Genomic DNA, 56,920 nt, shown 5'->3' on the forward strand with positions numbered 1-56,920 from the left:
AACGTGTGCCCTGCCGTCCGATGCCGTCGTTCCTTCGCGTGCTCGTCCCGTCACGGGGACTTGTCCGAATCGTTCGCGAAGGAGAGTTCGTGACAGCGAAGTCCGCAGCCGCGGCAGCACGGCCCACCGTGTACGGCTTCCCCCGTCAGGGCCCGAACCGGGAACTGAAGAAGGCCATCGAGGGCTACTGGAAAGGACGCGTCACCGCGGACTCCCTCCGGGAGACCGCAGCAGGCCTGCGCCGCTCCAACTGGAAGCTCCTGGCCGACTCCGGCATCGACGAGGTCCCGACCGGGGACTTCTCCTACTACGACCACGTCCTCGACACGAGTGTCATGGTCGGCGCCGTCCCCGAGCGCCACCGCTCCGCCGTCGCGGCGGACGCCCTCGACGGCTACTTCGCCATGGCGCGCGGCACCCAGGAGGTCGCGCCGCTGGAGATGACCAAGTGGTTCGACACCAACTACCACTACCTCGTACCGGAGTTGGGGCCCGACACCGAGTTCGCCGCCGACAGCTCCAAGCAGGTCGCGGAGCTGAAGGAAGCCCTCGCCCTCGGTCACACCCCGCGGCCCGTCCTGGTCGGCCCTGTCACGTATCTGCTCCTGTCCAAGCCCGCGCCGAGTGTCGCTGACGACTTCGACCCGCTCACACTCCTCGACCGGCTGCTGCCCGTGTACGCGGAGATCCTGGCGGATCTGCGCGCAGCAGGAGCCGAATGGGTGCAGGTCGATGAGCCGGCCCTCGTCGAGGACCGCACGGCCGCCGAACTCAATGCCGCGTCCCGCGCCTACCGGGACCTCGGCGGCCTGGCCGACCGCCCGAAGCTGCTCGTCGCGTCGTACTTCGACCGCCTGGGCGAGGCCCTGCCCGTCCTGGCCAAGGCACCCGTGGACGGTCTCGCGATCGACTTCACCGAGGCCGCCGCCGCGAACCTCGACGACCTGGCGAAAGCCGGCGGGCTCAAGGGCAAGCGCCTGGTCGCGGGCGTCGTCAACGGCCGCAACATCTGGATCAACAACCTCGAGAAGTCCCTCTCCACGCTCGGCACTCTGCTGGGCCTCGCGGACCGGGTCGATGTGGCGGCCTCCTGTTCGCTGCTGCATGTGCCGATCGACACGGGCGCCGAGCGGGACATCGACCGGCAGATCCTCCGTTGGCTGGCCTTCGCCCGGCAGAAGGCGAAGGAGGTGGCGGTCCTCGCCAAGGGCCTGGCCGGCGGTACGGACGCCATCGCCGCGGAGCTGACCGCCAACCGGGCCGACCTGGCCTCCCGCGCCGGCTCGGCCATCACCCACGACCCGGCGGTGCGGGCCAGGGCCGGGGCGATCACCGACGCCGACGGGCGCCGCTCCCAGCCCTACACCGAGCGGGCGAAGGCACAGCGCGAGCACCTGGGTCTTCCGCTGCTGCCGACGACGACCATCGGCTCCTTCCCGCAGACGACCGAACTGCGCACCGCCCGCGCCGACTTGCGGAAGGGAAAGATCGACACCGCGGGCTACGAGGAGCGGATCAAGGACGAGATCCGGCAGGTGCTCTCCTTCCAGGAGAACGCCGGGATCGACGTCCTGGTGCACGGCGAGCCCGAACGCAACGACATGGTGCAGTACTTCGCCGAGCAGCTGACCGGCTACCTCGCCACGCAGCAGGGCTGGGTGCAGTCGTACGGCACCCGCTATGTGCGGCCCCCGATCCTGGCGGGTGACATCTCCCGTCCCGAGCCGATGACGGTGCCGTGGACGACGTACGCCCAGTCGCTCACGAACCGCCCGGTCAAGGGGATGCTGACGGGTCCGGTCACCATGCTGGCCTGGTCGTTCGTCCGTGACGACCAGCCCCTCGGCGACACCGCCAGGCAGGTGGCACTCGCGCTGCGCGACGAGGTCCAGGACCTGGAAGCGGCGGGGACTTCGGTCATCCAGGTCGACGAGCCCGCCCTGCGGGAGACGCTGCCGTTGCGTGCGGCGAACCGCCCGGCGTATCTGGAGTGGGCGACGGAGTCCTTCCGTCTCAGCACGAGCGGGGTGCGTCCGGCGACGCAGATCCACACGCACATGTGCTACGCGGAGTTCGGCGACATCATCCAGGCCATCGACGACATCGACGCCGATGTCATCAGCCTGGAGGCGGCCCGGTCGCACATGCAGGTGGCGCGCGAGCTGGCGGCGCACGGTTATCCGCGCGAAGCCGGCCCCGGCGTCTATGACATCCACTCGCCCCGCGTCCCCAGCACGGACGAGGCAGCAGCGCTGCTGCGCAAGGGACTTGAGGCGATTCCGGCCGAGCGGCTGTGGGTCAACCCCGACTGCGGGCTCAAGACCCGTGGCTGGCCGGAGACCCGGTCCTCGCTGGAAAGCCTCGTCGAAGCCGCAAGGACGGTGAGGGCGGAGCTTCCGGGCTCCTGACGCACCCGGGCCGGGAGGCGCGGCGGCGCCGTCCCTCCCGGCCCCGGTCTTCGACAGCCGGCTCGTGCACCCCCGGTCCAAGGCTCCGGGGGTGCACGGCAGGGCAGGGGGAACCCGATGGGAAAACCGGTGCCGCGGCAGGTGACGCTCGACGGTGAACCGATGGTGGCCCTGACCCACCGCGAGTACGAAGCCCCCACCTCACGCGCGCAGCTGCCTCGCCCGGCCTGGACAGGTCCGCTGCTTCACCGGTTCGTGCGGTCGGTGATGTGCTCGAACAGCCCTGCATGGATACGTGTGCTTACGCCCTTGGCCCACGGCTCATCCACCTCGTCGACATCGAGGGCAGCCGCATTGTTGAGAAGCATGCCGAAGGCAAGGAACGACTTCACCGTCACCGGGTCGAGACCAGCGGTACCGGCAACGGTGTCCCACATGTGGGCGACTCGTGTCCGCACCAGATCACGGACCTCGCCGTCACCGCAGGCGGCGAACCCTTGCAGCTGCAGCAAGAGGCTGGTGCGATCGGCCAGCGACTCGTAGTACTGAGCTCCCATCAGCTCCAGCGCGCTGAGACCTCCGGTGCCCTCGGCGGCTTGGGCCATGCCGTCGCTGAACCGGTCGAAGGCCGCGCCGACCAGCTCCAGGAACAGCGCCTTCTTGGTCCCGAACATCCGGAACACGTAGGCCTGCGTGATGCCCGCCTCCCGCGCGATCGCCTCGATCGATGCACCGTGAAGTCCGTGATCCGCGAACTCGCCGGCGGCGATCCCCAGCACCTGGGATCGCCGTTCGGGTCCACTCATACGCGCAGCCATGGCGGTTAAGTTACTCCTTACTAACTACTGACTTGTATTGTGGCGCAGTGGGCGATGACACCTGGGCCGGTCTGGCCGACCAGTTTGCGGACGGGGCTTACGCCTCGGTGAAGGGGCGCGTGCGCACCTACGTGATGCACCAACAGCTGATGGAGCACTTGCCGCCGCCCCCGGCACCTGTGCTCGACGTCGGCGGCGGCGCGGGCCATCAGTCGTTTCCGCTGGCCCGAGCCGGTTACGACGTGACGTTGCTCGACCCGTCGCCCGCGATGCTGGACAAGGCCCGGCAGCGGCTCGCGCGGATGCCAGGTGAGACCCGGCGACGGGTAACGCTCCTGGAGGCCGACGGCGAGCACGCCGACGCGGCAGTGGACGAACGACGCTTCGCCGCGGTGTTGTGCCACGGCGTGCTCGGGTACCAGGAGCGGCCCGAGCCGATCGTCACCCAGCTGTGCCGATGCGCCGCTGAGGGTGGCCTCGTCTCGATCATGACCGGCAACGCCAAGGCGATGGCGGTCCGCCCGGCCCTGGAACAGCGGTGGGACGACGCTCTGGCATCTTTCGACGCCCGGGCCGAGGTCGGAGTGCTGGGGGTGCCGACCCGAGCTGACACGGTCGAGGAACTCTCCCGACTCGTACGGAGCCGCGGCGTGGAGCCACTGCGCTGGTACGGCGTATGGCTGTTCGCCGACTGGCTCGACTTCAGCGGAGCCGGCATGGACCCGAGCGATTCGGAGAAGTTGGCGGCGGCCGCCGCAGTCGAACTCGAAGCCGGCCGACGAGATCCCTACCGGCAACTCAGTCGCGTCTTCCATCTCGTCGGACGCAAAGGACCGAGCTGACGGGACAACAGCAGTCGGACACTGGAGTCCGCCGGCGCATTGACCGCATCGGCTCCCCTCCTCTCATCGGCCGACCGCCCGCCACCCGGCCTGAAATCGCCGTCTGGCGGGAGCAGTTCGTCTGCCCGTACGATGCAGTTGCGTCCGTGTGTGAACGGACACCGACAACTCAATGCGTACGCGCTCGGGGAAAGCCGGTGGGATTCCGGCACTGACCTGCAACCGTGAGCGGCTGAGCATCTTCTGCCGCGAGTCGGATCACCTGGCGTGCTGCGTGCACAGCTTCTCACTGTCATGGTCTGCAGCGTGGAGCCCTCCTGAGCCGTTCCGGGGCCCCTGCCGCATTCGTCACCGACGCACGAATGCAGGTACGGGGCTTTTTTGCGGGACAGCCCGGGCAGGGGGCCTTGGTGCGGCCTGCCCGGAAGGACTCTCCCGCTCATGGCCCGCGTCAGACCCGTCAGACCCGGGGCCGCGAAGACCGCGGCCCTCGCCGCAACGGCTGCCGTCCTCCTCGGCACGTCGCCGGGGCTCACTCCGTCGGCGTCCGCCGCCGCCTCCCGGACTGACGATGTCCGGGCAGCCAAGGGGAGTTCGGGCTACTGCAAGAACAGCGACGGCGTCACAGTCGTCGTCGACTTCCAGGACCTCGGTGGAGGCACCGTCGTCCGCTGCGCCCACGGGAGTCAGTCCACCGGCCTGGCGGCCCTCAAGAACGCCGGCTTCAAGATCACCGGAACCAACCGTTGGGGCGAGGCCTTCGTCTGCCGCATCGAGGGCAAGCCGGGAGCGGACAGCGAACCCTGCATCGACACCCCTCCCACCTCTGCCTACTGGTCCTACTGGCACGCGTCCGACGGAGGCAGCTGGAAGTACAGCGACTCGGGGGTGACGAACCGGACTCCGCCGAAGGGAAGTTTCGAGGGGTGGTCCTTCTCCACGGACGAGTCGCAGTCGACCAGCCCCCCGCCGGGTCTCGCTCCGCGGCGGCCCGGCGGGGGCGGGGACTCGGGCGGCGGAGGTGACTCCGGGGGTGGATCCTCGAGTTCGGGCGGGAACGGTTCGGGCACGTCGGGCGGCTCGTCCGCCGGCGCCGGGAAGGACGGTTCCGGCGAGGCCCAGGACAAGAAGGACGAGAAGAAGCCCGAGGACGGCTCCAAGGACAAGAAGAAGGACGAGAAGTCCCCCGAGCCGTCCAAGTCGAAGGACACCGCCGCCGGTTCGGACGCTTCCGCGGCCGGGCCCGACGGCGAAGAGGACACGGCCGACGACGGCCTGAACACCGCGGACCCCGCCCGGGACGGCGGCGTGCCGACCGGGACCGTGGCCTCCGTCGGCGCCGTCGTACTGGTCGCGGCGGCGGCCGGCGCCACGGCCTGGCGCAGACGCCGCACGGCCCGGGCGGAACGGGCCGGCTGAGCAGACATGTCGTCGTCCCGCGTCACCGCAGACCTCACCGCCCGCTTCCGGATACCGCGCGCACTGCACCCGGGAGCGTGGTGGCTGTGGTCCCTCGGCATGGCCACCGCCGCCAGCCGCACCACGAACCCGCTGCTGCTCCTGCTCACCGTCGCCGTCTGCGGATACGTGGTGACCAGGCGCCGAGGCGATGCGCCCTGGGCGCTGGCCTTCCGGATGTATCTCCTTCTGGGCGCCTTCGTCGTCGTCATGCGCGTGGTCTTCCGCATCGTCTTCGGCGGCGGCCAGGGAGAGACCGTCCTCTTCACCCTTCCGCAGATCCCGCTGCCCGAATGGACCGCCGGAATACGGCTGTTCGGGCCGGTGGCCGCCGAGCAGCTGCTGAGCGGCCTGTACGACGGGCTGCGGCTGGCCACCATGCTGGTCTGTGTCGGTGCGGCGAACGCCCTGGCCAACCCGAAGCGGATGCTCAAGGCACTGCCGGGCGCGCTGTACGAGATCGGGACCTCGGTCGTCGTCGCGCTCAGCGTCGCACCGCAGTTGGTGGAGAGCGTTCAGCGCATCCGGCGGGCCCGGCGGCTGCGCGGTGGCGCCCAGCGCGGCATGCGGGCGCTGCGCGGCATCCTCATCCCCGTCCTGGAGGACGCCCTGACGCGTTCGCTCGCGCTGGCGGCGGCGATGGCCTCCCACGGTTACGGCCGCACGGGACGTACGGCACCCGCGGCGCGTCTGGTCACCGGATTCCTCGTCCTCACCGGCCTGTTGGGGGTGTGCGTCGGCCTGTACGGCGTCATGGACTCCTCGGTGCCCGCGTATCTGGGGGCGCCCGCGCTGCTGGCCGGACTGGCAGTGGCAACGGCGGGGCTGCTGCTGGGCGGCAGGCGGGTGCGGCGCAGCCGCTACCGGCCCGACCGCTGGCGCACGGCGGAGCTGCTGACGGTGGCGGCAGGTATCACCGCGGGCGCGCTGATGTATGCGACGACGAAGGTCGATCCCGCGGATCTGTATCCCTCGCTGTCGCCCATGACTTGGCCGACCTTGGGGGTGCTGCCCGCGCTCGCCGTGCTGGCGGGCCTGCTGCCCGCCTGGCTCACTCCGCCTCCCGCCCTCACGCCCCCGCAGGCTGCCGACCTCGAACAGGCCGAGCCGACCCCCACTCGTCCCGCGGCCGAGGACAGCGCACGACGCGAGACCAGCAAGGAGAGCATCTCTTGATCACGTTCGACGAGGTGACGTTCACCTACAGCGGCGCGGACGAGCCCGTCCTGCGGGAGGTGGACCTCCGCATCCCGGAAGGTGAACTCTGCCTGGTCACCGGCCGCACCGGGGTGGGGAAGTCCACGCTGCTCGGCGCCGTCAACGGCCTGGTTCCGCGCTTCACCGGGGGGCATCTCCACGGCCGCGTCGAGGTCGCCGGGCAGGACACCCGCGACTTCCCGCCGCAGGAGTTCGCCCACCTCGTCGGCGTCGTCGGGCAGGATCCGCTAGCCGGCTTCGTCACCGACACCGTGGAGGAGGAACTGGCTTACGGAATGGAGCAGTTGAGCCTCCGCCCCGAGGTGATGCGCAAACGGGTCGAGGAGACCCTGGACCTGCTGGGCATCGCCGAGCTGCGGCACCGTGCCCTGCGGACGCTGTCGGGCGGTCAGCAGCAGCGTGTCGCCATCGGCTCCGTCCTCACCACCCATCCGAAGGTGCTGGTGCTGGACGAACCCACTTCGGCGCTGGATCCGACCGCAGCCGAGGAGGTGCTCGCCGCCGTCGTCAGGCTCGTCCACGATCTCGGCACCACCGTGGTGGTGGCCGAGCACCGCGTGGAGCGCGTCCTGCAGTACGCGGACCGGCTGGTGCGTCTCACCGCTGACGGAGGCGTACGGGACGGCGATCCGGCCGAGTTGATGGTGGACAGCGACGTGGCGCCGCCGGTGGTTCACCTGGGGCGGCTGGCGGGCTGGCGTCCGCTGCCGCTGTCCGTGCGCGATGCGCGCCGCCAGGCCGCCGGGCTGCGGGAACGCCTCTCCTCACGGCTGCCGGAGAGCCCGGCGGTACAGCGGGGGGCGGGCTCCGGGGCGGGTCTGACGGCTCACCGGATCGTCGTGTCGTACGGGTCGCTGATCGCGGTACGGGACGTCGATCTGGAACTGCGCAAGGGCGAGGTCGTGGCACTGATGGGCCGCAACGGTTCGGGCAAGTCGTCGCTGCTGTGGACGCTCCAGGGGTCCGGGCCCCGGCGCTCCGGCACCGTCGACGTGGGCGGCAGCGACCCCGGCAAGCTCTCCGCCCGCGCGGCCCGTGCCCTGGTCGGGCTGGTGCCGCAGACGGCGAGCGACCTGCTCTACCTGGAGACCGTCGACGCCGAGTGCGCGCAAGGGGATGCCGAAGCCGGCGCCGAACCCGGGGCGTGCCGGCGGCTGCTGGACGGACTGGCCCCAGGCATCCCCGGCGGCCGCCATCCCCGCGACCTCTCGGAAGGCCAGAAGCTCGCGCTGGTGCTGGCGGTCCAACTCGTCTCCGCCCCCGACGTGGTGCTGCTCGACGAACCGACGCGGGGCCTCGACTACCACGCCAAGCGCCGCTTCACCGAGTCCGTGCGGGCGCTCGCCGCGGAGGGCCGATCCGTCGTGGTCGCCACCCACGACGTCGAGTTCACCGCGGGCGCGGCCGACCGGGTCGTGGTGATGGCCGAGGGAGAGGTCGTGGCCGACGGTCCGACGGCGGACGTCGTCGTCTCCTCCCCGGCGTTCGCGCCCCAGGTGAGCAAGATCCTCCACCCTCAGACGTGGCTGACCGTCGATCAGGTGGCCGCTGCCCTGGCACCCCAGGAGGCCTCCGCATGAGCGCCTCCGGGACGGCCACGCCGGCTGGTCGGCGCCGAAGACGCGCGAGCGCCCCGCCCGGCCACCGCACCTCCGCCGTACGGATCAGCGCCCGCACGGCGATCGTGCTCACCCTCGCGAGCCTGGCCGGCCTGACCATGTTCTTCTGGCCGCTGTTCGCACCGCCCCAGCCGGACACCAGCGCCCACTCCACCGACGCGCCGCTGCTGTTCATCCTCGCGATGCCCGTGGTCCTGGCCGTTGTCCTGGCCGAGCTGTCGTCGGGCGGCATCGACACCAAGGCCCTGGCGATGCTGGGCGTCCTCGCGGCCGTCAACGCCGGACTCCGGCCGCTGGGCGCCGGCACCGCAGGCATCGAGACCGTCTTCTTCCTGCTGGTCCTGGCGGGACGGGTCTTCGGCCCGGGGTTCGGCTTCGCGCTCGGCGCGACCTCGCTGTTCGCCTCCGCGCTGCTGACCGCCGGGGTCGGGCCGTGGCTGCCGTTCCAGATGGTCTGCTCCGCCTGGATCGGACTGGGCGCCGGACTGCTTCCCCGGAGGGTCACGGGGCGGTGGGAGATCGCGATGCTCGCCGCCTACGGAGTCGTCGCCGCCTACGCGTTCGGCTTCATCATGAACATGTGGTTCTGGCCCTTCACGGCCGGCCCGGACACCCAGCTGTCCTTCGACCCCGACGCCTCCGTGCCGGAGAACCTGCACACCTTCCTCATCTTCACCCTGGCCAGTTCCACCTTCGGCTGGGACACCGGCCGCGCCGTCACCAATCTCATCGCCATCGTCCTCACCGGACGAGCTGTCCTGGCCACGCTGCGCCGTGCCAACAGACGCGCCGCCTTCGAAGCGCCCGTCACCTTCACCCGCAAGTCCTCCGAACGCGTTCCCGCCACCGAGAAGTCCGCCCGGCAACGCGGTCCTTCCGTAAAGGAGTTCACGTCATGAATCGCGCCTCACTGGGGAGAGCCGCGGCGCTGTCCGCCCTGGCGTTCACCGCCGTCTCGGCCACCCCGGCCTACGCCGATCCGCCCGGCGACACCTCTCCGCCGCAGGCCGCCGCCGCCTGGGCCGCCTCCAAGCTGTCCAAGGGAGCCAACGCCTCCGGCGACCATGGTCTGACCGCAGACATCGTCATCGGGCTCGCCGCCAGCGGCACCGGAGGCGACACCGCGAACAAGGCCACCGACTGGCTCGCCGAGCACGCCGAGGAGTACATCACCCGCGGCGTGAAGGGGGACGTCAGCGCGGGAGCGGCGGCCAAGCTCGCCCTCGTCGCCGGGGTCGAGCACCGGGACGCGACCGCCTTCGGCGACATCGACCTCGTCGCCACGCTGAAGGACCGCATGCAGGACAGCGGCCGCTTCACCGACGACACCGCCTCCGGCGACATGTCCAACCAGTTCACCCAGTCCCTCGCCGTGCTGGCTCTCGACCGCGCCGACTCGCTTCCGGAGAAGGCCGCGGACTTCCTCGCCAAGTCCCGCTGCGAGGACGGCGGTTACCCTCTGACGTTCAAGAGCGACCCGGCCAAGTGCACCTCCGACGTGGACAGCACGGGCCTGGCCGTCCAGGCACTGCTCGCCGCGGAGCGCAAGGACGACGCCGCGCCCGCACTGGACTGGCTGGAGAAGCGCCAGAACAAGAACGGCGGATTCGCCTACGGCGAGCCGGAGTCGGCGGCCAACTCCAACACCACCGCGCTCGCGGTGCAGGCGCTGAAGGCCGGAGAACGCCGGCAGGCGGCGGCACACGGAGTCGCGTGGCTGAAGACGATGCAGCTCGGCTGCGACGCGAAGGCCGCGGACCGCGGAGCCGTCGGCTACATGAAGCCCGTCGCGGACGGCTCCGCACTGCGCGCCACCGCCCAGGTCATCCCGGCGCTCGCCGGCAAGTCCCTGATCGAGGTCGACGGCGCGGACGCCGAGCCGGGCCTGAGCGACATCGTCTGCGCACCCGGCGACGGCAACTCCGGTGGCAGCGACGGAGGTTCGTCGACCGGAGGCGCCAGCGGCGGAGGTTCCGGCGAGGGCACCGACGGAGGTTCCGGCGACGGCGGCTCCACCGCCGGGGACAGCGGCGGCAGCGGCGACTCCGACTCGGGCGGCTCGGCGAACCCGGGCGCGGACGGCGGCGGTTCGAGCGCTGCCTCGGCCGGAGCATCCGCCGGCGGCCCGGGCGGAAGCCTGGCATCCAGCGGTGCCACCGTGCTGCCCGCCGCCGGCGTCTCGACGGCACTCCTCATCGGCGGCACGGCCCTCGTCCTCGAGCGCCGCCGCCGGCGTACCTCCTGAACCGACCCGTTCCGGCCCATCCCCGCGCCCTCACGGCGCGCCCCACAGCAAGGAGTTCCTGATGCGACGAAGATTCCTCGGGCTTCCGGTGACCGCCTCGGTCCTGGGTCTCGCCCTCACCATGTGGGCCCCGACGGCAGCCCAGGCCCGTACTCCGGAAGCCGCCGCTCCGATATCGGTGCACCTCACCGTCACCGGCCCGGACGGCTCCGTCTACGACGGAGACCTCCGGACGACCGGGCACACCGTCACCGCCGCGACCGGCGGCAGCCACAAGTGCGACGGCACCAACAACGGCGCCAACTCCTCACCGGGCGCCACACCCACCGCCGCCCTGGACGACGCCGCGAAGGCCGAGGACTTCTCGTGGGACGGCACCTGGTACGCCTCCTTCGAGGACTACTTCGTGACCACCGTCGACGGTGACGCCCAGACCGCCGACGCCTACTGGAGCATCTCCGTCAACGGCCAGGCCACCTCCGTCGGCGGCTGCCAGCACAAGCTCTCCGCGGGCGACGACGTCGCCTTCACCTGGACGGAGATGTAGCCCGGGTTTCACTGCGCCCCGTGCGGCGGGCGGTGCGGTCTCGGGACGCGTAGCGCCCGGCACCGTCCGCCGCAACGGACGTCATGGCTGATCCCACACCTCTCAGCCGTCACCGTCACCACGACCCTTGACTTCAACTACGCTTCAAGTACGACGCTGCACGCATGAGCACCGAGACCGCGGACATCAGCGCCATCGAAGAGATCGTGGCCACCGTCGAGCGCACGCAGCGCGCCAAGGACGCCGAGGGGTTCCTCGCCCTCTTCCACCCCGACGCCGTCTGGACGACCGCCCACGGCAAAGTCCTCATCGGCTTCGACAAGATCGCCGAGTTCACCCGCGCCGTGCTGCCCGGCGCGACCTGGGACGGCGAGGTCACCTACGAGGCAGTGCACACCAAGTTCCTGCGGCCCGACGTGGCTGCCGTCAAGGTCCGGCAGATCTACCACTCGGCAGAGGGCGACTCGGAAGGCGCACCCCTGTACGTCCTGACGAAGCAGAGCGACGGCACCTGGCTGCTGCACGTGGGCCAGAACACCGAGGTACGGGCCGCTCGGGACTGACCCGACGACCCCCGCACGGGCCATGCGCGGCCGCGGTGCTCGGACCGGCACGTCACTCTCGTCAGCCTCATGGAGTGATCCATGCCACACAGGCCGCCGGGAACCAGCCGTTCCTCGCGCCCGACAAGCTGCAGGAACACATAGGGCTCGTGCCGGACACGCCGGGGCTCCGGTACTGCGGCGCGCGCGAGGTTTGTACCGAACAGTGGAGAACCCATGACCGACCCCGTCCCTGACGGAACCCGGGAGGCGTCCGGCTCCGCCTTCCGTCGGTGGCTGCCCGCACCGTCCGTGGCCGGGTTCGTCCTGCTGCTGGCGACGCTGTTCGCCGTCTCCTATGCAGCCGGAACCTTCGCAGGGCCGGTGGCACCGGGGATGCGGCCCATCCACGGCGACAGCGGCAGTTCGAAGCCAGGCGGGAAAGGAGAGGGGCACGACACACACGGCCTGAATCCTCCCTCCCCTCGGGAGGCAGGACGGTGACGGACAGCAGGGCCGGCGCGGCTTCACCACAGGAGCCCTCCCGGGCCCTTCAGGACACCGCCTCGCACGCGTCCCTTCCCGCAAGCAGTGTGCTGATGGTCGGCGGGATGACGTGTGCGGCGTGCGTGGGCCGGGTCGAGAAGAAGCTCAACCGGCTCGAAGGAGTCTCCGCGACGGTCAACCTCGCCACCGGCCGCGCGCGGATCGACCATCCGGTTTCCCTCCCCCTCGAAAAACTGGTCGCGACGGTCGAGAGGGCAGGGTTCACCGCGAGTCTCCCGGAACCGGCTTCACCATCGAACGCCCACGTCGCGCCCCCAGCCGGCGGCCCGGACTCTCCCACTCCTCGTGAGGGGACGAGGGATCCGGCCTGGGACCGGCTGATGGTCACGCTGCTGCTGTCCGCGCCCGTGCTGGTGCTGTCGATGGTTCCGGCCTGGCAGTTCCGCAACTGGCAGTGGCTGTGCCTCACCTTGGCGGCACCGGTGGCGGCGTGGAGCGCCTGGCCCTTCCATCAGCGGGCCCTGCGCGGGTTGCGGCACGGCGAGGCCACGATGGACACGCTCGTCTCCCTCGGGGTCGCCGCCTCCTTCTCCTGGTCGTGCTACGCCCTCTTCGGCGGCGGGGCGGGCGTGCCGGGCATGACGATGCCGTTCTCCCTGCTGCCCGAGTCCGGCGGGACGGCACACATCTATCTCGAAGCGGCAGTCGCGGTACCGCTGTTCGTCCTCACCGGCCGCATGCTGGAGAGCCGGGCGCGGCACCGTACCGGGTCCGCCCTGAGTTCGCTCGCGGAACTCGCCGCCAAGGACGCCCTCGTAAGCGTGAACGGCAACGAACGCCGCATCCCCATCGGTGACCTGCAGGTCGGCGACCACTTCCTGGTCAGACCCGGCGAACGCGTCGCCACCGACGGCACCGTCGTCGAAGGCAATTCGGCGCTGGACCTCTCCCTGATCACCGGCGAGAGCCGGCCTGTCGAGGCAGGGCCCGGAACCCGCGTCGTCGGCGGCGCCCTCAACTCCGGTGGACTGCTTCAGGTACGGGCGAGCGTCGTCGGAGCGGAGACGCAACTCGCCCGCATCACACGTCTGGTGGAGGAGGCGCAGACCGGTAAGACGAAGGTGCAGCGCCTGGCCGACTCCGTCGCAGCCGTCTTCGTCCCCGCAGTGCTCACCGTCTCCGTGACCGTTCTCGGCTTCTGGCTCGGCGCCGGCGCGGCAGCACAGTCCGCCGTCACCGCGGCGGTCGCCGTCCTCGTCGTGGCCTGCCCGTGCGCCCTGGGACTGGCCACGCCCACAGCCCTGCTGGCGGCCACGGGCCGGGGGGCGCAGCTGGGCATCCTCGTCAGCGGACCGCGGGCGCTGGAGTCTCTCCGCCGGGTGGACACCGTGGTACTGGACAAGACGGGCACGCTGACCACCGGACGCATGAGCGTCCTCGGCATCACCACGGCCGACGGCGGGGACGCGGTCACATCCGTGCGTCTGGCGGCCTCGGTCGAACGAGCCTCGACTCACCCACTGGCCGCAGCGATCACTGCCCACGCGGTGGGCCTGGAGGCGCAACCACTGGCCCGCGCCACCGACTTCACCGAGGTCCCGGGCCAGGCCGTTCAGGCGAACGTCGAGGGACGGCTCGTGGAAGTCGGCCGGCCCGTCGACGAAGAGAGCCTTCCCGGGACGCTCCGGGACGCCGTACGGACAGCCGGGAAGGAAGGCCGCAGCGCGGTGCTCGTCACGGTCGACGGCATCCCCGACAGCGTCATCAGCCTCGGAGACGCGCTGCGCAGCGACACCTACCGCGCCGTGGACCGTCTGCGCCGTCTCGGGCTCGATCCCGTCATGGCGACCGGGGACTCGGAGGCCACCGCACGTGCTGTCGCCGGTCAGCTGGGCATCACGGACGTCCACGCGGCGGTCCGACCGGAGGACAAGGCCGCGCTCGTGAAGCGGCTGAAGGAGGAGGGCAGGCAGGTCGCGGTGGTCGGGGACGGCGTCAACGACGCCGCGGCCCTCGCCGAGGCAGACCTCGGCATCGCCATGAGCAGCGGCGCCGACGCCGCCATCGGCGCCGCCGACATCACCCTCACCCGCGAGGACATCCAAACGCTGCCCGACGCGGTGCACTTGGCGCGGCAGACCCTCGGCACCATTCGCATCAACCTGCTGTGGGCCTTCGGCTACAACCTCGTCACCGTGCCGTTGGCCGCGGTCGGCTTGCTCAACCCGATGTTCGCCGCGGCCGCCATGTCCGCGAGTTCACTCCTCGTCGTCTGCAACAGCCTCCGGCTCCGGACCTGGAGCCCCGCAACCGGAGGCCGGGCCCACCAGCCGTCCCGGCTCAATACCGGCTTCCAGGAGACGGAGTGAACATGCCTGCCAGTACCGGAACCGCCCGGGCCCTCGTGGACTCGCTACGGGCCGCCATCATTCCCATCGTGACGTGCGTCGCGGTTCTGGGCGCGCTGACCGCGTGGACGGCCGCTGGGCACGCCGGTAAGCCGCGCGGGCTGGAGATCTCGGAGGGCCGCATCTTCACACCGCTTCGGGAAGGCGCCACATCCGCCTTCTTCACCATCCGCAACACCGGTGATGTGAGCGAACAACTGACACGCGTCACCGTCGCGCAGGGAAACCGCACCATGCTGAGCCGGAACGTCACCACGAGCGGCGGCGCCCGGACGATGGTGATGGTGCCGTACATCTTCGTGCTCCCGCACAGCACGCTGCGGATGTCGCCCTACGCGCTGAACGTCATGGTCACACCAGCGCCGAAGGTCTCCCCAGGCGAACGCCTCCGCTTCACCCTCCACTTCGAAGACCTGCGGCCCATCACTGTGCAGGCCGTCGCCGTCCGCCCCGGAGAACTGCGCTGACCCTCGGGTAGGGCGGCGAGGACAGAGACGGCGGCCCCTGATCGCGCACCAGCACGTTCAAGGACCGCCGCTTCCTGTCACGCCGCCGAACCTGCCAGGGCGACCGGGCGGTCACCCGGTTCCGCGCTCTCTCCGGCCCGGGCGGTGACGGTGCCCTCTCCAGCGGGGCGGTCCTGCTCTGCCTCCGCCAGCAGGGAGATCAGGCTCTCGCGCGCCCGGGCGACCCGGGAACGCACCGTCCCCAACGGACAGCCGATCACCGCTGCCGCCTGGGCATAGGAGAGCCCCAGGAGCTGCGTGAGGACGAACGCCTCGCGCCGCTGGCCGTCGATCACGGCCAGCAGTTCGCTCAGCGCTATCCCCTCCTCGAACCCGGGCAGACCGCGCGGCTGCGCCTTCTCCAGCGCCGCCTCCCAGTCGTCCGTACCCGCGAGCCGAGGACGGCAGGAGGTTGCGCGGATACGGTCGGCAACAGCTCGCCGCGCGATGGTGAGCAGCCATGTACGGGCCGAGGACCTGCCCTCGAACGCCGGCAGGCTCCGCAGTGCCCGCAGATAGGTCTCCTGCACCAGGTCGTCCGTCGCTTGGGCGTCGCCGCTGAGGTGCGTCACGAACCGGCGCACATCGAGCTGCGTTGCCCGGACGAACTGCTGCGCGGCCTCCTCGTCTCCGGCGCGGGCGGCCAGCGCCCAAGCCGTCGCTTCTGTGTCGTCAGTCATCGCGCGGCTCGCCTCTCCTCCACTGATGTGAATCGGAGAGGATGGGCGCATGCTCTGCTCCCGCGCCCGCACCGCGCTGTCCGCCCGGCTCGACGGGGAGGCCCTGCCTCCCGGCGTCACCGAGCAGGCGCTGCAGGAGCACCTCGCGGGATGCGCCGACTGCCGTGCATGGGAGGCCGGAGCGCTGCGTCTGCAACGGGCCGTCGACGACGAGGTCGCGGGGAGCGCCGAGTCCGGGAGGCAGGATCCCCGAGCGGCCCCGTCCGGAGGAGGCTCCTGCAACCCCGGGCCAACCACGGGCAGTTCGGACCGACCGGCTTGCTGAACAGTGCTGTTTCTGTGTTGTGCCTGGCGGGGCGCCGCGTTTCTTGGGCGCCCGCGTATGCGCAGGGGTCATCATCTGAAGTCCTTCAGGCGATCCGGCTGCCGCTTGACGGGCGAGCCGGTGAACGATCCCGGTGGTCGCGCCGAAATGCGGCGCCGACCGGGGCTTACGGCCGTGCTGTCGTCAGACAGCCGGACCGGCCGGCGGACCTCTCAGCCAGATGACATGGCTCAGGAACAGTCGCAGCGGTGCGCCCCGCTGTCCCCACGGCTCCGCCCGCAGTACGGGGATCGGGGCCGGCAGGGAGGGGGCGAGGTCGAAGGCGAGCGGTGCGAAGAGGCGGGCGGACGCCGCGCGCAGCAGCTGGAAGACGGCCCGCTCACCGCCCCACATCCACCACGCGCTGAGCAGTGCCACGAAGACGTGGACGGCGAGCATCCCCGCGGAGTCGCTGTGCCCACCGTGAAGGGCGGTAGGCGCGTCCGCGCCGGCTCCGGCCGCTCCGGTCGATGCATGCCCTGCCATGCCGTGATGCACGTCCATGTGCGTGTGGTGGGTGTGACCGGACATCGATCCACCCATCCCGTGGGACGCGGCATGACCAGCCGGGTGCGCAGCTCCGTGGGCGTGCCCGGACGGAGCGGCCGCCGGCGGCATCATGGCCTGGCCCAGCGAGAAAGCCGTGTGCAGGAAGACCTGCGTGCACACGGTCAGAGCACCTACCAGCAAGGCTCCGCGCTCCTTGCCGCTCAGGAACCACGCGAAGCCGGCGGTACCGGTCCAGCCGACGGCGATCATCCAGCCGGGCACTGCCTGTCCCGATGTCATCGCGTGTCCCAGTGCTGCGAGCATCACGCAGACGGCCGCGAACACCCCGGCTCGCAGCGCTCTGAGGACCCGTCCCGCATGCATGGTGCGCCCATCGTCGCACCTGGTCAGCGGGCCGAACACGGGAGGCCGAAAACCGCTCACTTCCGGACAGAATCTGCGAGCGCCTTCACGAGGACGGGACGCCGCCGGCAGGACCCGCGTCCCGTCCCCCTGCCCCTATGCGACGAGGACGAACATGACGGCCATCACCAGCGCCATCACCCCGTGGCACAGAAGATCCCCAGGTACGTGCTCCACCGCACGGGCCCGTGCGGGCTCGGCGGAAACCGGCACCGGTTTGCGTGCGCCGTCGAGCCCTCGGACCAGCCACCACAGGGACAGGGCCAGGAAGACGGTCGCCAGGATCCCGGAGACGGTCTGCTGAGTGGCGCCGTGCAGCGACATGGACGCCAAGTCGGCCGGGGCCGCGCTGTGGTGGCCGCCCGCGGCGCCGTGGTCCATGTCGGCGGAGGCCTGTTCGGCGCCATCCATCGACTGGCCCATGGCGTGGAGCATCCACGCCATCCCGGCCATGACAGCGGTGTGAGGCAGGGTGGCGAGAATCCGCTGCGACCGGGACCGGCCGCCGCTCTCCTGCCCACCCGCGGCTGCCGCCGCGGGAAACCACAGCGCGGCCGCCACGAAGAAGATCACCTGCGGCACCGCAGGCATCTCCATGCCCTGCGGCCAGCACATGGCCGCCATGGCCGCCGCCATGGCGGCATGCAGCAGATGCGAAACCCTTTCCGCTGCCCCCGACGTGCGGACAGCACGCCACAGCGCATGGAAGGTGAGCGCCACCAGTGCGGCGGTGAGTATCCAGCGCAGACCCGGTGCGGAGATCACACGCCCACCTCCTGCGACTCCCGGCGTCCACGCACCCTGCCCATCAGCAGATCCACGACCAGGAACAGCACCAGCGGAATACCGAACCACGGTAGCCAGTACGCGACGAGCGCCGTCGCGACAGCGGCCGGGGCCAGAACCCGTCCCGGGATGCGGCGCCACGCTCCTCGGGCCGGAGCACGTCCGAGTCGTGTCAGCCGTCCCGTGGTGGCAGCCCCGCGAGTGGGCCGGCGCAGCCACCACATCCGGTAGCCCCAGAAGATCATCGCGATGAGCGCGAGGGCCAGCAGAGCCAGCACGATCTGGTTCACCAGGCCGAACAGCAGACCCATGTGCGCGTCCACACCCCAGCGGGACAGCTTCGCCAGCAGGGGGTAGTCGTCGAAGCGGAGCGTCGCGGTGATCTCTCCCGAGTCCGGCGCCACCGCGACCGAGTCCTGACGTTCGGGCCAGGAGCGGGTGTTCTCCTTCACGACGTATCCACTGCCACTGTCGGCGGGGGGCGTGATGTCCAAGACGCCTCCGAGACCTGCTTCCCGTGCCTCGCGGACGGCGCCGTCGAAGCCGATGTCGCGGCCGCCCGACTGGCCGGAGCCGTCATCGTGCGGAACGGTGGCCGCGACCGTCGGCGTGGGGCTGTTCAACTGCTCCCGCAGCTGCGTGATGTTGGCCCCCGCGTACGCGGACCAGGTCAGGCCGGTCGCCGACAGGCCCAGCAGACCGGCCGCCGCCCACACTCCGACCGCGCCGTGCCAGGACCTCACCCGGCGGCGTCCGGCAGGTGCGGACTGCTCCGGCAGCACCGTGCGGCGCAGCCTCCGGCGCGTGCGGCGAAGCCCCACCCAGAGCACCAGTCCGCCGCCGGCCTCCACCCACAGCCAGCTCGCCGCGATCTCGCTGTAGTTGCGGCCGAAGTCCCCCAGGTGAAGGTTGCGGTGCAGGTCGTCGAACCACGCTCGCACCGGCAACCACTGTCCGAAGGTCTCCAGCGTGCCGAGCACCGAATGGTCATAGGGGTCGATGAAGGCGGTCCGGGTGTACCCCTCCTTGAGTCCGGACTCCTCGAAGACGACCCTCGTACTGTCCTCACGGCCCGGCCCCGTGGTCACCGAGACCAGCGAACCGTCCGGCACGGCCTTCTTCGCCGCTGCCACCTGCACCGCCAGCGAGTCGGGCTCCCCTCGGGGGGTCACCTTCAGCTCGTGCTGATACACGCTCCTCTCCACTTGAGGCATGGCCGTGTAGAAGAGCCCCGTCACAGCGGCGACGAGCAGGAACGGAGCGATGAAGACCCCCGCGTAGAAGTGGAGGCGCAGCAGCAGCGCCCGTATCCCCGCCCGGGTGTCCGTTGCTTCGGTTGCCGGTGCGCCGGAGGGTGGTTCCTCCAACTCCGGCGTGGTCGCCGCGGTGCTCGCCATGGTGTTCCTCTCCGGGCTCCCGTCGGTCCCTGCGCGTGCGGTGCCAGCAGGTAGTCGGGCAGCGAGAGTGAGGAGTTCCGTCCGCGCGAAGCACGACTCCGTGACGTACGTCACAACCGACGCCCGTGAGCTCAGATTGACGGGCGCCCCTCGGCCTTGCGCCGCCCGGATCGTGACGGTGCCCGCGACAGGCGTGTTTCACGAAAGGCTGCGTGCCGCCACGCCCCGGCACGAATTGGCGGCCACCGACGGATGCTTGGGTTTGCTCTACGACGGAGCCCTACGCGGGATGCCTCGTGACGTTGTCGCTCGGCGGGGCCGACTCCTGGTCAACCAGCAGCACAGGCGTCGAGGCGCACTCTCTGCGCATCCTGGAGTTCGATCACTGCCGCCATGAACTGTGGCCGCCGAGGGACGCGTTCAGGAGCGCACCTGGACGACGGGACGAGCACCCTCGCTCCCCTGCCGGTACGGAAGTTCGAGCGCCGCGGCACCCTCACCTTCCGCTGGTACCACCTCGTGGGCGTGCCATGCGTCCATGGCATCCACTTCCACAGGGAACCTGTTGCCGATACCACGACAGCGGGCGAACGAACGGCTGGACAGAGCGACTTTGAACAGGGCTTCCACCGTGCTGAGCACCTCCAGCAGATCCCTGCCGGCACCTCGGTCCATCAAGTCCCTCTACGGGGACGAGAAGACCCCGAATCGGCGTTCTCACAGTTCGACCGATCGCTCTGGAAGGGAACGGACGACTCATCGCGTACGGCGCTGAAGCCCAGAGTCTCGTCGTTCTGGGCTCCATGCTCGGGCAGAACGCCACCTCCGCTGCCCGATACGCAGAGCACCCCGAGAGCTCCCATGCCCGAGCTGAGTGCTCTCCGCATTCGCTGAGACAGCCTGGGCGTCACCACACCGAGCCATCAGCTAACCTGTCCAGGGGCGTCCCTTGTGGGCGACCCTGGCGCTTGTGTGGCCCGATGCGTTCCCCTCTGGGGTTTTCACCAAGGATTTCACCAAGCCCCGCCTCCGTAGCTCAGGGGATAGAGCACCGCTCTCCTAAAGCGGGTGTCGCAGGTTCGAATCCTGCCGGGGGCACCAGCGCATCGAGCCGCTTCTCTGGGATTTCGAGCCCAGGGAAGCGCGCTCTGCTCGGCCTCGGACCCCACGTCCGGGGCCGTTTGCGTGAGCGGTGCGTGAGCGGACAAGGCGCCAGGCTCGGGTGTTTCCCCGGATTCCACGGCACCGTCCGGCACAGGCGTCGCGCCGGACACCCCGGTCTTATCAAGCCCGGGCTCGGCTTCCGGCTCTTCGTTTTCATGGGTTGCGTGTGCACGCAGAAGCTATCGGGCATCCGCCTCGGCTATCGCGAGGTCGGCATCGGGAGCAGGCTCGTGTACGTGTCCGCCGTGATGGTGATCGAGGAGTGCCGAGCCCGCGCAGTGTGGATGCTCGCCCCGGCGCGGCTCCCAGGAGGCGAACCACCACCACCCGCCAGCCGCATCCCCAACCTCACAGGGCAAACACGAGGCAATACACCTGGGCGCTGCGAGGACTGCCCGGGAGCATGTCACTGCGTGTCCCCGGCCGAGCCGGGAGCTGGCGGAGTTGCGTCAGTGGTCTGCGGTTCCGCCCACCGCGGGAGGGTGAGCAGCAACGCGGCGCGCTCTCGGACCAGTGCAACCTGCACCCCCCCCCCGGTGAAGTTCGAGCTTTGCTTCGAACGCTGAGCCCGGTGTCTCCGGTAGCGCAGTGTCGGCATTTCTATGAGGACGCCGTCAGCTGATGCGGATGCGGCCATGAGGAGGCCGGTGTCCTCCATGCTGCGGAGCGCGGACCAGCCGCCGAGTGCGAGGAGGAGGGAGCGTCGCCACATCACTCCTGCGGGGTGCACGGGGAGTCGGGGCACCCTTGTGTCTGCGTTCCACTGATCGAGTAGCAGGCCACGGGGCAGTACACCGGCCGACACGGGCAGAGCATGGTCGTGCAGGCGTCCGTCCGGCATGAGATCTCGCGCATGACCGACTGCGAAGCCGGCGCCTGGGTGAGTGGCGAGGAGGTCGGCCAGGGCGAGGAGGGCCTCGGGTTCGAGTTCGTCGTCTGCGTCGAGGTTCTGCACGAGGTTCGCGGTGGCCCGGCCGACGGCGATGTTCCGGGTCGTGGCGGGGCCTTCGCTGGTGCCGTTCTCCGCGATGCGGACCCGCGGGTCTTCTGCTGCGCCGCACTCGCGCAAGGCGTCCAGCACCTCGTGGGCCGGGCCGTCGATCTGCACCAGCCAGGTCCACTCCGTGTGGCTCTGGCGGCGAAGTGATCGCCAGGCGAAGGGCAGGAAGACGGCGTAAGGAGCGTGCACCGCCGTGACAACATCCACCTGCATGATCAAAGGATATGGCTACGTGGCCGGGCCTGTCGTGGTAGGCACATTGGTGGGGAGCAACAGGCAGATGGCGGAGGGGTTTTAGTGGAGTCCGCGGCGCACATCGGACGGCTGGAACAGGTATCGGCTTCCGACTCGAGGGAGCTCGACCGAGTCTGCGAGGAGGTTGCGACCACGCTGTTCGAGGGTGGCCAGGAGCCTCCGTTCACCGTGACATCAGCGGACTTCGCCACGGACCCGCACCTGATCTGCGCCGACCGCTACTGGCGGCTGCGCTTCCTCGACCGGCCGACCATCCAAACTGCCGCGGCCTGTTCCACGTGGCTGGTCGGCCACGTGATCCGCGACCACCACACCGAAGTATTGGAGAAGTGGAGTCTGGGGTACGCGTTCATCACGAAGGACAGCGTCGAATCCAGCCTGGAACTCTCCCGGGCGGTCGAGGAAATCGTCGAGCACGACTCCTCGGCAGGCGAGACGGCCTACTTCGCGACCCTCTACCACGCGGGCAAGCTGCGGTCGAACTTCTGGTTCGACGAACTCCATCAGTTCCTGGACGCCTCGCTGCTGGCTCTCGCGGCCGGTGTGCATCGTCAGGCGCCCCTTTTCACAGCTCTGCGTTCCTTCGCCGCGTTCGGCAGCAGGGTTCTGACCACGGAACACGCGATCGGTCTCCTCGACCAGGCCTGGTCCTCCTCCGAACGCACCCGCCACGTCGTGGACATCTGTCTCAACGGGATCCAGGCCGCCGTCCCGTTCGATGGCCACGGGCAACTGCTGCGCGAGAGGGCCGCCGAAGCAGTGCGGGACCACCCTCTCGACCACATCTTCCACTTCCGGCTGGCCTCCGGACAACACATGGTGCGCGACCATGACGCTGCTCTGGACAGCATAAATACGGCCCTCCGGCATCTGCCTGCCCTGGGGAGCCGCGGGAGCCACAAGCTCCTTCAGGAGCAGTACTTGGCCAAACGCGACGCCATCCTCGAAGGTCGCCTACGAGCCGAGCTCGACGCCGAACACGCACAGCAGCTGGCCGGGCAGGAAGAGCGGCACAGGCGACGCTGGGAGCAACTCGAAGGAGAGTTGCGGCGCCGGGGTGAGGAGCAGGAGAAGGCGCGGCGCGAAGGCCAGGAGGCTGCCCGCGCCAACCACGTGCGCGCGGTCGAGCTCGTCGCGGTCTTCACCTCCGCCATCGCGTTCGCCGTCGGCAGCCTCCAAGTCACACTCACCGGCTCCTACTCCCTGTACGACCGGCTGGCGCTCATCGCTGCCTGGGGCGTGGGCCACGTGATCTTCGCCCTCTTGGTCGTGGGTGGCACCTGGCTCATCACCCGTCCACGCCGGTAGGCGACCGGTCGCGCCATGCCGGGTAGCCGGGTACTGACAGAGCTCAACTCCTATGTGAGCATGACCAGTTCCGACGCGAGTCCGAGCGGGGGCTGTTGATTCCTTACGACCTGAGTCATCTGAGGGAGCATCGTCTTGGAGCGTAGGCGAAGGCAGGGCGTTGCACAGGTCCTGCAGATGGTGATGCGCGCATTGCTTGCCGGAATCGTGGGCGGAGTCATCGGCATCGCGGCGTACTCGATCAGTCAGACGGGTGGTCAACCGCTGTCCGTCGCGGTGGGCTGCCTCATCGGCGTCGCAGTGGTCCTCGGAGGTGAGCTGTACCGCAGGTCCGCTCAACTGACCGAGGTCCGTCTGGTCGTGTTGGGCAGCGAAATGTCGTTCAAGACCAAGACCGATATGCGCCACGCAGCACAGCGGATGTTCTTCCAGGCCGCGACCCGCGTCGCCACGCGCCCACTTGAAGACGGTCACGGAAATCTTCGTGAAGCCCTCACCTCTCTCAAGACGCTGTTCGACCTCTATCGCGAACCACTCGAATCCGAGGGGACTCCGCTTCCGCCGGCCAACGGGAACTCCGTTTACGAACTTGCCCTGCACATCCTCAACTTCGAACTCGCTCCCTTCCTCACCAAGTGGCATCCGCGCCTGAAGGCGTTCGAGGAATCCGACCGCGGCCAGGACGAATCAGAGTGGTCCGAGAATTCGGTCTTCCGCGAGGAACTTCGAGCGTTGCAGGAAAGGTTGCGGCCGTACTTGATCGGCCTGGGAGAGATTGCGGGCATCCCTGATCCGGCCTCGCATCTGCGCCGTTCCGCCCGGGTCTCACCGCCGGCGTCTGCAACGGTGCCCGACCAGCCGTCCTCGCCTGCCACGCCCGAGTAGCGCACATCCGCCGGCTCGGACGAGTCCATGCATGTCGCATGATGGTTCAGTGACGAGCCATTTCCCGCAGACGACGAACCACATGCCGTGCGGACCTCTGGTCGACCTGCCCCCCCCCCCGCTGTTTTCGGGGTGGAGACCGCATATGGAGTATCCGTCTCTTGACGGCCCAGGGAGGGTCCGTTGGTGACAGCACGGGACCACTCAGAGGCTACGTGGGACATCTTCGTCAGTTACAGCAGCTCCGACGCGCGAACGATCGGTGTGCTTGTGCCTGCCCTGCAGGCAGCCGGCCTACGCGTGTTCGTCGACAACACTGCTGTCGACGACTTCACGTCCATTACCGCCACCATCACGGAGGCGCTGGCTCGGTGCAAAGTTCTGCTCGCTCTGTACTCGGCGGACTATCCGCAGCGACGCGCCTGCCAATGGGAGTTGACGTACGCCTATCTCACGGGACAGCACGAAGGTGACCCACGCCGCCGCATCCTGGTGATCAATCCTGAGCCCTCAGCGGATCACGTCCATCCTGTGGAACTCCGCGATGCCCGATACTGGCCCTGGCCGACCGGGCAGGAGAACGTCGACCGGCTCGCCGAGCGCGCGGCCGCCCACATCGCCTCGATCACCACACCCATGGGAGACCGGGCCCACGCCCCCATCGTCCCGTGGCTGCCGGCGCCGGCCCGCACCGGTTCGGTGCACTTCACCGGCCGCCTTTCAGAACAATGGCGCATCCACACCGCGCTTCACCGCCACCGTGCCCCCCTGGTCGCCCAGACAGGCACCGGACGGGCGGCACAGCTCAGGGGTATGCCGGGCATCGGCAAGACCCTGCTCGCTCAGGAGTACGCGCTCCGCTTCAGTTCCGCCTTTCCTGGCGGGATCTTCTGGTTCGACTTGCAGCACTGTGCTGAGTCGAGCCCTGCGGAGGTCATGGCCACCTACACGGATCAAGTCTCCACCGTGCTCTCCGCCCTCGGGTCGGAAGCCTCTTCCGCCTCCCTGCCAGGGCTGCTGAGCCACCTCGCCATCACTCTGGGGGAGGGAGACTCCCCCTGCCTATGGGTCGTGGACGGTATTCCGAACGGCCTGTCCGACGAACAGCTGCACCTTCTCCGCGGACCGCACTTGCTCTGCGCGACACTGGTCACCACACGTTCCCAGCACTACACCTCATTCGCAGAGTGCATCGACCTACCGCCCCTCGGAGATGCCGACGGGTTCCGCCTGCTCGCATCCCAGCACACGCCCAAGAACGATCTGGACCGCGCTGCCGCGACCGCCCTCGTCCGCGACGTCGACGGTCATCCGCAGGCTCTGGACCTCCTTGCGGGACTTGCCGCGCACAGCGACTTCACCCACCTGCGCAACAGGCTCCACGCCCCCGGGACCGATGTCCTGACAACGTGGCGGACTCCCACCGGCAACGGCTCCTCGGATCCCCGCATACATTCGGCCGTACTCCTCTCACGGCCTCTGTCCGGTCACCTCCCGACCGACGACGTCCTGCGAGTGTTCGCCCTGGCCAGCCCGGCACCGATGTCGCAACCAGCGCTGGAGAACGTGCTGTCCACGATCAGCTCCTACGACCCATGGGATGTGACCGCCCTCGTCGCAGAGGCGGTCGAGACACTGCTCGGTTCCGGCGCCCTGCGTCCGGACCCGACGGAGAACCGGTCCTGGACCATCCATCCCCTCGCTGCCCGCGCGGTGCGCCGCCACGACACTGACACCGCCAGGCAGGAAGACCTCCGCCGCATGCTGCTGCACACACTCGCACCGACGCTGCCCACCGCCGGCGCCGGAGGATCCACCACGGCGCATCCGGCCACCTCGCCGGCTCTGCGACCAGTGGAAGCCACCGCACCCCGGGGCACCATCGAGCAAGCTGCGGCATTCGACTTGCAGGTCGAACTGGTCACCCGAGTCGGAGTCCAGCCGCTCGCGCCGGGCCAGGGTTCACTGCGGGAAGCCCTCACCTCGCTGCACTCACTGTTCGCCACGACACGCGACGTGCTGCACCGCATTGCGAGCGAAACAGCCGGGCCCATCGCGCTGCCAGGCATTGCCGCGAACCTCGCCAACGAGCATCTACGCCCCTTCCTGGCGACCTGGCACCCTGCTCTCCAGGAACACGAAGTCCTGCGCCCGCCCGACATCAGCCTCGTCGCACATGAACGGCAGTGGGAACGATCCGCCGAGATGCGTGCCGAACTGGCCAACCTCCGCACCCCTCTGACCTCGGTGGCCAAGGAACTCGCTGCGCTTTGCGGAACCGACCTTCTCGCCGGTTCCTCGACTCCATGACCCGTCCAGCGCTGTGGCCGGAAGAGTTCCCGGGTGTTCGTCATCCTCGTGCCGGTCGGATGCGGCCTGACTTCCGGATTGCGAGGGCGGGGACGCAACAGGCCCGTGGGTCCGCAGCTCGATCAGCTGAGAGGGGGAGGCCGTGCCCGGCGGGCGGGGGCGTGCCCGCCGTGGGCCACAATGACGGGGCAGGGCGACGGGGATCAGGAAGCCGGTGCGATTCCGGCACGGTCCCGCCACTGTGACCGGGGAGCGGACCCCAGCATGGCCACGGCTCGTGACGTACGGGCTGGAAGGCCGGGGCGAGCGGCGATCCGGGAGTCAGGAGACTGACCCGTCGCCGGTCCACCGACTGGGGCGAGGACACCCCGGGAAGGATGCACGATGCCGACTCGTGCCGCTGTACCGGCAGTCAGAGGACGAGGACCGGGCAGGCGCAGCGTCGTGGCGGGTGCCGGGGCGGCGGCAGCCGCCGCGACGGGCCTGCTCGGGGGATGCTCCTCCGAAGGGGGCGGCGGGAGTTCAGGCCGGTTCCGTGCCGCGTTCACCGCCGGAGGCTCGCAGGAGACACTCGACCCGCACGTAGCGCCCAACTTCGTCGACCAGGCCCGCGCGAAAGCACTGTTCGACACTCTCGCGACCTACGACGACGACATGTCGGTGCGTGAGCGCCTCGCCGAGTCCTGGGAGAGCGACTCCTCCGGCCGGCGCTGGCGCATACGTCTGCGCAGGGCCTCTTTTCACGACGGCGAGCCCGTGACGGCGGAGGACGTGCTCTACAGCTACCGGCGCGTCGCGGACCCGAAGACCGGTTCGCCGTCCCAGCAGCTGCTGTCCGCCGTCGACTTCGGCGACAGCCGCGCCGCCGGCGCCCGTGAGCTGACACTGGTGCTGAAACGGCCGGACTTCGAGTTCCCCATGGCGTTCGCAGGGCCCGGCACGGAGATCATCCCGGCCGGCACCACCGGCTTCCGCCACCCGGTGGGCTCGGGCCCTTTCCGGTACGGCTCGTTCAAGCCCGGCGGGGTGGCGCGCTTCCGCCGCTGGGACGGCCACTGGGCGGGCGGGGGGCGAATCGGCGAGCTGGAGATCGTGCCCGTGAACGAGGAGTCCGCACGCGTCAACGCGCTGCTGTCCGGCCAGGTGCACTACGCGGCCGACATCTCGGGGCCCTTCATCGACCGCCTCGAAGAGGCCCCCGCGGTACGCGTGCTCACCTCCCGCCAGGCCACGGCGCAGCAGGTGCTGCTGCGGACCGGACGTGCGCCGTTCGACGATCCGAAGCTGGTGGAGGCCGTGCTGCTCGGAGTCGACAGGGAAGCTCTCGTTCGCGTCGCGCTGGCGAACCGGGGCACGGTGGGCAACGACCTGTTCGGGAAGGGATTGCGCGGCTACCCGCCGGAGCTCCCCCAGCGGAAGCGCGACGTGGAGCGGGCCCGGGAGCTGGTCCGCGATGCCGGCGCGGAAGGGCTGTCCTTCACGCTGGAGACCAGCACGGTCGACGCCGCATGGGAGTCGGCGTCCACGCTGATCGCGCGGCAGCTGAAGGAGGTCGGCCTGCGCGTCACGCCGCGTACGCGGGCCTCCACCACGTACTTCAGTGAGATCAAGGAGAAGGGCGTCGCCGCCCTCAACACCACGTCCACACTGCCCGTTTCGGACTTCCTCCAGCAGCGGATGCGCAGCGGTGCCGCGCGGAACCTGACCGGGTTCCGTTCCGGCCGGTTCGACGAGCTGATGGACCGGGCGCGCTCGACCCGCGACGAGAACGAGCGGCTCGGGCTTCTCCACCGGGCGCAGCGCATCGCCCGCGAGGGGTCCGGCATGCTCGTGTGGGGGTTCTCCGACGCCAACGACGGCGTCTCCTCGTCGGTCGGGGGCTTGCGCCCGGCCGTCCCCAACTCCCACTTCTGGGCACGCTTCGACGACGTCGAACTGGGCTGACGGTGCGCCGCTATGCCGTGCGCAGGAGCGTGCTGGCGGTCGCCCAGTGCTTCTTCGCGCTCCTGGTCGTCTTCGCGCTGGACTCCCTGGTGCCGGGGGACACCGCCGACGTCCTCCTAGGGGATCACGGGAATCCGCAGCAGGCCGCCGCGCTCCGGGCGAAGCTGGGCCTCGACGAGCCGGTCTGGCAGCGGTTCTGGGACTGGCTGGGCTCCCTGCTGGCCGGTGACCCCGGCCGTTCACTGGTGACGGGCGTTCCCGTCGGCGACGAGCTCGCCGGGCGGCTGGCCGTCTCGGTGGTGCTGGCGCTCCCCGCCCTGGCTCTGGTGGCGGTACTCGCACCGCTGCTGGGCGTCGCCACGGGGCTGCGGGAGGGCACCCGGCTGGACCGGGCGCTCAACACGGCGACCGTGCTGCTGCATTCCGTGCCGGAGTTCGTTCTCGGCATGCTGCTGATCGCCGCGCTGTCCGTCGCCGCGGGTCTGCTGCCCGCCACCGCCGCGGGGCTCGACGCGGTGGGCCTGCTCGGGCAGCCGGGTGTGCTCGTCATGCCGGTACTCGTCCTGGCCGCACGCCAGTTGTGCGATCTGGCCCGGCAGATACGCGTGGGCACCGCCGAACAGCTCCGCAGCGCCCCGGCCGAGCATCTGCGGCTCCTGGGGCTGCCGGAGCGGCGGGTCGTGCTGCGCCACGTACTGCCCAATGCCCTCGCCCCCGCGACGCAGCAGTTCGCCCGCTGCGTCGAAGGCCTGCTCGGTGGGGCGCTGGTGGTGGAGTCCCTCTTCAGCGTCCAAGGCGTCGGCACCGGCTTCGTCCAGGCGGTGCAGAACCGCGACACTCCTCAAGTGCAGTCCTACGCCCTGCTGTTCGCGGGCACGGTCGTCGTGGTGAACCTCGCGGGCGACCTCCTCTCGCAGAGGCTGGCGCCCCGCAGGGAGGTCTGGGCATGACGCAGCGCGCGGGAACGCCGCCCGTTGGACGAGACGTCTCCGGTCGCGGTCCGGCGGTGACGGCCGGAGGGCTCCTCGCGTCGGTCCTGCTGGGTCTGCCGGTGCTGGCGGCCGTGCTCGGGCCGCTCGTGGCGGGGCCCGTGGGCCCGCCACCGGACTCGACGGCTCTCCCGTCCCGACCGCCCGGCCCGGGGCACCCGTTGGGGACGGACGTGCTGGACCGGGACGTGCTGGCGCTCGTCCTGCACGGCGGGGGCTCCGTCCTCGGCGGGACGCTCGGCGCTCTGCTGCTGTGCTACGCGGTGGCCGTCCCGCTCGGGCTGGTGGCCGCCGGGCCGCGCAGGACGCTGGACGAGACGGTGATGCGGGCCCTCGACCTGCTGCTGGCACTGCCCGGGCTGATGCTCCTGCTGACCCTCGCGGCCACCGGGCGCCGCGGATGGGTGTGGCTCGTCGTGGTCGCCGCCGTGCTGCAGGTGCCGTCCGTCGCCCGGCTCGTGCGGGCGGCGGCGCTGGCGCCGGGATGCCGCACCGTGGTCGAGGCGTTGCGGATGCAGGGACGCGGCTGGGCGTACGTCCATCTGCGCCATCTCACCCGTGAGTTGGCCGGTCCGCTCGCCACCGACGCCGGAGCCCGCTTCTCCGGTGTGCTCTACCTGATGGCCTCCGCGAACTTCCTCGGCCTGGGGCTGCCTTCGTCCTCACCGGACTGGTCGGTGCTCATCCAGCGCAACAGCGACGCGCTCTTCACCCAGCCCGCGGCAGTGCTGGTCCCCGCAGCGCTTCTGATGTCGCTGTGCGTCGGTGGAAACCTGTGCGTCGACCGGGCGCTGGCCCGCTGGAGGGCGGCGGTTTGACGTCGCACGCGCCGCTGCTGGAGGTCCGCCGGCTGTCCGCACACGCCGAGGCAGCGGCTGATCCGCTGCTGCACGACGTCTCACTCACCGTTCCGGCGGGACGCGTCGCCGCAGTCGTCGGCCCGTCGGGCAGCGGAAAGACCACACTGGGGCTGGCCGCGCTCGCCGCGTCCCGGCCCGGCGTCCGGCTGCAAGGCGAAGTCCTCCTCGGCGGCCGGGAGTTGCTGGCGCTCGACGAGCCACGCCGTCGGGCACTGCGGTCCGGGGCGGCCGGGCACCTGGCGCAGCACCCCGAGACCGTACTGGATCCCCTGCACCGCGTCGGCCGTGCTCTCAGGGAGCTCGCAGCCCTGCGCCAGGAGCCGCCCGGCCGCCGCTCGGAGGCCGTCCGGTACGCCCTGGAGGCAGCCGGGCTGCCGCAACCGGAGATGGCCAGGAGACTCCCGCATCAGCTGTCGGGCGGCGAACAGCAGCGTGTGGCGCTCGCGTCGGCCCTGGTCACCGGGGCGCGGCTGCTGGTGCTGGACGAGCCGACGAGCGGCCTCGACCCCGTCGCGACGTCCGCACTCACGCAACGGCTCCGGGCCCTCGCGGCCGACGGCGCGGGTGTTCTGCTGCTGAGCCACGACCTGGCACTCGTGCGGGAGCTGGCCGCCCACGTCACCGTGCTGGAGCGAGGACGCGCGGTGGAGCAGGGGCCCGTGGACCGGGTGCTCGGTGCCGGGGCCGACTCCGCGCATCCGCTGACGCGCGGACTGCTCGCGTCGGAACGCCGCACGGCGTCAGGAGACGGACCGGCGGAGGTCACCGACGGGCCCGGCGGCGCCGAGGGCGTCGTGGCCGCGGAGGTCGCCGTACGCCCACGCCGTGGACGCCCTCTGCTGAAGGGGCCCGTCACGATGTCCTTCCCGCCGGGCAGCACGACCGCCCTGATCGGACCGTCGGGCTCCGGGAAGACGACATTCGGGCGGCTGCTGGCCGGACTCACCGAGGCGACATCCGGTGAACTGCGGCACGGCGGCTCCCCGCTGCCCGGCCGTGTCGAAGCGCGGAGCCCCGTGCAGCGCAGGGCCGTCCAGTACGTGCACCAGGGCAGCTCCGAGTCCTTCGAGGCCGGCAGGCCGCTCCTCGGGCAACTCGCCGCAGCAGGACGGCTGCTGCGCGGCATGACGGCTGCCGCGGCGGAGGCGGAGGCACGCGCGACAGCGAACCTTCTCGACCTGGACGAGGCACTGCTGGACCGGGCGTCCGGGCAGCTCTCCGGTGGCCAGCTGCAACGCTGCGCCCTGGTGCGTGCCCTGCTGGCACGCCCGGCACTGCTGGTGTGCGACGAGGTGACGTCCGCGCTGGACGTCATCTCACGCGAACGCGTGCTGGGGGCCCTCCCCGGACTGCTGGCGCCCGCCCGCACCGCGCTGCTCTTCATCAGCCACGACCTGCACGCCGTACGGGAACTGACCCACCGGGCGGCCGTCTTCGAGGGCGGACGCTGCGTCCGGCAGGGCACGGTCGCCGATCTCCTGCGCTCTCCGGACTCCGGCGCTCCCGCCGCCACGGACCATGACTCAGCGGGACGCAGCGGTGCGGAGCGGAGCCGCTCCGCACCGCTGGAATCCGCACCGCTGGAATCCGCACCGCTGGAATCCGCACCGACGGAAGGGGGCTGAACGCGGGTTGGTCCCGGTGGCGCGCCCGCGGAGTGGCGCGGGGCATGCACTCGCCGGGCCGCGCGCGGTCAGAGGCCGGTGCGGCCGGTCGCCCAGAACGGCTGGGTGCGGGCGGCGCGGCGGTCGAGGCCGTACTTCGCGCGCAGCGCGTGGCGTTGACGCTGTATCGAGCCGCCGTGCCCGGCGAGGTGGACGTCCGCGGTGCGAGTGCGCGGACGCCCCCGGCGGCCTCGTCGAGCCCTCGTCGTGCCCCTCGTCGTGCCCCTCGTCGAGTGCGGCACGTCGTTCCCGCGCCCGGGCCGCACCAGCACGCGGGCCCGCTCACGGCACCGGGCCGGCCGCCCGCCGTCGGGTGGCAGGCCCGCGACGGACGGCCCGGCGGGCGGCGGGTCCCGCCGCGGATCAGGGAGTCAGGTTCCGCTTCACGTCCTTCAGGACGGTCCGGGCCGCGATGGGGCCGCCCGCGCTGTTCCAGGCGGAACCCTCGATGACCGCCACGTGATCCCGCTCGACCGCGTTCAGTCGCTCGAAGTTGGGGACCTTGCGCGCCTCCTTCAGCGCCTTGCGGCCCGAGGCGGCGTCCTCGAGTGTGCCGAAGAAGAGCCAGTCGCCGTCGATGGTGTCCAGCTTCTCCAGGCTCACCGGCTCGCTGCGACCGAGGCTCTCGCCCTGCTGGCCCTTCGGCCGCGTCAGCCCGAGGGCGGCGAGCGTCGAGCCGACGTGTCCTTCGCCCTTGCCCACGACCGACGGTCCGCCCTCCTGCCAGCGGATGACGCTGGTCTCGGCCTTGGCGTTGCTGCCGAGCCCGGAACGTGTGCCGCGCACGTCTTCTTCGAACTTCTCCAGCCACTTCTCCGCCTTCTCGCGCTTGTTGAGCGCGTCGGCGGTGGAGAGCAGCGCCTTCTTCCACCCGGCTTTGAGCTCGGCCGTCAGGACCGTGGGGGCGATGGCGCGCAGCTTGTCCATGACGCGCTTCGAGCCCACTGTCTCGTCGAGCAGGATCAGGTCGGGCCGCAGCCGGGCCAGCTTCTCCAAGTCGGGCTCGGCCACTGTCGCGACGATCTCGGCCTTCCCGGCCTTCTCCGTCAGGTAGCTCGACACCGTCTGCTGGCCTCGTCCGCTGGTGGCTCCGACGGGCTGGAAGCCGAGCGAGAGGGCCGCGTCGAGGGTCGGCTCGCTGAGGGTGACCACCCGCTCGGGAGCGGCGGGCACCTTCACCTCGGTCCCCTTGGCGTCCGTCACGGTCCGGGTGCCGGAAGCCTCCTTTCCACCGGCTTCGGCGCTCGTGCCGTCCTGGCCGGTGCCGCACCCGGCCAGGAGCAGCGTCCCGGTGACGGCTGCGGCGGTGAGCGAGCTGAGTCTGTGTGCGGGGAGGCGGGATGACGTCATGGAAGGGGCTCCTTGGCTCGGTTGTCCGGTGTGTGAGGTGGAAGGGACGAAGGCGGTACGGGAGGTCACCGGGCGGAGCGCGGGCCGAGCAGGGCGACGAGCCCGTCGGCGAGTGCTCCGCTCCAACAGGCGTAGTCGTGACCGCCGTTGAACTCGGTGTGGGTGACGGAGTAGCCGCGTGCACGCAGGCGTTCCTCCAGCCGGCGGGCCATTTCCGTCATGACGCCCTCGTGGAGGCCGGTGTCCAGGCGGATCCGGACGTCGCGCACGGGCCGCTCGGTGAACTGCCGGGTCAGCCACTGGTCGCCCTCGGAGAAGCCCGAGGGGATGCCCGGGCCGACGTCGGGGTGCCACCACAGCGACGTGGACTGGGCGATGACGTTCCCGACGCGCGTGCGGCTCTGGGCGAGTGCGGTGAACAGTGCCGTCGTACCGCCGAGGCTCTGGCCCGCGAGGGCAGTCCGGGAGGGGTCGTCGCTCAGCGACCACCGGTGGACGGCCCAGGGGAGGAGTTCGGAGGTGAGGAAGTCGACGTAGGGCGTGCGACCGCCGAACTCGCCCATGCGCGTCGCGTTGTCGACCGCGTCCGGAGCGACCACGGCCAGAGGCCCGAGGGCGCCGTCGGCGTGCAGGTTGTCGAGCACGTTCTCGAACTGCATCTGCCCGAACCACATGTCGCCGTCCAGCAGGAGCAGCACGTCGGGGGCCGGGCGCTCAGCCCCTTTGGTGCCGGGCGGCAGATAGACCCACACTTCGCGCTCGGCACCGAGAGCGCCGCTCGTGAACGTACGGCGCTGCACCGTTCCCCGTTCGACGAGGGGCCGCCGCGCCCGCCAGGGCTGCGGAGGCGCGTCGGGGAGCGCGAAGACCGAACCCTCGGGGCCGTGCCAACGTGTCGCGATCGGCTCGGGGTTGAGCGGGTCGCCCACCGAGTGCGCGGCCAGCGACCGGAGGTGCTCCTCATCGACCTGCACGACCGGCGAGTCGTCGGCGGCGATGCGGTACGAGCCGCGGTGGTCGCTGCGCAGCCGGTAGGTGAAGTACCAGACGTCGGTGCCGGGCAGTTGCCGCATCAGCCCGGAGGTGTGGTCGGAACGGTCGATGAGGCGGTTGACGAGCAGCAGCACCCGCCGGGTCGTGGGCCCTCCCCGCCACAGGAACGTGACAGCCCGGTGGTGCGGGTCGCCGGGGACGGGTTCGATCAGCGGCGTTCCCGCGGCCTCGGTCTCCGTCCAGAAGTCGGCGAGCAGACTCTCACGGGTAGGGGTCGTCCCGTGGCTGCCGAGGTCGGCGGCCAGCCGCATCACCCGGGGACTGTCCGTCACGCCGGGCGCGGCGGGGTGGTGCTCGCCGGGACCGCGGCAGGGTTCCGCCGGGGGGCGCTCCGGAACTTCGTGCACGGCGCTCATCGGGCCCGCCGCTGGGTGAGGGCCAGCTCGGTCAGCCGTCCGACGCTCTCCGCGGGGCTGGGCATCGCCGCCATCTCCGCCGCCACCTCACGTGCGTTCTCGCGCAGCGAACCGTCGGTGAGCAGCTGATGGATGAGGGCGGGTGAGAGGTCCTGCGGGTCCTCCGGCACGAGGCCGCAGCCGCGCTCTCGTACGGCGGCCGCGTTGGCGGGGCGGTCCGCGCCCTCGCCGAGGACGATCTGGGGGAGCCCGGAGTCCAGCGCGGTGAGCGTCGTACCGGCGCCGCCGTGGTGCACGACGGCGTCGGACGCGGCGAGCAGGGCGCCGAGGGGCGTCCACGGCACGGTCCGCACGTTGTCGGGCATCGGTCCGAGGCCGGCGGGGTCGGCGCCGCCGAGGGCGAGCACGAACTCGGCGTCCGTCTCACGTGCGGCGTCGACGACCCACTTGACCGGGGAGACGCCGTCGACCACCGGGCGTACGGTGCCCAGGGTGACGGTGACCCTGGGCCGCTCACGTGGTTCGTAGAGCCAACCGGGCAGCACGGCACCGCCGTTGAAGGGGACGTACCGCATCGACCAGCGGCGCGGCTCGTCCGTGCGGCTCATGCTCGGCGGGGTGACGTCCAACCAGGCGGACACCGGTCGCGGCCCGTCGAGGCCGTGGCGCTCGTACGCGTCGGACAGGGCGTCGTTCATCATCCGCACGTGGGCGCCGGTGTGCCCGAAGCCGACGGCGTGGAGAACGGAGGGTATGTCCAGCCGTGCCGCGAGGAGTTGGCCGACCACGCCGTTGGGGGTGTGCACCACGAGGTCGGGCCGCCAGTGGCCGGCGACCTGGAGCATGCCGTCGGCCATCTCGTCGCTGAAGAACGAGAAGCCCTTCCCCTTGGGGGGCCGGCCCGCCTCGCCGGGCGAGGGGGGCTTGCCCTCCCGTCTCTTCTCCATCTCCGCGTACAGCGCGTCCGGGTCGATGCCGGGTGCGCAGTCCACAGCGAGGAGCCCCGCCTCCTCCGTCCTCCGGGCGGCGGCGCCGCAGGTGCCGACGAGTACGTCGTGGCCGCCGGCCTGGAAGGCGTGGGCCAGCGGGATCATCGGATAGAGCAGTCCGAAAAAGGGCGGACCGGCGAACAAGACACGCATCGAGACCTTCTTCCTGCTGGTGCGTCACCGGTCCGTTCACGCCGTCGCGGTCGGGGCCGGGGTTACGCCCGGAGCGTCCACTCCGGGCTGATGAATGTGGCCGAGGTCACGCAACACATGTGGCGACCTATACTTAGGTAAGCCTAAGCTAACCATGTGCCCAGTAGATCAACAACACCCCCGTCCTGGCTCCGCCGCCTCGCGGCCGCCTGCCTCCAGCACCGGCGACTCACGCTCGTCGTCGTCCTGAGTTCCGTCCTGGGAACAGGACTTGAGGCGTTCGGCCCCCTCCTCGCGCGACTCGCCGTCAACGACGCCGTCTCCGGACAGACCGGCCGGATCCGCCTGCTCGTCCTCGGGCTGGTCGCACTCGCCGCAGTGCAGTTCGGCGCCGAGTTCGCCCGCCGCTTCGTCGCGGGCAAGCTGGCACTCGCGGTCCAACACCGGCTGCGCACCGCCCTGTTCGACTCCATCCAGCAGTTCGACGGAGCGAAGCAGGACACCCTCCGCACGGGGCAGGTCGTCTCGCGTGCCAACAGCGACCTGCAACAGGTGCAGATCATGCTCGGCATGCTCCCGATCCCGATGGGGGTGACCGCCCTCTTCGCCGTCTCCGTGAGCGCCATGCTCTGGCTCTCGCCGCTGCTGACGCTCGTCTCCCTCACGGTGATCCCGGCCCTCGCGCTGGTCACCGCGCGAAGCCGCCGACGCCTGGTGCCGGCGACGCGCGACGCGCAGGCCCACGCCGCGAAGATCGCGGAACGCGTGGAGGAGAACGTCACCGGCGTCCGCGTCGTGAAGGGCTTCGGGCAGGAGCAGCGGGAAGTCGACCGCCTCTCGCACGCCGCACGCCGCCTCTTCGACAGGCGGATGCGCGTGGTGCGGCTTCAGTCACTGGCCACCGCGTCGATGTCGGCACTGCCGCACCTGGGACTCGTCGGAGTCCTCGCGTTCGGCGGCTGGCTCGCTCTGCGGGGCCGCCTGGACCTGGGTACGTTCCTCGCCTTCGCCGGCTACCTGACACTCCTGGCCGGGCCGGCAAGGCTCTTCGCCAACTTCCTCGTCACCGCGCAGCAGGCGCGTGCCTGCGCGGAGCGGGTGTACGAACTGATCGACGCCCGGCCGGACATCACGGAAGCGGACGACGCCTCGGACGTCGGCCCAGGCCCGCTGGCGGTCGAGTTCCGCGACGTGCGCTTCGGATACGCCCCCAGCGATCCCGTCCTGGACGGCTTCTCCCTGTCGGTGAGCCCCGGCGAGACCGTCGCCCTCGTCGGCTCCTCCGGCTCCGGGAAGTCCACGGTCTCGCTGCTGCTGCCGCGCTTCTACGACCCCCAGGCAGGCGACGTCAGGATCGGGCCCCCCGAAGGGGCCACCGACATACGCGAGTTGAAGCTGGCATCCCTCCGGGAGACCGTCGGCGTCGTCTTCGAGGAGCCGTTCCTCTTCTCCGGCTCTGTCCGCGACAACATCGCCTACGACCGTCCCGACGCGAGCCTTGCCGAAGTGGAGACCGCGGCACGGGAGGCCGGCGCGCACGACTTCGTCAGCGCCCTGCCCGGAGGCTACGACAGCGATGTCGGTGAGCGCGGCAACAACCTCTCCGGCGGGCAGCGGCAGCGCCTCGTCCTCGCCCGGACCCTGCTCAGCCGGCCTCGTGTCCTCGTGCTCGACGACGCGACCTCCGCCGTCGACGCCGCGACCGAGGCCGCCATCCACACCGCTCTGTCCGGGATCACCGGCTCCTGCACCACGCTGCTCATCGCGCACAGGCGCTCGACCCTGCAACTGGCCGACCGGATCGCGGTACTGGACGGCGGCCGGGTCGTCGACACCGGCACGCAGGAGGAACTGGCCGAGCGGTGCTCCCTGTTCAGAGAGCTGACGGCAGGTCCGAGCGACTCGATCGACGAACGCGCGGAGCCCGCCGCCCAGTCCGACGCGGACATCACTCCCGCTCTGTGGCCGCTCCCCCCTGGTGGCACAGGTGAACGGCCCCCCGTGTCGCCCGGCGAGGGGGCGGGCGGCACGGGAGGCGCCGGCGAGGACGACGACCCGCGCCTGGACGAAGACGAACTGCGCGCTCCCCGCACGCGGATCGGTCTCCGACAGCTGCTGAGCCCCGTCCGTGCCGCCCTGCTGCTGGGACTCGCCCTGCTCGTCCTGGACACCGCCGCCACGACCTCGCTGCCGCTGCTGGTCCGTCGCGGCCTCGACTCGGGCGTCCAGGCCGGCGACGGGGACGTGCTGCGGAACTCCGCCCTGCTGGCCCTCGCCCTCGTGGTGAGCGGCTGGGCCGTGCTGGTCATGCAGAGCCGGGTCACGCGGCGAGCCGGCGAGCGGGTGCTCTACGGCCTCCGGGTCCGCGCGTTCGCCAAACTCCAGCGCCTGGGCGTCGACTTCTACGAGCGCGAACGCAGCGGGCAGATCATGACCCGGATGGCCAACGACATCGAAGCGATGTCGGCGTTCCTCCAGTCGCACCTGCTCACCGCTGTCGCGTCACTCGCCACAGTGACGGGCGTGACGGTCGTCATGCTCACCGTGCATCTTCCGCTGGCGCTCACCGCGCTCGCGCCGCTGCCGCTGGTGTTCGTCGCCAGCGCCGTCTTCTGGCGCCTGTCGTCCGCCGCGTACGCGGAGGCGAGGCGGCGGATCGGGGAGGTCAACACCTCACTCCAGGAGAACGTCTCCGCTCTGCGCGTCGCCCAGGCGGGCAACCGGGAGAAGGACACCGCGAACGCCTTCGGCGAACTCTCCGACTCCTACCGCTCCTCCCGCCTGCGGGCACAGCGGTACGCCGCGGTCTACTTCCCCAGCGTCAACCTCTGCTCCGAACTCGCCAAGGCGCTGGTGCTGTTCGTCGGAGCCCTCTGGGTCGCACGCGGCACCCTCGACCCGGGAGTGCTGATCGCGTTCATGCTCTGCCTGGGGATGCTCTTCTCGCCCATCCAGCAACTGTCGATGGCCTTCGACAGCTACCAGCAGGCTGCCGTCGGCCTGCGCCGCACCGTCGAACTCCTGCGGCTGCCCACCCCCGCGGCGGACGAGCGGCCTGCCGCGGCCCTCCCCGGACGGCTGACCGGGGCGGTCGAACTGCGCTCCGTGAGCCACACCTACCCCGGTGCCGCACGGCCGTCCGTGCAGGACGTCAGCCTCCACATCGAGCCGGGACGGACGGTGGCGCTGGTGGGCAGGACCGGTGCCGGCAAGTCCACGCTCGTCAAACTGCTGCTGCGCTTCCACGAGGCGACCAGTGGCCGCATCCTCGTCGACGGCACCGACATCCGCGACTATCCGGCTTCCGGGTACCGCCAGTTGACCGGCTACGTGCCGCAGGAACCGCACCTGTTCACCGGGGACATCGCGAGCAACATCCGCTACGGCCGTCCCGACGCCTCGGACGCCGAGGTGGAGGCCGCGGCACGGACGACGGGCGCGCTGGCGCTGATCGAGTCGCAGCCGTTCGGCTTCCGCCAGCCGGTCGGCGAGCGCGGACGCAACTTCTCCTCGGGGGAACGGCAGCTCATCGCACTCGCGCGGGCCGAACTCGTCGACCCCGGGCTGATGCTGCTGGACGAGGCCACCTCCGCACTCGACCCGGCAGCGGAAGGCGTGATCAACCAGGTCACCTCGGCCGCCTCGGGGCGCCGCACCACCGTCCTCGTCGCCCACCGGCTGAGCACGGCCGCCAAGGCCGACACCGTCGTCGTCCTCGAGGACGGCCGGGTCGCCGAACACGGCGGCCACGAGGAACTGCTGGCCGCAGACGGCGCCTACGCCCGTCTGTGGCGCCATCAGAACGCAGAGGGGCCCGCCACCCCTCGAATCCCCGCAGCCAGGACCGGCGGTACCGGTCCAGTGAAGCAAGGATGATCCCAGTGAAAGCTCTCGTCCTCTCCGGAGGAACCGGCTCCCGGCTGCGGCCCATCACGCACACCGCGGCCAAGCAACTCGTCCCGGTGGCCAACAAGCCGGTCCTCTTCTACGGCATCGAATCGCTCGTTGCGGCGGGTGTCACCGAGATCGGCATCGTCGTCGGGGAGACCGCCGCCGAGATCCGCGAAGCGGTCGGCGACGGCTCGCTCTTCGGCGCCCGCGTCACGTACCTGGAACAGGAGCAGCCACTCGGCCTGGCGCACGCCGTCATGATCGCCCGGGACTGGCTCGGCGACGACGACTTCGTGATGTACCTCGGCGACAACTTCATCGTCGGCGGCATCACGGAACTGGTCGCCGGCTTCCGCCGCGACCGCCCGGACGCGGGCATCATGTTGACGAAGGTCACCGACCCCACCCTCTTCGGCGTCGCCGAACTCGCCCCGGACGGACGGGTCGTGAGCCTGGAGGAGAAGCCCGCCCGTCCCCGCAGCGATCTCGCACTCGTCGGCGTGTACCTCTTCACCCCCGCCGTGCACGAGGCCGTACGGTCCATCCGCCCCTCGGCACGCGGCGAGCTGGAGATCACCGACGCGCTCCAGTGGATGATCGACCAGGACTGCGTGCTGCACGCCTCGACGGTGACCGGCTACTGGAAGGACACCGGCAACGTCATCGACATGCTGGAAGTCAACCGCTCGGTCCTGGAAGGCATGGACAGCTGCGTCAGCGGGACGGTCGACGCCGGCAGCGAACTCGTCGGCCGCGTAAGGGTCGAGGCGGGAGCGGAGATCGTTCGGTCCCGCATCGTGGGCCCGGCGGTCATCGGCGCCGGCACCGTCGTACGCGACGCCTACATCGGTCCTTCGACCTCCGTCGCGGAGGACTGCGTGATCGAGGACAGCGAAGTCGAGTTCTCCATCGTCCTGGACGGGTCGCGCATCGACCGCGCGGGCCGCATCGAGGGCTCACTCATCGGGCGGACCGTCCACGTCACCGGCGCGCCCCGCGCACCGCGGGCGCACCGCCTCGTCCTCGGCGACCACAGCCGCGTCCACCTCACCTCCTGAACGGGAACCCATGCGTACCCTCGTGACCGGAGGAGCCGGTTTCATCGGCTCCCACCTCGTCCGCGCCCTCCTCGGGCCGGAGCGCGGCGACGGCATCGGCGCCGTCACCGTGCTCGACGCCTTCACCTACGCCGGAAACGCCCGGAACCTGCGGGCCGTACGGGACAGCGGCCGCCTCGACGTCGTGCACGGCGACATCCGCGACGCGGCTCTCGTGGACTCGCTGATGGACCGCCACGACGCCGTCGTGCACCTCGCGGCGGAGTCCCACGTCGACCGGTCCATCGCCGCCGGAAGCGAGTTCGCCTCCACGAACGTGCTGGGCACGCAGACCCTGCTGGAAGCAGCGGTCCGGCACGGCATCGACCGCTTCGTGCACGTCTCCACCGACGAGGTCTACGGGTCCGTCACCGAGGGCTCCTGGACGGAGGACGCACCGACCGACCCCAACTCCCCCTACTCGGCGAGCAAGGCGGGCTCCGACCTCCTGGCGCTGGCCTACCACCGGACGCACGGCCTCGACGTCCGGGTGACCCGGTGCTCCAACAACTACGGGCCGCAACAGCACCCCGAGAAGGTCATCCCCCTCTTCACCACCCGTCTGCTCGACGGGCGGAACGTCCCGCTGTACGGCGACGGACGCAACGTACGCGACTGGCTGCACGTGGAGGACCACTGCCGCGCCCTGTGCCTCGTACTGGAGAAGGGCCTCGCGGGACGGACGTACAACATCGGCGGCGGCACCGAGCTGACCAACCGTGAGCTGACGGGAAGACTGCTCGCCGCGTGCGGAGCCTCCTGGGAGCGCGTCGAGCAGGTCCCCGACCGGAAGGGGCACGACCTCCGCTACTCCGTCGACTGGGGCCGCATCCGCGACGAGTTGGGCTACCGGCCCGAGCGGTCCTTCGACGAAGGACTCGCCGAGACCGTCGCCTGGTACCGCGCCAACCGGGACTGGTGGTCGCGTTGACGGGGTGGCTCGTCACAGGGGCCGCGGGCATGCTCGGCCGGGACGTGTCCTCCGTGCTGCGGGAAGCCGGTGTTCCCGCCCTCCGTTTCGAACGCCGGGAACTGGACCTCACCGACGCCGGAGCGGTGACGCGCGTCCTGCACCGAGCGCGGCCCTCCGTCGTCGTCAACTGCGCCGCCTGGACGGACGTCGACGGCGCGGAGGACGACGAGAGCGCAGCCTGGGAGACCAACGCGCACGGCGTGTCCGTGCTCGCCCGCGCCTGCGCGCGTGCGGGCGCCCGTCTGCTGCACGTCTCCACCGACTACGTCTTCTCCGGCGACGCGGACAGGCCCTACCCGGAAGACGCCGCCCCCGGCCCGCGCTCGGCGTACGGACGGAGCAAACTCGCCGGGGAGAGAGCCGTTCTGGAAGCGCTCCCCCATACGGGCACGGTGGTGCGCACCGCCTGGCTCTACGGCGCGCACGGCAGGAACTTCGTACGCACCATGGCCGAACGCGCAGCCGGGGGCGGCACGGCGGACGTCGTCGACGACCAGGTCGGCCAGCCCACATGGACGAGAGAGGTCGCCGCACGTCTGCTGGCGCTGGGGCGCCTGCCCGCACCCGCGGCGGCGGGCGTCTTCCACGCGACCGCCGGCGGCCGGGCCACCTGGTACGACCTGGCACAGGAGGTCTACCGGCTGTGCGGCAGCGACACCGGCCGCGTACGCCCGACGAGCAGCGGCAGCCTGCGGCGGCCCGCACCCCGGCCCGCCTGGAGCGTGCTGGGGCACGGCCGGTGGGCCGAGGTGGGCGAGCCGCCGCCCGCGCACTGGCGGACCGTGCTCGGTCAGGCGTTCACCTCGGTCGTCCACAGCGACTCGGCACAGGGGGCGGCCACTCGGGCACCCCGGGGAGGGAACTGATGCGTCCGCTCGGCATCGAAGGAGCCTGGCTGCACACGCCGCCCGTGCACAGGGACGACAGGGGCGCGTTCCACGAGTGGTTCAGGGCGGAGGAGTTCGCGGAGGCCACCGGAGCCCCCCTCACACTCGGGCAGGGCAACTGCTCGGTCTCGCGGCGTGGCTCGCTGCGCGGCATCCACTTCGCGGACGTGCCGCCGGGGCAGGCCAAGTACGTCACGTGTCCGGCCGGGGCGGTCCTCGACGTCGTCGTGGACGTCAGACGCGGATCGCCCACCTTCGGTCAGTGGGAAGCGGTCAGGCTCGACAGCTCCGCGAAGGCCCTCTACCTCTCCGAGGGCCTCGGCCACGCCTTCCTCGCGCTCACGGACGACGCCACCGTCGTCTACCTGTGCTCGACGGGCTACGCACCGCACCGCGAACACGGCGTCCATCCGCTCGACCCGGCGCTCGGCATCGCCTGGCCCTCCGAGGTGACCCCCCTGCTCTCCCCCAAGGACGCAGCCGCACCGACGCTCGCCGAAGCCGAAGACCTCGGCCTGCTGCCCTCCTACGAGGAGTGCGTGCGCTTCCGCACCGAAGCGCGGGAGACCGGTGCTTCCGGCACTTCCGGTGCTTCCGGTGCTTCCGGCGCTTCCGGCGGCCTGAGACGCTCGGGCCGGGAGAGGGTGTGAGCAGCCTCTCCGCCGTCGAGCACCAGGCCCCCACCGGCCGGCATCAACCCGTCACACCCGGCACCGGCGCTCCCGCGCCGCAGCCGCAGCGGTACGTGCTGCGTCCCGCCGGACTGCTGCTGGGGCTGGTGCTGCTGACGTGCGCCGTAGCGCTGAGTCTCTCGGTGGGCACCCACCACGTCCCGCTCGGCCAGGTGTGGGACGGCCTGACGCTGGGCGCGGTGGGCAAGAACGAGACCATCGTCCACGACCTGCGGCTGCCGCGCACCCTGATCGGCGTCGCCGTGGGAACAGCGCTGGGTCTGGCCGGCGCCGTCATGCAGACACTCACCCGGAACCCGCTCGCCGACCCGGGCCTCCTCGGGGTCAACGCGGGGGCGTCCGCGGCGGTGGTGACGGCCATCAGCCTGCTCGGGGTGCGCAGCTTCAGCGGCTACCTGTGGTTCGCGGTCGCGGGTGCGGCGGTCGCCGCGGTCCTCGTCAACTCCCTCGCCGGCAGCCGCTCGGCGACCCCCGTCCGCCTGGCGCTCGCCGGCACCGCCGTGAGCGCGGCGCTCAGCGGCTACGTCAACGGCCTCCAACTCCTCGACCTGGAGGCGCTGGACCGCATGCGCGACTGGGACGTCGGCAGCCTCGCGGGACGGAACGGAGACCTGCTGCTGGAGGCCGCTCCCCTGCTCCTGACCGGTACCGTGCTGGCGCTCGCGCTGGCCCGCCCCCTGAACGCCATGGCACTCGGGGACGATTCGGCCCGCTCCCTCGGCGCGCACCCCGGAAGGACGCGGGTGCTGTCCGTCGCCTCCGTGACTCTGCTGTGCGGCGGCTCCACCGCGGTCTGCGGACCGATCGGCTTCATCGGCCTGATGGTGCCGCACGCGGTACGCCCCTTCACCGGCCCCGACACGCGCTGGCTGTTCCCGTACTGCGCCCTCTACTCCCCGGTGCTGCTGCTCGTCTCGGACGTGGCGGGGCGCGTCGTCGCACCGCCGTCGGAGGTCCAGGTCGGCATCGTCACCGCGCTGCTGGGCGGGGTGCTCTTCATCCATCTCGTACAGCGCCGGAGGGTGGTGCAGCTGTGACGCGGTCAGCAGTCGTGGAGGTGGGCCGCGGCCATGTGCGCGCCCGTGGCGGGCTGTCGCTGCGTTTCGAGCCGCGGGCGCTGCTGGTCTCGGTGCTCCTCGCCGCGGCCGGAGCGGCAGCCGCCGTCGCGGCCGTCGGCTTCGGGGACTTCCCGCTCTCCCCCGCGGAGGTGGTGGGCACTCTGCTCGGGGCCGGGCCGCCGGGGGCGGAGTTCGTCGTGATGGAGCTGCGTCTGCCGCGCGTCCTGGACGGGCTCCTGGTGGGTTTCGCGATGGGCGCCTCCGGCGCGGTCTTCCAGTCCGTCTCGCGGAACCCGCTGGGAAGTCCGGACATCATCGGTTTCGGCAACGGCGCGTCAGCGGGAGCCCTCGTGGCGATCATCCTGCTCGACGCGAGTGCGGCGTCCACCGCTGCGGGCGCGGTCGGCGGCGGCCTGGTGACCGCCGGCGCCGTGTACGTGCTGGCCTGGAGGGGCGGCGTACACGGATTCCGGCTGGTCCTGATCGGCATCGGCGTATCGGCGGTGCTGGGCGCCTGCACCCGGTTCCTCTTCGTACGGGCCGAGTTGGGGAAGGCGGCGGAGGCCGCCACCTGGATGGTCGGCAGCCTCGGAGGACGAGGCTGGAGCGATGCGGGGACCGCGGCCGCGGGCGTGCTGGTCCTGCTGCCGGTCGTGCTGGCGCACGCCCGGAGGCTCGCGCTGCTGGAGATGGGCGACGACGCGGCGGCAGCCCTCGGCGTCGCTCCTGAGCGGACCCGCCTGGTGCTGCTCGCGGCAGGTACGGGCCTCACGGCGATGTCGGTGGCGGCGGCCGGCCCGATCCCGTTCGTCTCGCTCGCGGCGCCCCAACTGGCCCGCCGTCTCACACGGTCGGGCGGTCCGAACGTACTGCCCGCCGCGTGGATGGGCGCACTGCTGGCGGTGGGCGCGGACTGGACCGCCCAGCGGCTTCCGGGAATCGTGCCGGTGGGGGTGGTCACCGGCGTGACGGGCGGGCTCTATCTGGCGTGGCTGCTGTTGCTGCAGCGCCGCTCCCAGCGCCTGTAGGGGAACGACCGGACGGGGACGACGGGCGGGGACGGGCCGGGCGGGGCCGCCACAGGCCCCGCCCGGCTCCGCTCATCCCGCGTCGCCCCTCAAGTGACCGGCGATCACGGAGGCGACGGCTTGGATCTGCTCCGGCCGGGTCAACTCGTGGTGCAGGCAGGGCAGATCGTGGTTGAGGATGCCGCCGGAGACGTACGGACGCCACGCGTCCCGCCGGAGCCAGTCCTCCGAACGCGGCGCCGTCGCGGTGAAGAAGACCATGTCACCGTCGAAGCGGGCGTGTTCGTGCTCTCTCATCAGCCGCGCGTTGTTGACGACGATGCGTGTCACGGCGGTGAGCGTCTCCTCCGGGAGCCCCGCCAGCGCGCTGCCCTCCTCGCGCAGCCGCTCCAGCACCTGCGCACGTTCCAGTTCGCCGTCCTGCGACTCGAAGCCCGCCATGCGCAGCAGCGCCTTCAACGCGTCGGCCTCCTGCGGCACTTCCATGCCGCGCCACTGGTCGGCCGGATAGGCGTCCATCAGCGCGAGCAGCTCGACCTCTTCGCCCGCTTCCCGCAGAAGCACCGCCACGGCGTGTGCGACGACCCCGCCGACCGACCAGCCCAGCAGCCGGTAGGGGCCGCGGGGCTGGTGCTTGCGGATCTCAGCCGCGTAGTCGGCGGCCATCTCGGTCATGCTGCCGGGAAGCGGCTCCCGGCGGACCAGTCCGCGGGCCTGAACGGCGATGACGGGCTGATCCGCGCCGAGCGGGGCGAGCAGCCCCGAGTAGCACCAGCCGAGGCCGCCGGCCGGGTGGACGACGAACAGCGGCCTCTCGCTTCCGGCGTCCCTGAGCGGCAGCAGGACCTCCAGCGCACCGGAGTCGTCGAAGCCGCCGTCGAGTCCGGCCGCGAGCGCTGCGGGGGTGGGCCTCTCGAAGAGGGAGGCGACGCTCAGCCGCGCGCCGGTCTCCTCACGCACCCGGGCCATGAGCCGTATCGCGAGCAGCGACGTACCGCCGAGATCGAAGAACCCGTCGTCCGCTCCGACCTTGGGCAGGCCCAGGACCTCGGCGAAGACGCGCGTCAGTGTCTCCTCGCGGAGAGTGCCGGGGGGCCGGCCGGGGCCGTTGCCGGTCCCTTCGTTCTCCGGCGCGGGCAGCGCCTTGCGGTCCAGCTTGCCGTTCGGGCTGAGCGGCAGGGCGTCGAGCGTCACCAGCGCCCCGGGAACCATGTGGGCGGGCAGCCTCGCCGCGAGCCGGGAGCGCAGCGGTTCCGCGCCGGGCGGCCGGAGTTGCTCGGACGGAACGACGTAGCCGACGAGCCGCTGATCGCCCGGCCTGTCCTCGCGTACGACGACGCAGGCGGCCCGCACTCCGGGGTCGTCGGTCAACGCCGCCTCGATCTCGCCGAGTTCGATGCGCAGTCCGCTCAGCTTCACCTGGGTGTCGGTCCGTCCCAGGTACTCCACGGCCCCGTCGTCCCGCCACCGCGCGACGTCGCCGGTGCGGTACATGCGGGCTCCGGTCTCGCCGCGTGCGGCGGCGAACGGGTCGGCGACGAACCGCGCCGCAGTAAGCTCCGGCCGGCCGAGGTAGCCCGTGGCGAGCTGCGCGCCCGCCAGGTACAGCTCCCCGGGCACGCCGGGCGGGCAGGGCTGAAGCGCCGCGTCCAGCACGTACAGACGCGTGTTCCACACGGGGCGGCCGATCGGCACGGGCCCGCTCTCCCCGGCGACGCAGGGGTGGTGGGTGACGTCCACCGCGGCCTCGGTCGGCCCGTAGAGGTTGAACAACGGCACGTCCGGCAGCAACCGGTGGAAGCGGTCGGCGGTGTCGCGGGGCAGGGCCTCCCCGCTGCAGAAGACACGCCGGAGTCCGGCGGCGTCCGCGGACACGCCGGGCTCGGCGAGGAACTCCTGGAGCATCGACGGCACGAAGTGCACCGTGCTGATGCCCTGTTCGCGGATCGTGCGGGCCAGTGCGGCGGGATCGCGGTGCTCGCCGGGCTCCGCCATGACCAGGGTCGCGCCTTCGCGCAGCGGCCAGAAGAACTCCCAGACCGACACGTCGAAGCCGCTGGGGGTCTTCTGGAGCACCCGGTCGCCGGGGCCGAGACCGTACTGGGCCTGCATCCAGCGCAGCCGGTTGTCGATGGCGGAGTGGGGCACGACGACGCCCTTGGGCCGCCCGGTGGAACCGGAGGTGTAGATCACGTACGCGGGGTGCTGCGGCGTGAGGGGGCGTCCGGGGGTGGTGTGCAGATGCGCCGAGACGTCCAGTACGTCGAGCGGCAGCACGGGGACGGCGGTGTCCGGCAGGAGCCCGGCCGTGGCGCTGTCGGTCAGCACGCACCAGACGCCTGCGTCCTCCAGCATGCCGCGGAGCCGTTCGGTGGGGTGGTCGGTGTCCAGGGGCAGGTACGCCCCGCCGGCTTTGAGTACCGCCAGCAGCCCGACCACCAGGTGGACCGACCTCGGCAGGGCCACCCCCACGAGGGAGCCGGGGCGGACTCCGAGCAGCGCCAGCTCGCGGGCGAGCCGGTTGGCTTGTGCGTTCAGCTCGCCGTAGTCGAGGGTCCGGCCGTCGGCGACGAGTGCGGGCGCGCGCGGCGCGGTGGCCGCTCGCGCTTCGAACGGCCCGAGGAGTGTGGTGGGCCGTGTCGGGACGGCTGTGTCGTTGAACTCCTCCAGCACGGTCTCCCGTTCGGCTGCCGTCACGATGGCGTGCGAGGCGAGCGGCAGGTGCGGATCGGTGCCGGTCAGTCTCTCCACCAGTTCGACGAACCGCGCCTGACGGCGTGCCACTTCGGTCTCGTCGTACAGGGCCGGGTTGGCGTCGTGGTCGATGCTCAGTCCCCGGCCGTCGCCGCGGACGTTGACCGTCAGGTGCTCGACCGGTCCTGCCGACAGGTTGTGCACCCTGGCGGGGGTGCCGGCGAAGTCCGGGCTGTGGTCGAAAGGCATCGCGTTGACGAGCGGACCCGTCAGAGGGCGGCCGCCGGCCTGCGCGCCGGTGTCGCGCCGGATGTCCTCGTACCGGTAGCGCTGGTGGCGGCGGAGGGAGCGGAGACCGAGTACGACCTGCCGGGTCAGTTCGGCGAACGTGGCCCGGGGTGTGACGCGCAGCCGCAGTGGCAGGACGTTCATCACCATGCCGGGTGTGCGAAGCGCCACCGAGCCCGTACGGCACATCATGGGCACGCCGAGGACCACGTCCTCGTTCCCGGTCTCCCGCGACTCCGTCAGGGCCTGCACGGCGATGAGCACCTCCGGCCACGTCGCCCGCAGCGACGCGGCCAGCTCCCGCATCCTCCCGGCCGCGTCCGCGTCGAGCCGGGCCGTGGAGCGGTGGAAGGCGGAGGAGGGCAGCAGGGCGGGCCTCTCCGCGGCGGAGGAGTCCTCGGCACCGGCAAGGGCCCGCACCCAGTGCGCACGGTCGGTCCCGTAGGCGGGCGACGCTCTGTACTCGGCGTCCTCGGCGACGAGTTCGCGGAGGTGCCCGAACGGGCCGGGGCCGGCGTCCGCCCCCTGGAGCAGCGACGTGTAGATGTCGGCGACGCGGCCGGCGACGAGCGAGTAGCCGTACCCGTCCATGACGGCGTGGTGGACCCGCAAGTACCACAGCGTGCGCTCTTCGCCCGTTCTGAGCAGTGCCGTGCCGAACGGCGGCCCGGCGGTCGGATCACAGGGCCTGAGCAGGTCCTCGTCCATCCAGGCGCGGGCCGCCCGGTCCGGGTCGGGCTCCCCGCGCAGGTCGCGTTCGTGGAGCGGGAAGCCGTCGTCGGCGGGCCGCACCGGCAACTGCCGTGTTCCTTCCGGGGTTTCGAGGAACTGCACCCACAGCGCGTCGCACTCGGCGAGGCCGCGCCGGACGGCCTCGCGGAGGGCGGCGGGATCCAGCGGGCCCTCGATCTCCAGGTACTCGGCGGTGTTCAGGGCGGGGCTTTCCGGGTCGAGCATGTGGGAGAGCCACATGCCGGTCTGTGCCGCGGTCAGCGGCAGACCGGCCCCGGGGCCGTACGGGCTGCCTGTCTCGGGGCCGTACCGGCTGCCTGCCTCCGGGCCGGCGCTTTCCGGGCGGCCGTCGTCCGGGCGGGTGTCTTCTCCGGCGTCGTCGATCGGCCGGTCGACGGAGGTGGTCATACGCGATCCCGCAGCAGGTCCCACCAGAGCGAGATGCCCGGCTTCTCGGCCAGTTCGGCGAAGGAGACCCGCACTCCGTGGTCGCCGCGCCAGCGTTCGACGAGGCTCATGAGGCGGACGGAGTCCAGTCCGAGGTCGGCGAGGTTCTCCTCGTCGGGGATGTCCGCGGGGTCCTCCCCGAGGACGTCGGCGACGTCGGCCCGGATGCGTTCGAGAGTCAGGGGCACGGTGCTCATCCCTCCTGCCCGGCGACGTCGCCCACGAGGGCGCCGGTGGTGGTGACGGACGCGCACTTCGAAGCCGCCCACCTCAGCGCCGAGAGGTGGTCCCCGGCGCTGAAGTCGGCGACGGCGTCGGCGACGACGAACGCCTGGATGTCGCGCATCCAGGCGTCGCAGGCCGTCATCAGCACCCCGATGTGGGCGTAGACACCGACGACGATCAGCTGGTCGCGGCCGGCGGCCGCCATGCGCTCCGCCAGGTCCGTACGGACGAAGGCGCTGTACTTCCACTTGGTCAGCACGGTGTCGCCCTCCTCGGGGGCGACGTCCGCGGCGATGGCTCGGGCACGCTCCTCGTCGGGCAGCCCCGGCCCCCAGAAGTCCTGCTGGAGCCCCCGTTCGCCGGGGGACTGGCCGCCGGGCTGGGCCGAGTACACGACCGGGACGCCCGCGCGGGCGCACGCCTCCTTCACGCGTGCGACGTTGCCCAGCATCTCCTCCAGCGGGGAGGCCCCCCGGGTGAACGCGTCGAGGAAGTGGTTCTGGAGGTCGTGCACGAGGAGGACCGCCCGGGAGGGGTCGGGTCTCCACGTCACGCGGTTGTCCGGAACCTCGGCCGCCGCGGGCATGGGATACGGCTGAATCGAGGGGAGCGCCATGGGAGTCGGTGCCCTTTCGGTGGTGGAGGGTGGTGACGTCACTGTTCGAGTTCGAGGAGCCGGGCCGCGATGGCGGCCCGCAGGTCCTTCTTGCTGACCTTGCCGATGCCCGTGGCCGGGAACGCCTCGCTGAACTCGATCCGGTCGGGGATCTTGTAGCCGGCCAGTCCCCGTTCGCGGAGGAACTTCTTCATGTGCAGCGGCTTGACGGGTTGCGCGTCCCGGCGCAGGACGATGTAGGCGCAGACACGCTCGCCGAGATAGCGGTCGGGCATGGAGACGACTGCCGCGTCGTGCACTCCCGGGTGGGCCAGGAGATGGTTCTCGACCTCCTCGGCGGCGACCTTCTCCCCGCCCCGGTTGATCTGGTCCTTGGCCCGGCCCTCGACGACGAGTTGGCCCGTGGGCGTGCGCCGGACGACGTCGCCCGTGCGGTAGAAGCCGTCCTCGGTGAAGGCGACCGCGTTGTGCTCGGGGGCCCGCCAGTAGCCGCGGATGGTGTACGGCCCGCGGGTGAGGAGGTGGCCGGTGGCCCCGTCGGGCAGGTCCTCGTCGTCCTCGTCGACGATCCGTATCTCGTCGTCAGGTGAGATGGGCCGGCCCTGCGTGGTGACGATCGTCGCCTCCGGGTCGTCGAGCCGGGTGTAGTTCACCAGCCCTTCCGCCATCCCGAAGACCTGCTGGAGTGTGCAGCCGAGAGCGGGCCGCACGCGGCGGGCGGCCTCCTCGCTGAACTTGGCGCCGCCCACCAGCAGCACCTCCAGACTCGACAGGTCGTGACCTCCTCGTTCCGCCGCCTCCAGCCACACCAGGGCGAGAGGCGGCACGAGTCCCGTGATCGTGACGCGTTCACGCTCGATGAGCGGAAACGCCGTCTCGGGGGCGGGCTGCGGCGCGAGGACCACCGTGCCGCCGGCGTGGAGCGCGCCGAGCGTTCCGGGCGAGCTGAGGGGGAAGTTGTGGCCGGCCGGCAGCGCGCACAGGTAGACGGAGTGCTCGTCCACGCCGCAGATCTCGTTGGACGCCCGGACGGAATAGATGTAGTCGTCGTGCGTACGCGGGATGAGCTTCGGGACACCGGTGGTCCCGCCGGAGAGCTGCAGGAACGCCAGGTCGTGCGGTGACGGCTCCTCCAGAGCCGCCGGGGTCTCGCCGGCGCCGGCATCGGCGACGTCGGCGAGACGTTCGTGGCCGCCCGGGTCCGCGTCGGCGACGAAGACGTGCCGGAGCGTGGGCACTTCGGCCCGCACTCTGTCCGCGAGCTCCCGGTGGTCGAAGCCTCCGTGCACGCCGGGCACGACGTAGGCCACGGCCTCGCTGAACGCGCACAGGTGGCGGATCTCGGCGTGGCGGTGGGCGGGCAGCGCGAAGACGGGCAGCGCCCCGATACGGAAGAGCGCGAAGACCACCTCGAAGAACTCGGCCACGTTGGGCAGTTGAAGGACGACCCGGTCGCCCTTCCGCACTCCGCGGGCGTGGAGCCCGGCGGCCATCGCGTCCGCCCGTGCGTCGAGTTCGGCGTAGGACCAGCGTCTTCGCGACGCCGGGTCGACGATCGCTGTGCGCTCCGCGTAACGCTCGGCCCTGTCCCGCAGCATCCGGCCGAAGGTCTCGCCACGCCAGTAGCCGGCCTCCCGGTAGCGCTGGACGTACTCGGCGGGCCAGCCCTGGACCTCCGTTCCCGTCACAGCTCGGCCCCCACGGCGTCCAGGAACGTGCGGAACTTCGCCGCGGTCTCCTCGGTCTCCGACTCGGGCACGGACGCCGACACGACACCCGCTCCCGCGTACAACCGCAGTGAACGTCCTTCTGCCTCGGCACAGCGGATGGTCACGACCCACTCCCCGTCGCCGCTCTCGTCGGCCCAGCCGACCACACCGGTGAAGAACCCCCGGTCGAAGGGCTCCAGTTCACCGATGAGACCGCGTGCACGTCCGGTCGGCGTGCCGCACACCGCGGGCGTCGGATGCAGAGCGAGAGCGAGTTCGAGTGAGGTGGGCTGCCGCCCGTGCCCGTCGGGCACGGCCAGTTCACCGGCGACGGTCGTGGACAAGTGCCACATCGTCGCCGTCCGTACGAGCGTGGGCTGCGGCGGGACGGACAGTTCGCTGCACAGCGGGTCGAGGGCTTCGAGCACGGCCTGGACGACGACCGCGTGCTCGTGCAGGTCTTTCGCGGACTCCAGAAGCGCCGCGGCGGCCCGCACGTCCTCGGCGACGTCGGGACTGCGCTGCGCCGAGCCGGCGAGCGGGTTGGCGACGATGTGCCGGCCGCGGCGGGAGACGAGGAGTTCCGGGCTGGCGCCGAGCAGCGTGCGTCCGGGGCCCGTGGGCGTCGCGAACGTGTAGCCGCGCGGGTCGCGGCGCGCCAGCCGCTGGACCATCGCGGGCGTGTCCAGGTCGGCCGGGGAGCTGAGTTCCAGCGTGCGGGCCAGCACCACCTTGTCCAAGTCCCCGCGCTCCACGCGGCGTACGGCCTCCCCGACGGACTCCGCGTAGACCGCCGGTTCCGGCACCGGACGCACCCGCCACGGGCCGCCCGACGGGGTCTGCGCGGGCAGCGCGATCAGCGGGTCCTGGCAGAGCGGCGGTGCCCAGCGTGCCGTTCCGGGGACGGCGAGCTCGACGGGCTCGGTGCTCGTGAACGGCACGGCACCCACTACGAAGGGGGCAGCCTGCCCCTCCTCCCTGGCGGCCCGGAGGGTTTGGGCGACGCGGTCGCCCAACGGCGCCGCACCGTGCGGCACTCGGGCGTGTACCCCGCGCGCGAGGAGGGTGCGGAAAGGGGAGGCGAAGAAGGTGTCCCCCGGCCGGTAGGCGTCCAGCAGCGCGGTCGCTGCTCCGACCGTCCCGTCATCCGCCCGCACGCCACGCGATGCGCCGGCCGAGGTGCCACGTCTCAACTGCGCGGGTACGGGCCCCCCTTCGTACTCTTCGTACGTCTCCGTGGGGACGTCGCGCGGGCTCGTCGCAGCTGGGCACCCGCGGTCTGTGATGTCGGAAGACACCGGTCGCTCCGTTCTCGGCACGGATGGTGCCGGAGGTGTGGGGATTCGAAGTCGGTTCTGACCCGGTCGGCCGTCCGGGAGCGGACGGCGCCCGGGGTCTCTAGGCGCGCAGGGTCGCTCCGCCGTCGACGTACAGGTCGTGCATGGTGATGTGCCGGGCCTTGTCCGAGAGGAGGAAGAGCACGGCTTCGGCCACGTCCTCGGGGTCGGCTATGCGCCCGAGGGGGATCCCGGCGCGGTACGTGAGGAGGTCGCCCTGGAGGACGTTGGCCGGCGGCTCGTCGCCGTCCCACAGGCGCCGCTGCATCTCGGTGTCCGTCGATCCCGGTGAGACGACGTTGCAGCGCACCCCGGAACGCCCGAGCTCCAGTCCGAGGCACTTGGTGAAGTGGGTGGCTGCGGCCTTGGATGCGGCGTAGGCGGCCATCCCCGTGCGGGGCACACCGCCCGCGTTGGACGCGACGGTGACGATGCTGCCCGCGCCCCGCGCCACCATGCGGCGTGCGACAGCCCGGGACGTGTGGAAGACACCGCCCGCGTTGACCGCGAAGGTCCGCTCCCAGTCGCTGTCGGTGAACTCCGTGACGGGTGCGGTCGTCAGGACCCCCGCGACGTTCACCAGGAAGTCGACGGGGCCCCTCAGGGATTCGACGCTCTCCACGACGGCGTCCACCGCGGCGCTGTCGGCGACGTCGGCCGCGTGCGCGGTGAGCCCTGCCGAACCGAGTTCCTCCTCGAGCGACTTGAGCGCCTCGGTGGCCATGTCGACGGCCGCGACGCCGGCGCCGCGCTCCGCGAGTGCACGGGCCACGGCTCGCCCGATGCCCTTGCCCGCCCCTGTCACCAGTGCGGTCCGGCCGTCGAACTCCCCGCGTCCTGCGGGTCTGTCGTGCTCCACACCTGCCTCCTCGGCGAACGTACAGTTAGGTTAGCCTAACCTTATTCCCATCGTCTGCACTCCCCCGGACTGGATCTCCGCGCGAACACGCACGCGGGCAAGCGAGTTGTGGGCCGGCTGACCGGTGATGCGCTCCGGACGAGTCGACCCGCGCCCCGTCCGCACCCCTCGGGACGGCGACACACCCCCTCACGTGATCGCCGGATGACCCGCGACATCCAGCTTAAGTTAGGTTAGCCTCACCTAAGTACGCTGTCTCGCGTCTCTCCGTCCAGCTTCATGGGAGAAATTCGATGCGCCCCTTCCGCGCCCGCCCCACCCGCCCGACCTCCGCCGAACGCATGCGGTCGATCCTGGCCGCGGCCCATTCGATGACGCTGGTCAGCGACGGTCTCCACACCGAGGTGCACCGGCTCCAGGACACCGGCACGAACGGCCACATCCACCTGCACGCGCCCTCCGGCGCGGCGTCCCCGTCGGACCGGCCGTGCCTCCCGGTGAGGCTGGAGCTGACCGACATCGCGCCCACCCCGCTGCGGGACCGGCTGCGGGCCCGAGTCACCCTGACCGGGCTGCTGACAGGCCCGTACGACGAGCGAGCCGGGAGCATCTGCATGGAGTTCGGCCAAGCAGTCCTCGAAGACCCCGGCGGCCGTACGTTCGTGACACTGGACGAGCTTCAGCAGGCGGCACCCGACCCCCTGGCCACCTGTGAGGCCGGCATGCTCACCCACCTCGCGGACGGCCACAGTGACTTCGTCTCCCAGCTCGTGCGCCTCGTGGAACCCCAGCCGGACACGGGCGTACTGCGTGCACTTCCCGCGGCGCTGGACCGGTACGGCGTGACGCTGCGCCTCGAGTACCCCCGCGGCCACCGCGATGCGCGGCTTCCGTTCGCGAAGCCCCTGACCGATCCCGACCAGCTCGGCTCGCGGATGCAGGCGCTGCTCGCAACCGCCCGGCGCATCTCCCATCTCAGCCGCCTGACGTGACCTGTGGGGCCCGGCACGGTCCGTTCCCGGGCACGGACGGGCACGACCGTCCGCGAGCCGACGAGCACCTCACCGGCACGCACGGGGTGACGCAAATCGGATCGCTACACTCACGAGCATGGAGGCGCCCCTCTGGTTCCTCGCCGTGGGAATGGCCGAAGTCGCCTTCGTGGCGGCCTTCTTCGTGAGCGAGTGCGTCCGGCTGTTGTTCCGCGAACAGATCGCGGACACGGAGCGGAAGCTGCATGCGCTACCCGGCGCTCTATACATCAGTCACTTCGCAACGCCGATGGCGACGTTCACGGTCGGCCTGGTCGCCGGCTACGGCATCAATCAGATGAGCGAGGGCGGAATCGCGGGCTTCAGCGGCCTGGTGACCGTCGCTGTCATCGGTGTCGCTCTGGGACGCTTCCACCTCCAGGATGCGACCGGGACCCTGCCCAGACCCGTACCGCGTGCGCGTTGGCGCCTCCAACTCGCCGACGCACGCCGCACGTTCGACAACGCTTCATCGTTGCCCGCGGTCGAGCTGGACCGCGCGAGGAGCCGTCTGGACGTGATCGCAGAGGTGGGCGACCGGCTGGTCCAGCGTTCCTCCACGCTGACGTGGAGGAACGCGATCCGCAGGGAACGGCGATGGGTTGTCGTGCTGGTCCCGACCGCCGCGTTCCTGCCGCTGGCGGCCGTGGCCCGGACAGTGGCGGTTCACGGCCTCGGCACTGCGGCAGCCGGGCAACTCGGAGTGCTCTCCCTCATGACGGCGTGCGTCATTGCCGCCGCGGTCGCCCGGCGCACCAGGCATCAGCGCGAGCTGTACGCGCTCGGCACGGAGCTGCGCAGCGAGGCCGCCCGCCTGACAGCGCAGTACGTTCGCGCTTAGGGATGCCTCCGCCGGCACTCCGACCGTTCACGGTTCAGCCTGCGATCCGGCAGGAAGTGGCACGGGCGGGGATTCACAGAGGAGTCACCGCCGCGTCCGTGTACACCGTCCCGCGCCGCATGCACCGCTCCGGGGCGGTCAGGCCCCTCGCGCCGGCCCGCTGGACTCCCTGACCGCGAGGCGGATGTTGAGCATCTCCTCCTTGGCGGGGCCGCCTTGGAGGAGGTCGAGCAGGAGGCGGCCGGCGGCTGTGCCCTTCTCCACCAGCGGCTGCTGGATCGTCGTGAGCGGCGGGTCCGAGGTGGCCGCTTCGGGGATGTCGTCGAAGCCGGTCAGCGTCAGGTCGCCGGGTACGGAGAGCCCGCGGGCGCGGGCCGCGCGGAGGGCGCCGAGGGCCAGTTGGTCGGTGAGGCCGAGGATGGCGGTGGGCCGGGGGTCGCTGTCCAGGAGGACGTGTGCGCCTGCTTCCCCGTCCTCCGGGGTGTTGTTGCGTTCCTGGGTGGTGATGCGGACGTCGGGGAGGGGGCCGTGGCGGAGCGCGTCGCGGATGCCGCTGAAGCGTTCCTTGAAGATGCGGAACGTGCTGGCGGCGAGCCGGTCGTCGCCGACGGGGCCCACGTAGTCGTCGGCGAGGAGCCGCGGGGTCAGGATGCCCACGTCGTGGTGTCCGAGCGCGGTGACGTGCTCACCGATGAGACGTCCGCCGTGCCGGTCGTCGACGCCCACGAAGGCGGTTCCGCGGATGCGCGGCTGGTCGACGAAGACGGTCGGCAACTGCCGTTCCATCACGGCCTGCACCGCTTCGTGGTCCTCCGGCATGGAGTAGATGCACATGGAGTCGACGACTGCCTGCCGCAGTGTGCGGGCCATGTCGGAGTTCGGCGGTGAAGGCAGCAGCAGCAGGCCGGCGTTGGCCGTCTCGCACTCGCGGGCCACGGCACCCAGGAAGAGCACCGCGGCAGGATCGGAGAAGGCGTA

46 protein-coding genes, 1 tRNA gene and 2 riboswitches (1 of these 49 cut by a window edge) are annotated in these 56,920 nt (G+C 71.2%); of the genes, 30 read left to right on the plus strand and 17 right to left on the minus strand.

Features of this window, described 5'->3' with window-relative positions:
• Nucleotides 1–89 precede the first annotated feature (89 nt).
• Nucleotides 90–2,408, plus strand: coding sequence for a 5-methyltetrahydropteroyltriglutamate--homocysteine S-methyltransferase (metE, locus tag H181DRAFT_RS16885; RefSeq protein ID WP_045865304.1), 2,319 nt, complete (start codon nucleotides 90–92; stop codon nucleotides 2,406–2,408).
• Nucleotides 2,409–2,653: 245 nt separating this feature from the next.
• Here the strand turns inward: metE and H181DRAFT_RS16890 are convergent, their stop codons facing one another.
• On the minus strand, nucleotides 2,654–3,226 hold the full coding sequence (locus H181DRAFT_RS16890) for a TetR/AcrR family transcriptional regulator (RefSeq protein WP_254666877.1): 573 nt from the start codon (nucleotides 3,224–3,226) through the stop codon (nucleotides 2,654–2,656).
• 47 nt (nucleotides 3,227–3,273) lie between these two features.
• On the opposite strand from H181DRAFT_RS16890, the gene H181DRAFT_RS16895 reads away from it, so the two are divergent.
• From H181DRAFT_RS16895 to H181DRAFT_RS16945, 11 genes are all read left to right on the plus strand, one after another.
• Nucleotides 3,274–4,068 carry a class I SAM-dependent methyltransferase gene (locus H181DRAFT_RS16895; RefSeq protein ID WP_045865306.1) on the plus strand — a complete coding sequence of 265 codons (795 nt, stop codon included), beginning with the start codon at nucleotides 3,274–3,276 and terminating at the stop codon, nucleotides 4,066–4,068.
• 164 nt (nucleotides 4,069–4,232) lie between these two features.
• A riboswitch (cobalamin riboswitch) is annotated at nucleotides 4,233–4,353 on the plus strand.
• Between the two features lie 156 nt (nucleotides 4,354–4,509).
• Nucleotides 4,510–5,487, plus strand: a complete 978-nt coding sequence (locus tag H181DRAFT_RS16900) for a hypothetical protein (RefSeq protein ID WP_045865307.1) — start codon at nucleotides 4,510–4,512, stop codon at nucleotides 5,485–5,487.
• 6 nt (nucleotides 5,488–5,493) lie between these two features.
• Nucleotides 5,494–6,702 carry a CbiQ family ECF transporter T component gene (locus H181DRAFT_RS16905; protein WP_074467904.1) on the plus strand — a complete coding sequence of 403 codons (1,209 nt, stop codon included), beginning with the start codon at nucleotides 5,494–5,496 and terminating at the stop codon, nucleotides 6,700–6,702.
• Nucleotides 6,699–8,324 (plus strand): ABC transporter ATP-binding protein, encoded by a 1,626-nt coding sequence (locus H181DRAFT_RS16910; protein ID WP_045865308.1) that lies wholly within the window; start codon nucleotides 6,699–6,701, stop codon nucleotides 8,322–8,324. The genes H181DRAFT_RS16905 and H181DRAFT_RS16910 overlap by 4 nt, the downstream gene beginning before the upstream one ends.
• Nucleotides 8,321–9,262 carry an ECF transporter S component gene (locus H181DRAFT_RS16915; RefSeq protein WP_078895786.1) on the plus strand — a complete coding sequence of 314 codons (942 nt, stop codon included), beginning with the start codon at nucleotides 8,321–8,323 and terminating at the stop codon, nucleotides 9,260–9,262. The genes H181DRAFT_RS16910 and H181DRAFT_RS16915 overlap by 4 nt, the downstream gene beginning before the upstream one ends.
• On the plus strand, nucleotides 9,259–10,608 hold the full coding sequence (locus H181DRAFT_RS16920) for a prenyltransferase/squalene oxidase repeat-containing protein (protein WP_052708614.1): 1,350 nt from the start codon (nucleotides 9,259–9,261) through the stop codon (nucleotides 10,606–10,608). Before H181DRAFT_RS16915 ends, H181DRAFT_RS16920 begins: the two co-directional genes overlap by 4 nt.
• Nucleotides 10,609–10,669: 61 nt before the next feature.
• Nucleotides 10,670–11,155 carry a DUF4430 domain-containing protein gene (locus H181DRAFT_RS16925; protein ID WP_045865309.1) on the plus strand — a complete coding sequence of 162 codons (486 nt, stop codon included), beginning with the start codon at nucleotides 10,670–10,672 and terminating at the stop codon, nucleotides 11,153–11,155.
• 164 nt (nucleotides 11,156–11,319) lie between these two features.
• Entirely contained in the window at nucleotides 11,320–11,718 is a 399-nt protein-coding gene (locus H181DRAFT_RS16930; protein WP_045865310.1) for an SgcJ/EcaC family oxidoreductase, read from the plus strand.
• A gap of 216 nt (nucleotides 11,719–11,934) precedes the next feature.
• On the plus strand, nucleotides 11,935–12,201 hold the full coding sequence (locus H181DRAFT_RS16935) for a hypothetical protein (protein ID WP_045865311.1): 267 nt from the start codon (nucleotides 11,935–11,937) through the stop codon (nucleotides 12,199–12,201).
• A 95-nt stretch (nucleotides 12,202–12,296) separates the two neighbouring features.
• Entirely contained in the window at nucleotides 12,297–14,573 is a 2,277-nt protein-coding gene (locus tag H181DRAFT_RS16940; protein WP_045865312.1) for a heavy metal translocating P-type ATPase, read from the plus strand.
• Nucleotides 14,574–14,575: 2 nt separating this feature from the next.
• Nucleotides 14,576–15,079, plus strand: a complete 504-nt coding sequence (locus tag H181DRAFT_RS16945) for a copper chaperone PCu(A)C (RefSeq protein WP_045865313.1) — start codon at nucleotides 14,576–14,578, stop codon at nucleotides 15,077–15,079.
• A 77-nt stretch (nucleotides 15,080–15,156) separates the two neighbouring features.
• Here the strand turns inward: H181DRAFT_RS16945 and H181DRAFT_RS16950 are convergent, their stop codons facing one another.
• Nucleotides 15,157–15,798: a sigma-70 family RNA polymerase sigma factor gene (locus H181DRAFT_RS16950; protein WP_045865314.1), complete on the minus strand. Its 642-nt coding sequence runs from the start codon at nucleotides 15,796–15,798 to the stop codon at nucleotides 15,157–15,159.
• 49 nt (nucleotides 15,799–15,847) lie between these two features.
• On the opposite strand from H181DRAFT_RS16950, the gene H181DRAFT_RS28475 reads away from it, so the two are divergent.
• Nucleotides 15,848–16,123, plus strand: coding sequence for a zf-HC2 domain-containing protein (locus H181DRAFT_RS28475; protein WP_045865315.1), 276 nt, complete (start codon nucleotides 15,848–15,850; stop codon nucleotides 16,121–16,123).
• Between the two features lie 183 nt (nucleotides 16,124–16,306).
• Here H181DRAFT_RS28475 and H181DRAFT_RS16960 read toward each other — a convergent pair whose 3' ends face one another.
• The 4 genes from H181DRAFT_RS16960 to H181DRAFT_RS16975 form a co-directional block, all read right to left on the minus strand.
• Nucleotides 16,307–16,951 (minus strand): PE-PGRS family protein, encoded by a 645-nt coding sequence (locus H181DRAFT_RS16960; protein ID WP_254666878.1) that lies wholly within the window; start codon nucleotides 16,949–16,951, stop codon nucleotides 16,307–16,309.
• Nucleotides 16,952–17,170: 219 nt separating this feature from the next.
• Nucleotides 17,171–17,839: a DUF5134 domain-containing protein gene (locus tag H181DRAFT_RS16965; protein WP_045865317.1), complete on the minus strand. Its 669-nt coding sequence runs from the start codon at nucleotides 17,837–17,839 to the stop codon at nucleotides 17,171–17,173.
• Nucleotides 17,836–19,257: a PepSY-associated TM helix domain-containing protein gene (locus H181DRAFT_RS16970; RefSeq protein WP_045865318.1), complete on the minus strand. Its 1,422-nt coding sequence runs from the start codon at nucleotides 19,255–19,257 to the stop codon at nucleotides 17,836–17,838. The genes H181DRAFT_RS16965 and H181DRAFT_RS16970 overlap by 4 nt, the downstream gene beginning before the upstream one ends.
• 420 nt (nucleotides 19,258–19,677) lie before the next feature.
• Nucleotides 19,678–19,932, minus strand: a complete 255-nt coding sequence (locus tag H181DRAFT_RS16975) for a hypothetical protein (RefSeq protein WP_045865319.1) — start codon at nucleotides 19,930–19,932, stop codon at nucleotides 19,678–19,680.
• Between the two features lie 350 nt (nucleotides 19,933–20,282).
• Here H181DRAFT_RS16975 and H181DRAFT_RS16980 point away from each other — a divergent pair.
• Nucleotides 20,283–20,358: transfer RNA gene (locus tag H181DRAFT_RS16980), tRNA-Arg, on the plus strand.
• Nucleotides 20,359–20,827: 469 nt separating this feature from the next.
• Here H181DRAFT_RS16980 and H181DRAFT_RS16985 read toward each other — a convergent pair.
• The gene (locus H181DRAFT_RS16985) at nucleotides 20,828–21,634 is read right to left on the minus strand and encodes a glycosyltransferase family 2 protein (protein ID WP_074467905.1); all 807 of its coding nucleotides are present in this window, start codon (nucleotides 21,632–21,634) and stop codon (nucleotides 20,828–20,830) included.
• A 210-nt stretch (nucleotides 21,635–21,844) separates the two neighbouring features.
• Here H181DRAFT_RS16985 and H181DRAFT_RS16990 point away from each other — a divergent pair, with 210 nt between their 5' ends.
• From H181DRAFT_RS16990 to H181DRAFT_RS17020, 7 genes are all read left to right on the plus strand, one after another.
• Nucleotides 21,845–22,984 (plus strand): hypothetical protein, encoded by a 1,140-nt coding sequence (locus H181DRAFT_RS16990; protein ID WP_199810831.1) that lies wholly within the window; start codon nucleotides 21,845–21,847, stop codon nucleotides 22,982–22,984.
• 177 nt (nucleotides 22,985–23,161) lie between these two features.
• The gene (locus H181DRAFT_RS16995; RefSeq protein ID WP_139131713.1) at nucleotides 23,162–23,869 is read left to right on the plus strand and encodes a hypothetical protein; all 708 of its coding nucleotides are present in this window, start codon (nucleotides 23,162–23,164) and stop codon (nucleotides 23,867–23,869) included.
• Between the two features lie 186 nt (nucleotides 23,870–24,055).
• Complete coding sequence (locus H181DRAFT_RS17000; RefSeq protein ID WP_254666879.1) at nucleotides 24,056–26,179, plus strand: TIR domain-containing protein; 2,124 nt, start codon at nucleotides 24,056–24,058, stop codon at nucleotides 26,177–26,179.
• Between the two features lie 202 nt (nucleotides 26,180–26,381).
• Nucleotides 26,382–26,511: riboswitch (cobalamin riboswitch) on the plus strand.
• 52 nt (nucleotides 26,512–26,563) lie between these two features.
• The gene (locus H181DRAFT_RS17005) at nucleotides 26,564–28,123 is read left to right on the plus strand and encodes an ABC transporter substrate-binding protein (protein WP_045865321.1); all 1,560 of its coding nucleotides are present in this window, start codon (nucleotides 26,564–26,566) and stop codon (nucleotides 28,121–28,123) included.
• Between the two features lie 17 nt (nucleotides 28,124–28,140).
• Entirely contained in the window at nucleotides 28,141–29,073 is a 933-nt protein-coding gene (locus H181DRAFT_RS17010; RefSeq protein ID WP_254666880.1) for an ABC transporter permease, read from the plus strand.
• A complete protein-coding gene (locus tag H181DRAFT_RS17015) occupies nucleotides 29,070–29,930 on the plus strand; it encodes an ABC transporter permease subunit (RefSeq protein WP_078895787.1) in 861 nt (286 codons plus the stop codon). Before H181DRAFT_RS17010 ends, H181DRAFT_RS17015 begins: the two co-directional genes overlap by 4 nt.
• Complete coding sequence (locus H181DRAFT_RS17020; RefSeq protein WP_074467906.1) at nucleotides 29,927–31,597, plus strand: ABC transporter ATP-binding protein; 1,671 nt, start codon at nucleotides 29,927–29,929, stop codon at nucleotides 31,595–31,597. The genes H181DRAFT_RS17015 and H181DRAFT_RS17020 overlap by 4 nt, the downstream gene beginning before the upstream one ends.
• 402 nt (nucleotides 31,598–31,999) lie before the next feature.
• Here the strand turns inward: H181DRAFT_RS17020 and H181DRAFT_RS17025 are convergent, their stop codons facing one another.
• From H181DRAFT_RS17025 to H181DRAFT_RS17035, 3 genes are all read right to left on the minus strand, one after another.
• On the minus strand, nucleotides 32,000–32,986 hold the full coding sequence (locus H181DRAFT_RS17025; RefSeq protein ID WP_045865324.1) for an ABC transporter substrate-binding protein: 987 nt from the start codon (nucleotides 32,984–32,986) through the stop codon (nucleotides 32,000–32,002).
• Nucleotides 32,987–33,051: 65 nt separating this feature from the next.
• Entirely contained in the window at nucleotides 33,052–34,386 is a 1,335-nt protein-coding gene (fes, locus tag H181DRAFT_RS17030) for an enterochelin esterase (RefSeq protein WP_254666881.1), read from the minus strand.
• 5 nt (nucleotides 34,387–34,391) lie between these two features.
• Nucleotides 34,392–35,537, minus strand: a complete 1,146-nt coding sequence (locus H181DRAFT_RS17035) for a glycosyltransferase (RefSeq protein WP_045865326.1) — start codon at nucleotides 35,535–35,537, stop codon at nucleotides 34,392–34,394.
• Between the two features lie 156 nt (nucleotides 35,538–35,693).
• Between H181DRAFT_RS17035 and H181DRAFT_RS17040 the strand changes: the two genes are divergently transcribed.
• From H181DRAFT_RS17040 to H181DRAFT_RS17070, 7 genes are all read left to right on the plus strand, one after another.
• Nucleotides 35,694–39,413 carry an ABC transporter ATP-binding protein gene (locus H181DRAFT_RS17040; protein WP_078895788.1) on the plus strand — a complete coding sequence of 1,240 codons (3,720 nt, stop codon included), beginning with the start codon at nucleotides 35,694–35,696 and terminating at the stop codon, nucleotides 39,411–39,413.
• 5 nt (nucleotides 39,414–39,418) lie between these two features.
• The gene (locus H181DRAFT_RS17045; protein WP_045865327.1) at nucleotides 39,419–40,486 is read left to right on the plus strand and encodes a glucose-1-phosphate thymidylyltransferase; all 1,068 of its coding nucleotides are present in this window, start codon (nucleotides 39,419–39,421) and stop codon (nucleotides 40,484–40,486) included.
• Between the two features lie 10 nt (nucleotides 40,487–40,496).
• A complete protein-coding gene (rfbB, locus tag H181DRAFT_RS17050; protein WP_045865328.1) occupies nucleotides 40,497–41,456 on the plus strand; it encodes a dTDP-glucose 4,6-dehydratase in 960 nt (319 codons plus the stop codon).
• Nucleotides 41,453–42,364 (plus strand): dTDP-4-dehydrorhamnose reductase, encoded by a 912-nt coding sequence (rfbD, locus tag H181DRAFT_RS17055; protein ID WP_045865434.1) that lies wholly within the window; start codon nucleotides 41,453–41,455, stop codon nucleotides 42,362–42,364. Before rfbB ends, rfbD begins: the two co-directional genes overlap by 4 nt.
• Entirely contained in the window at nucleotides 42,364–43,035 is a 672-nt protein-coding gene (locus tag H181DRAFT_RS17060; protein WP_078895789.1) for a dTDP-4-dehydrorhamnose 3,5-epimerase family protein, read from the plus strand. The genes rfbD and H181DRAFT_RS17060 overlap by 1 nt, the downstream gene beginning before the upstream one ends.
• Before the next feature lie 95 nt (nucleotides 43,036–43,130).
• Nucleotides 43,131–44,114: a FecCD family ABC transporter permease gene (locus H181DRAFT_RS17065; RefSeq protein ID WP_045865436.1), complete on the plus strand. Its 984-nt coding sequence runs from the start codon at nucleotides 43,131–43,133 to the stop codon at nucleotides 44,112–44,114.
• Nucleotides 44,111–45,163, plus strand: coding sequence for a FecCD family ABC transporter permease (locus H181DRAFT_RS17070; protein WP_045865329.1), 1,053 nt, complete (start codon nucleotides 44,111–44,113; stop codon nucleotides 45,161–45,163). Before H181DRAFT_RS17065 ends, H181DRAFT_RS17070 begins: the two co-directional genes overlap by 4 nt.
• 72 nt (nucleotides 45,164–45,235) lie before the next feature.
• Here the strand turns inward: H181DRAFT_RS17070 and H181DRAFT_RS17075 are convergent, their stop codons facing one another.
• The 6 genes from H181DRAFT_RS17075 to H181DRAFT_RS17100 all read right to left on the minus strand — a co-directional run bounded on the left by H181DRAFT_RS17075 (nucleotide 45,236) and on the right by H181DRAFT_RS17100 (nucleotide 54,070).
• Nucleotides 45,236–49,285, minus strand: coding sequence for a non-ribosomal peptide synthetase (locus H181DRAFT_RS17075; protein WP_078895790.1), 4,050 nt, complete (start codon nucleotides 49,283–49,285; stop codon nucleotides 45,236–45,238).
• Complete coding sequence (locus H181DRAFT_RS17080) at nucleotides 49,282–49,521, minus strand: phosphopantetheine-binding protein (RefSeq protein WP_045865330.1); 240 nt, start codon at nucleotides 49,519–49,521, stop codon at nucleotides 49,282–49,284. The genes H181DRAFT_RS17075 and H181DRAFT_RS17080 overlap by 4 nt, the downstream gene beginning before the upstream one ends.
• A complete protein-coding gene (locus tag H181DRAFT_RS17085) occupies nucleotides 49,518–50,165 on the minus strand; it encodes an isochorismatase family protein (RefSeq protein ID WP_045865331.1) in 648 nt (215 codons plus the stop codon). Before H181DRAFT_RS17085 ends, H181DRAFT_RS17080 begins: the two co-directional genes overlap by 4 nt.
• 38 nt (nucleotides 50,166–50,203) lie before the next feature.
• Complete coding sequence (locus tag H181DRAFT_RS17090) at nucleotides 50,204–51,853, minus strand: (2,3-dihydroxybenzoyl)adenylate synthase (protein WP_045865332.1); 1,650 nt, start codon at nucleotides 51,851–51,853, stop codon at nucleotides 50,204–50,206.
• On the minus strand, nucleotides 51,850–53,031 hold the full coding sequence (locus tag H181DRAFT_RS17095) for an isochorismate synthase (protein ID WP_254666882.1): 1,182 nt from the start codon (nucleotides 53,029–53,031) through the stop codon (nucleotides 51,850–51,852). Before H181DRAFT_RS17095 ends, H181DRAFT_RS17090 begins: the two co-directional genes overlap by 4 nt.
• A gap of 241 nt (nucleotides 53,032–53,272) precedes the next feature.
• Nucleotides 53,273–54,070: a 2,3-dihydro-2,3-dihydroxybenzoate dehydrogenase gene (locus H181DRAFT_RS17100; protein WP_045865333.1), complete on the minus strand. Its 798-nt coding sequence runs from the start codon at nucleotides 54,068–54,070 to the stop codon at nucleotides 53,273–53,275.
• A gap of 293 nt (nucleotides 54,071–54,363) precedes the next feature.
• Between H181DRAFT_RS17100 and H181DRAFT_RS17105 the strand changes: the two genes are divergently transcribed.
• Entirely contained in the window at nucleotides 54,364–55,062 is a 699-nt protein-coding gene (locus tag H181DRAFT_RS17105; protein WP_045865334.1) for a DUF2470 domain-containing protein, read from the plus strand.
• A gap of 118 nt (nucleotides 55,063–55,180) precedes the next feature.
• On the plus strand, nucleotides 55,181–55,942 hold the full coding sequence (locus H181DRAFT_RS17110; RefSeq protein WP_045865335.1) for a hypothetical protein: 762 nt from the start codon (nucleotides 55,181–55,183) through the stop codon (nucleotides 55,940–55,942).
• Between the two features lie 138 nt (nucleotides 55,943–56,080).
• Here H181DRAFT_RS17110 and H181DRAFT_RS17115 read toward each other — a convergent pair whose 3' ends face one another.
• Nucleotides 56,081–56,920, minus strand: partial view of a LacI family DNA-binding transcriptional regulator gene (locus tag H181DRAFT_RS17115; RefSeq protein WP_052708617.1) — the 3' portion only. 213 nt of this gene lie beyond the right edge of the window; the window shows 840 of its 1,053 coding nt (coding positions 214–1,053); its start codon lies off the right edge, out of view; the stop codon is at nucleotides 56,081–56,083.

Source organism: Streptomyces sp. WMMB 714 (genome assembly GCF_900090125.1).
Lineage (GTDB): Bacteria > Actinomycetota > Actinomycetes > Streptomycetales > Streptomycetaceae > Streptomyces > Streptomyces daqingensis.

What these genes read in the sequence shown, in the direction of transcription:
- H181DRAFT_RS16890 (WP_254666877.1), bottom strand. Translation starts at nt 3,226, where the DNA reads ATGGCTGCGCGTATGAGTGGACCCGAACGGCGATCCCAGGTGCTGGGG.
- H181DRAFT_RS16900 (WP_045865307.1), top strand. Translation starts at nt 4,510, where the DNA reads ATGGCCCGCGTCAGACCCGTCAGACCCGGGGCCGCGAAGACCGCGGCC.
- H181DRAFT_RS16905 (WP_074467904.1), top strand. Translation starts at nt 5,494, where the DNA reads ATGTCGTCGTCCCGCGTCACCGCAGACCTCACCGCCCGCTTCCGGATA.
- H181DRAFT_RS16915 (WP_078895786.1), top strand. Translation starts at nt 8,321, where the DNA reads ATGAGCGCCTCCGGGACGGCCACGCCGGCTGGTCGGCGCCGAAGACGC.
- H181DRAFT_RS16920 (WP_052708614.1), top strand. Translation starts at nt 9,259, where the DNA reads ATGAATCGCGCCTCACTGGGGAGAGCCGCGGCGCTGTCCGCCCTGGCG.
- H181DRAFT_RS16925 (WP_045865309.1), top strand. Translation starts at nt 10,670, where the DNA reads ATGCGACGAAGATTCCTCGGGCTTCCGGTGACCGCCTCGGTCCTGGGT.
- H181DRAFT_RS16930 (WP_045865310.1), top strand. Translation starts at nt 11,320, where the DNA reads ATGAGCACCGAGACCGCGGACATCAGCGCCATCGAAGAGATCGTGGCC.
- H181DRAFT_RS16935 (WP_045865311.1), top strand. Translation starts at nt 11,935, where the DNA reads ATGACCGACCCCGTCCCTGACGGAACCCGGGAGGCGTCCGGCTCCGCC.
- H181DRAFT_RS16940 (WP_045865312.1), top strand. Translation starts at nt 12,297, where the DNA reads ATGGTCGGCGGGATGACGTGTGCGGCGTGCGTGGGCCGGGTCGAGAAG.
- H181DRAFT_RS16945 (WP_045865313.1), top strand. Translation starts at nt 14,576, where the DNA reads ATGCCTGCCAGTACCGGAACCGCCCGGGCCCTCGTGGACTCGCTACGG.
- H181DRAFT_RS16950 (WP_045865314.1), bottom strand. Translation starts at nt 15,798, where the DNA reads ATGACTGACGACACAGAAGCGACGGCTTGGGCGCTGGCCGCCCGCGCC.
- H181DRAFT_RS28475 (WP_045865315.1), top strand. Translation starts at nt 15,848, where the DNA reads ATGCTCTGCTCCCGCGCCCGCACCGCGCTGTCCGCCCGGCTCGACGGG.
- H181DRAFT_RS16960 (WP_254666878.1), bottom strand. Translation starts at nt 16,951, where the DNA reads ATGACATCGGGACAGGCAGTGCCCGGCTGGATGATCGCCGTCGGCTGG.
- H181DRAFT_RS16970 (WP_045865318.1), bottom strand. Translation starts at nt 19,257, where the DNA reads ATGGCGAGCACCGCGGCGACCACGCCGGAGTTGGAGGAACCACCCTCC.
- H181DRAFT_RS16975 (WP_045865319.1), bottom strand. Translation starts at nt 19,932, where the DNA reads ATGGACCGAGGTGCCGGCAGGGATCTGCTGGAGGTGCTCAGCACGGTG.
- H181DRAFT_RS16985 (WP_074467905.1), bottom strand. Translation starts at nt 21,634, where the DNA reads ATGCAGGTGGATGTTGTCACGGCGGTGCACGCTCCTTACGCCGTCTTC.
- H181DRAFT_RS16995 (WP_139131713.1), top strand. Translation starts at nt 23,162, where the DNA reads ATGGTGATGCGCGCATTGCTTGCCGGAATCGTGGGCGGAGTCATCGGC.
- H181DRAFT_RS17005 (WP_045865321.1), top strand. Translation starts at nt 26,564, where the DNA reads ATGCCGACTCGTGCCGCTGTACCGGCAGTCAGAGGACGAGGACCGGGC.
- H181DRAFT_RS17015 (WP_078895787.1), top strand. Translation starts at nt 29,070, where the DNA reads ATGACGCAGCGCGCGGGAACGCCGCCCGTTGGACGAGACGTCTCCGGT.
- H181DRAFT_RS17025 (WP_045865324.1), bottom strand. Translation starts at nt 32,986, where the DNA reads ATGACGTCATCCCGCCTCCCCGCACACAGACTCAGCTCGCTCACCGCC.
- H181DRAFT_RS17035 (WP_045865326.1), bottom strand. Translation starts at nt 35,537, where the DNA reads ATGCGTGTCTTGTTCGCCGGTCCGCCCTTTTTCGGACTGCTCTATCCG.
- rfbB (WP_045865328.1), top strand. Translation starts at nt 40,497, where the DNA reads ATGCGTACCCTCGTGACCGGAGGAGCCGGTTTCATCGGCTCCCACCTC.
- H181DRAFT_RS17060 (WP_078895789.1), top strand. Translation starts at nt 42,364, where the DNA reads ATGCGTCCGCTCGGCATCGAAGGAGCCTGGCTGCACACGCCGCCCGTG.
- H181DRAFT_RS17075 (WP_078895790.1), bottom strand. Translation starts at nt 49,285, where the DNA reads ATGACCACCTCCGTCGACCGGCCGATCGACGACGCCGGAGAAGACACC.
- H181DRAFT_RS17080 (WP_045865330.1), bottom strand. Translation starts at nt 49,521, where the DNA reads ATGAGCACCGTGCCCCTGACTCTCGAACGCATCCGGGCCGACGTCGCC.
- H181DRAFT_RS17085 (WP_045865331.1), bottom strand. Translation starts at nt 50,165, where the DNA reads ATGGCGCTCCCCTCGATTCAGCCGTATCCCATGCCCGCGGCGGCCGAG.
- H181DRAFT_RS17105 (WP_045865334.1), top strand. Translation starts at nt 54,364, where the DNA reads ATGCGCCCCTTCCGCGCCCGCCCCACCCGCCCGACCTCCGCCGAACGC.
- H181DRAFT_RS17110 (WP_045865335.1), top strand. Translation starts at nt 55,181, where the DNA reads ATGGAGGCGCCCCTCTGGTTCCTCGCCGTGGGAATGGCCGAAGTCGCC.